Raw genomic sequence first — 53885 nt, 5'->3', positions numbered from 1 at the left:
GCAGTAGCCGCAGCGGGCGTCGAAGAACTCCACGATGGTGACGGCGCCCTGCGGATTGCCCTTCACCGGGTCCTCGGCGCCGCGGAACAGCGCCTCGGATTGCGCGACGATGGCGCTGCGCTGGGCCTTCGCGCGGTCCTCGGTCTCCGCCTGCTGCAGCGCCGTCAGCGCCTCGCGCAGGATGGAGGGGTCCTGCCGCAGCGCCTCGCGCAGGATCTCCACCACCTCGCGCCGCTGCTCCGGCGAGAAGGCGGATGCGGTCCCAGATGCGGTCCCCTGGGCCAGGGCGGGCGGGGCGAGGGCGAGGCCGGCGGCCAGGGCCAGCAGGGAAAGGCGGGTCATGGCGAGCGTCTCCTCCGCGCGGCGTCGTCCTGCTCGCGCTGCTCCTTGGTCAGGTTGTCCCGCTTCGCCGCCTCGCGCAAATCCTGCGCGCGCAGCTTCAGCGGCCCGGGCGGCAGCGCCTCCTCCGCCCGCCGGGCCAGCATCCGGGCATTGGGATAGTCGCCCTCCAGCACTGCCTCCTCGGCCAGGGCCAGGTCGGCCTGCGGCATCCGCCCGAGCCGTCCCTCGACGGTGCCGAGCTGCCGCCAGGTGAAGGCATTGTCGCGCTCGAGCCGGAGGCTCGCCTCGAACTCCGCCGCCGCGGCGCGCAGCGAGGCCGGGTCGCCCGCCTCCATCAGCGCCCGGCCGAGCGCGGTGCGGATCAGCGACTCGGCCGGCGCCAGCCGCGCCGCCTCCCGCAGCGGCGCCACCGCCTCGCGCGGCCGCCCGGCCTCGAAGAGGATCTGTCCCTGCAGCTCCCGCAACCAGGGATTGCCCGGCTGGTCGCGCAGCAGGGGGGCGAGGATGCCGAGCGCGGTCTCCGCCCGGCCGGAGCGGTACTGCGCGATCGCCCGGGCGTAGCGGGCCGGCGCGCCCGCATCGCTCTCCGGGTAGCGCTTCCAGGTGGCGAGCGGCGGGTCGATGAAGGCGTCGAGCTTGGCGCGTACCATCCGGAAGCCGGTATCGAGCGCCGCCGGGAAGGGCGCGTCGCTCGCCGGGCTGCGCGCCACGTGCTCGGTCACGAATTCCAGCCGGTCGGTCGAGAGCGGATGGGTGCGGAAATAGGGGTCCTGCCGGCCGACGGCCAGCAACTCCTGCTCCTGCAGCCGCCCCAGCAGCCGCGCCAGCCCGCGCGAGGACCAGCCGAGGCGGTCGAGATAGGCGACGCCCGCCTGGTCCGCCGCCTGCTCCTGGCTGCGGGTGAAGGCGTAGAGCTCCCCCATCGCCATGGTCTGGCTGCCGAGCATGATGGCGCCCGCCGCATTGCCGCCGACGTTGCGGCCGCCGCCGAGCGCCGCGGCGCCGCCGAGCAGCATCCCGGCGATGGAGCGCAGGAAGGCGTTGCGCATCTCCTCCGGCAGCCGGGCGACATGGCCGCCGGCGATGTGCCCCGTCTCATGCGCCAGCACCCCCGCCAGCTCCGCCACGCCCTCCGCCTGCTGGATCAGACCGGTGTTGACGAACATGCGGTTGCCGGTGGTGACGAAGGCGTTTATGGGCCGCGCCTCGACCAGCGTGATCCGCACCAGGGCGGGATCCACACCGGCGGCGCGGAACAGGGGATGCGCGATGCCGCGGAGCAGGGCCTCCGTCTCGGCATCGCGGATGGTGATCACCGGACTCGCGCCGCCTTGGGCCCGCGCCGCGACCGGCGCGAGACAGGGGACCAAGGACGCCAGCATGACCACCAGCGCCGAGAACAGGGCCCAGGCCTTCCGCATGCCGCGCGTCTTAGCCCGCGGGCCCGGGCGGCGCCCAGGGGAGGTGCGCCGGGAGCTGCGCCGGGAGCTGTACCGGGGCCTGCGCGCCGGCCTCCTCGCGCTCGGCGCCCTCGCGCTCACGGGTTGCCAGACGCTCTCCGGCCTCAACCCTTTTGGCTCCTCCGGCCCGCCCGCCGGCCAGCCCGGTTTCGTCCGCGGCTTCCTCGGCGGCATCGCCACCGAGGACCCGGCGGCGGCGCTGATCGGCCGGCAGGTCCTCTCGGCCGGCGGCACCGCGGTGGATGCCGCCGTCGCCGCCGGCTTCGCCATGTCGGTCACCCTGCCGTCCCGCGTCGGGATCGGCGGCGGCGGCGCCTGCCTGGTCTTCGACCCCGCCAAGGCGGCGACCGAGGCGGTGCTCTTCCTCCCCGGCGCGCGCGAGCGGACGCCCGCCGGCGCCGACCGCCCGGCGGCGGTGCCGCTGCTCGCCCGCGGCCTCTTCGCGCTGCACACCCGTAAGCCTGGCCGGCCCTTCGAGGAGCTGATGGCCCCGGCCGAGCAGCTCGCCCGCTTCGGCACCGAGGTCAGCCGCGGCCTGGCCGCCGACCTCGCCGCCGTGGCCGGACCGCTGCTGGCCGATCCCGGCGCGCAGGCGGTCTTCGGCCGGCCGGGCGGCGGCGCGAAGCAGGCGGGCGAGCAGCTCCTCCAGCCCGAGCTCGCCGGCACCCTCGGCCAGCTCCGCCTCGCCGGCGTCGGCGACCTGCACCAGGGCACGCTGGCGCGGCGGCTGGAGGAGGTGTCGCGCAGCGCCGGCGGCAGCCTGACGCTGGAGGAGCTGCGGGCGGCGCTGCCGACCCTCGGCCGGCCGCTCGACCTGGCGGTCCGGGGCGGCGACCGCATCGCCTTCCTGCCGCCGCCGGCCGATGGCGGCCTCGCCGCCGCCGCCGCCTTCGAGGCGCTGCGCAACGGCGCCGACATCCCGACCGGAAGCGCGCGGGGGCTGGCCGCCGTCGCCGCCTGGCGTGCCCGCGGCGGCGATCCCGCCGGCTATGTCACCGCCGCCAACCTGCCGCCGGCCGGCCCCGGCGCGCTGCCGGCCTCGGCCGGGCTGATCACCTTCGACCGGGAGGGCGTCGCCGTCTCCTGCGCCTTCACGCTGAACAACCTCTTCGGCACGGGCCGGATCGCCCCCGGCCTCGGCTTCCTGCTGGCGGCGGCGCCGGGGATCGGCGCGGTGCAGCCGGCGCTGCTCTCGGCCGCCATCGCCTACAACCCGAATATCCGCGGCTTCCGGCTGGCCGCCGCGGCCTCCGGCCAGCAGGCGGCGCCGATCGGCGTGGCCGGGCCGGCGGCGCTGCAGCTCCTGCGCGCGCTGCCGCCGGAGACGGCGCTGGAGGGCGGGGCGCCCGGCCCGGCGCGCACCCAGCTTGCCGCCTGCCTCAACTACCTGCCGGGACGGGCCGACCGCTGCATCGCCGTCAGCGACCCGCGCGGCGCGGGCGTGGCGCTGGGCGCCGTGGACCAGTAGGCTCCGGGGCATGGCGCTGAAGATCGGCCGCGGGGCGGAGGCGCCGCCCTTCCTGGTCATGGACGTGATCACCGCGGCCAATGCCAAGGCCGCGGCGCTGCCGCCGGGCGCGCCCGGCGTGATCCGCATGGAGGTCGGCCAGCCCGGCACCGGCGCGCCGCGCGGCGCGGCCGAGGCGGCGATCCGCGCCCTCCAGGCCGGCACGCCCATGGGCTATACCGAGGCCTTCGGGCTGCGGTCGCTGCGGGAGCGCATCGCCCGGCACTATGCCGAGCGCTACGGCGCGGCGGTCGCGGCCGAGCGGGTGGCGGTGACGGTCGGCGCCTCGGGCGCCTTCCCGCTCGCCTTCCTTGCGGCTTTCGATCCCGGCGATTCGGTCGCCATGGCGGCGCCCTTCTACCCGCCCTATGCGAATATCCTGACCGCGCTCGGCATGCGGCCGGTGCTCCTCCCCTGCGGGCCGGAGACGCGCTGGCAGCCTACGGTCGCCATGCTGGAGGCGCTGGACCCCGTCCCGGCCGGGCTGATCCTGGCGAGCCCCTGCAACCCCGCCGGCACCATGCTGCCGCCGGCGGAGTTCGCCGCCATCGCCGAGTGGTGCGGCCGGGCCGGCGTGCGGCTGGTCTCCGACGAGATCTACCATGGCCTGACCTATGGCGAGGTGCCGGAGACGACCGCCGCCACCATCCCCGGCGCTGTGGTGGTCAACAGCTTCTCCAAGTACTTCTCCATGACGGGGTGGCGGATCGGCTGGCTGGTGCTGCCGGAGGACCTGGTCCGCCCGGTGGAGTGCCTGGCGCAGAACCTCTTCATCTCGGCGCCGCATGTCGCGCAGGTGGCCGCCGAGGCCGCCTTCGACTGCCGCGACGAGTTGGAAGCGAACATCGCCGGCTATCGCCGGTCCCGCGCGGCGCTGCTGGCGGCGCTGCCGGGGGCGGGGTTCGACCGGCTCTCGCCCGCCGACGGCGCCTTCTATCTCTGGGCCGATGTCGGGCACCTCACCAACGACTCGGTCGCCTTCTGCCAGCGGATGCTGGCCGAGGCGGGGATCGCGGCGACGCCGGGCGTCGATTTCGACCGCGAGCGCGGCCGGCGCTTCCTGCGCTTCAGCTATTGCGGGCCGGAGGCGGACATGGCCGCGGCGCCCGCGCGCCTCGCGGCCTGGCTTGGGCGGTAGCGCGGGGCCTTCGGTCCGCGCCGCGCGATGCCTTCGGCGACCGGCCCGGACCTTCCGAGCGCCCGGCGTCGCGGCGCTGGGGCGGTAGCGCCGCGCCTTCGGTCCGCACCGCGCATGCCTTCCGAGCGTCCGGCTTCGCGGCCCGCGCCGGCAGGGCGGGGGCGTGCGGGTCCCGGACCCCTAGCCGGGTGGCGGCCCCCGTCCGCGCCTGCCCCCGTCACTCGGCTATCGGCGGTGCGGCGGCGAGCCGCTCCGGCGCCGCGGCCAGGGCGGGCAGGGGCGGCAATTCCTCCCGCCTGATCGCCGCGCGGGCGCGGGTCCGGCGTGGCGGCTCGGCCTCGACTGCCTGGCGGGCGAGGCGCGGCGGCAGCGGCAGGGGCTCGGTCCGCGCCGCGACGGCGGCGAGATCCTGCGCCAAGGCCTCCGCCTCGGCCGGGCCCATGTCGCGGCGGAGGAGCCGCATGGCCCGGTCCGCCTGCCCGGCCGTCACCAGGGCCAGGGCCAGGTTGTGCCGGGCGCGCCGCGGCGCCTCCGGCGCGTATTCCGCCTCCGCGAGGCTATCCACCGCCTCCGCCGCGCGGCCGGAGAGCAGCAGCGACAGGCCGAGATTGGCGCGCACCCCCCAGTCCCGCGGCGCGAGCCGCAGCGCCGCGCGATAGGCCTCCTGCGCCGCCGGCTGGTCGCCCGAGAGGTCGCGCGCGAGCCCGAGGCCGGCGAGGGCGGCGGCATCGGTCGGCGCCAGCGCATTCGCCCGGGAGAAGGCCTCCGCCGCCGCTTCGGTATTGCCCGCGCGAAGCTCGAGCCGGCCGAGCGCCACCAGCCGGGCCGGCGTCGCCCCCTGCAGGGCGATGGCATCCCGCATGGCCTGCGCCGCCTCGCCCTCCTGCCCCGCGCGCTCGGCCGCGAGCGCGAGGCGTTCGCGCAGCGCGCCGTCCTCCGGTCGCTCGCGTGCGGCCTCCCGCAGCAGGGCGAGCGAGGCGCCGGGTTCCAGCGTCCCGGCGAGGCGGAGCCGGCTGTCGAGCGAGAGGGCCTGCGGCCGCGGCACCGACTGGCAGGCCGCGAGCAGCGGCAGCAGCAGCAGGGCGGCCAGCACCGGGCGCGGCGCGCGGGGGCTTCGGGCAGGCAAGGGCACCATCCTGGCACTCGTCGTGGTTTCAGGCTGGCATAGCGCCGCAGGTCTTGCCGTCGCGTGAAGACGGAGGCCTCAGCGCAGCAGGCGGAGATTGGCGAGCTGCGAGCCGATCTGGCGGAAGGCGTTGCGCAGGTCGGCCTGGGTCGGGCTGTTGAAGTAGTAGTCCGCCTGGCTGGCGCAGCCGCGGAACAGCGCCTGGGTCGCGCTGTCCGTCAGGTTGAAGGTGATGGTGTAGATGGTGATGCCCTGCCGCTTCATGGCGGTGCAGAGATTGGTCATGCGATTGTTGAGCTCGGTGGTCATGCGTGCCGGCGTCAGCGCGCCGGCGAGGCCGAGCCGGTTCTCGAGCCGCCTGCCATAGCCAGAATAGTCCGAGTTCATGTTGCCCGAGGCATCGCGGATCGGCGGCGCGCCGGCGGCGGTGACGACGTTGGCGGGGTAGTTGGCCGTGCTGGGGCAGCCGAGCGGCCGCAGCGGCGGCGCGCCTGCCGGCGTCGCGGCATTGCTGGTGCTGGTATCGGTGCAGTCGCCCGGCGCGCCGCCGTTCCAGTCGTTCCAGTTCGCCACGCCGTCGGTCATCAGGACGACGACCTTCTGCATGTACTGCGTGCGGTAGTTCAGCGGCAGGGTGGCCGGGCTGCTGTCGGCGCCGGCATCGGCGGCGGTGGTGGTCCAGAGGCCGCGCCAGGCCGGGCTGAGGGTGAACCAGCCGGCCTGCAGCCCGGCATTGTGCATGGTGCCGCCCTTGAAGGTGGAGCGCAGCGCCATGATGCGGTTGGTCACCGCGGTCTTCGAGGCGGTGAGCGGCAGGATCGGCGCCTGCGGGCAGCCGGAATTGGGGCCGGCATTGTTGTTCTCCCGCACGTCCTGGTACATCTCGCTGATCCCGTTCGCGCCGGTCAGCGTTGCCGCCCAGTCGTTGTCCCCGACCACCGCCGCGCCGCCGTTGCGCAACGTGTACTTGCCGAGGGTGGAGGCCCAGAAATAGGGCCTGAAGGGCTCGGTCCCCGGCGTCGCGTCGGTCTGGTCGTTGCCGGTCGCGGCGCGGGCCTCCACGCAGCCCATCCAGCTCCGCGGCGCGTAGCGCGTCAGGTCGCGGCTGCCGGGATCGAGCCAGCCGGTGCGCTGCGGCGCGATGTTCACCGTGGTGGTATAGGGCACCACGGAGACCCAGAGATTCGGCACCGTCTCCCGGCTGCCGTAGAGGATGTTCACCAGGTCCGAGGCGGCGAGGCGCAGCGCGTCGATGTTCGTCCCGTTGGTCGTGGTGCTGCCGACCGGGCTCGGCGTGCGGTTCGAGCCCATGGAGCCCGTCACGTCCAGCACCAGCGCCAGCTCCATGCCGAGATCGGCCCGCCGCGCCTCCGCCGCCGCGGCGACGGTGAGGGTCTGGACGCCGAGCACGCGCGCGAAGGTGGTGTCCAGCACCGCATGGGCGGTGACGCGCATGGTGCTGCTGTCGACCGCCTGCGGCGGGTCGAGCGTGGTCGCCGCGTCGAGATAGCCGCGCCAGGCCCGCCCCGTGGCCTGCGCCGCGTTGAAGCCGGTTTGCCGCACGCCGATATTGGTCCAGAACATCGCGGCGACCTCGGCATCGCGCTGCGCGGCGGCGATGCCGATGTTGCGCGCCCCGGCGAGTGCCGCGGCATCGAGGGCGGTATGCAGCCGGGAGCGCAGCAGCCAGGCGCGGGCGCCGTCGGTGGCGATGCCGACCAGGCCGACCAACGGCACCGCCAGCAATGCCGTCAGCAGCGCGATGGTGCCGCGTCGGTCGCGCCGGATCATGGGCAGGCCCCCGAGAGCGTGGTGAGGGACGCCGTGCGCGGCCGCAGGATGGCATAGCTGCGCAGCGGCCAGGGCCCGATCGTGCCGAAGAACCAGGGTCCCGATTGCGCCATGATGTGCCAGGGCGTCACGGCATTGATCACCTCGACCACCAGCACGCTCTGGCCCGAGGGCACGATGAAGCCGTTCGGCAGGGCGGCGAGGCCGGCGACCTGCGCGGTCAGCCCGGAATCGCCGCGCGCGCAGGTCCAGCTCACGCGGTTGCCGTTGCCGGTATTGGCGACGACGCTGATGACCGTGCGGGCGCTGCCCGGGGCGGTGCCATTGGACCAGGCGAGCACCGGCGCCGCGATCGCCTTGGCCGCGTCGAACAGGCCGGCGACATCGGCGGTCGCGACCGACTCGAGTTGGCTGCCGACATTGGCCACCTCGGCCGCCGTGCGCTCCAGCCGGAAGGCGGCGCGGGCATAGATCACCAGCTCCGCCGTGGCGACGAAGAAGAGGATCAGCAGGGGCACGAGAATGGCGAATTCCACCGCCGCCGTGCCGCGCCGCGGGTCAGCCGTTCGGATAAGGCTCATTCTTCGCCAGGATCACGAACCGGACCTGCAGGACGCCGAGCGGCAGCAGCGCCCGGCCGAAGGGCGTGAGGCCAGGGGAGCGGTAGACCACGGTGTACTGCACCACGTCGCCCGGCCCGCCGAGCCCGGGCTTCGCCGCGCCCGGCGTCGAGAGCGCGCCGAAGCCCGGGAAGCTCTGCGCCGTGACCGCCAGGGCCTCGGGCCGCAGCGGGAAGCCGGTGGATTTCAGGATGGTCTCGGTGACATAGCCCGCGGCGGTGAAGCCCGCCGGCGGCGCCTGCCCGGTCCCGGCCCAGCGCGCCGCCTCCCGGCCCCCGGCATCGAGGGCGGCGGCGGCGGCCACCTGCCAGCAGGCCTCCATCAGCAGCAGCAGCACGAGGAAGAAGGCGCCGCCCGTGACGGCGAACTCCACCGCCGTCACGCCGCGGCGGTCGCGGGCCAGCCGCCTCACCACAGCCGCGACGCCTGCAGCATGGCCGGCCCGGCGACCACCAGGAACAGGGTCGGCAGGATGCAGAGGATCATTGGCACGGTCAGCAGCACCGGCAGCTTCGCCGCCCGCGCCTCGAAGCGCACGAGCTGCTCCTGCCGCATCTCGGCCGAGAGGGTGCGCAGCGCCTGGGTCAGCGGCGTGCCGTATTGCAGCGTCTGCGCCAGCGTCATGCCGAGGCGCCGCAGCAGGCCGAGCCCCGTGCGCTCCGCCATGTTCAGCAGCGCGGCGCGCCGATCGGCGAGGATCCGCAGCTCCGACCCGCAGAGGGCGAACTCGGTCGCGACGGCCCGGTTGGCCGGGCGGATCTCGGCCGCCACCCGCTCGATCGCGCCCTCGAGCGCGAGGCCCGCCTCCGAGCAGATGACCATGAGGTCGAGCGCATCCGGCAGGCCCCGCTCGAGCTCCTTCAGGTAGCGCTTCCGCAGCCGCTTCGCGACCAGGTCCGGCAGCAGCAGGCCGCCGACCGCGGCGGCGATCAGCCCGACCATCCAGCCGGTCTGCCCCGCCCCCGCCAGCCGCAGGCCGATCGCCGCGGCAAGCGGCAGGCCGAGGAAGAGCAGCACCTTGCCGCCGACGAAGATCGCCAGCGCCCGGTCGCCGCGGAAGCCGGCAGCCATCAGGGTCTGCTCGAGCTCCGCCACCGTCCGGCCGGAGAGGATGCCGCCGCCGGTCAGCACCCGGCCGATGGCGGCGAGGCCGCGCAGCAGCAGCCGCTGCGGCGACCAGGGCAGCGCCACCTGGTCGATGCCGGCGGCGCGCTGCACCTCCAGCATCCGCTCCCCGATCCGCTGGTCGCGCGCGATCGCCCGCCACATCCAGGCGAGGACCAGGCCGAAGCCGAGCAGCGCCGCCGCGCCGGCGAGGAGCAACGCCGGCACGCCGGCGCCGAGCATCGCCGGCGTCATGACAGCGCCTGCCGGATCATCTGGCGCATGATCAGGATGCCGAGCAGCAGCAGCCCGACCGCCGCCGCCAGCACCTGCTGCCCGCCGGGGTCGTCGAAGAGCATGGCGACATAGCCGGGGCTCAGGGCCGCCAGCACGCCGCCGGTGAAGAAGGGCAGGATGGCGAGGATGCCGGCCGAGGTCCGCGCCTCGGCGGCCAGGGCATGGCCGCGCTCCTTCAGCGCGACGCGCTTGCGGATCACCTCGGCGAGGTTCTCCAGCGTCTCCGACAGCCCGCCGCCGGTCTGGCTCTGCAGCGCGAGCGCGGTGGCGAAGAAGCGGTATTCCGGCACGCCGTTGCGATGCGCCGTCTCGGCCAGCGCCTGCTCGAGCGGCAGGCCGATCTGCAGGCGGTCGGAGATGCGGCGGAACTCGCCCGCGGTCTCCTTCGGTGCCTCCCGCGCGACGTTGCGGATCGCCTCGCTCACCGGGATGCCGACGCGGACCGCGCGCGTGACCATGCCGAGCGCATCCGGGAATTGCCGGAACAGGATCTCCCGCCGGCGCGCATCCATCCAGCCATAGGTCCAGCGGCAGAGCAGGAACCAGAGCAGCGGCGCGGCCAGCAGCGCCAGGTCGCCGGCCAGCAGGGCGATCAGCCCGGCCGCGGCGCGGGCCAGCGGCAGCGCGGCCAGCGGCGGGATCCACCACGCCAGCGGGTATTCCGCCGCGCGGTCGAGGCGCAGGCCGAACAGCGCGGCCAGGCGCGGCAGCCAGGGCGAGGCCGCCATGGCCCGCAGCAGGCCCGCGCCCGCCGGCGCCGCGGTCTCCGCCGGGCGATGCGGCGCGACCACGGCGCCGAGCCGCCCGCGCAGCGCGTCCTGCCGCCTCAGCGCGCCGAGGCCGAGCAGGACGGCCAGCGCCAGGCCGAGCAGCCCGCCCCCCGCCATGAGCAGCCCCATGGGCAACCCGGCCGGCGCGCCGCTCACCGCTCCGCCTCCTCCAGCGCCTGGGCCCAGGCGCGCTCCATGCCGAAATAGGCGAGCCGCGGCAGGAAGGAGGGCCGGGCGCGGCTGGCCTTCCAGCGCACGCGGAGCCGCCCCTCCGCATCCTCGCCCTCGTGCTCGAGGGAGAAGATGTCGTTGAGGGTGAAGACGTCGCCCTCCAGCCCCACGAGTTCGGTCACCTGCACCACGCGGCGGGCGCCGTCCCGCTGCCGCTCCACCTGGATGATCAGGTCGACGGCGCTGGCGATCTGGGTGCGGATGGCGCGCACCGGCAGGCCGAAATTGCCCATGGTCACCATGTTCTCGATGCGGACCAGCGCATCGCGGGAGGTATTCGCATGGATCGTGCTCATGCTGCCGTCATGGCCGGTGTTCATGGCCTGCAGCATGTCGAAGGCCTCGGCGCCGCGGCACTCGCCGAGGATGATGCGGTCGGGCCGCATGCGGAGCGCGTTGCGCACCAGGTCGCGCTGGGTGATCTCGCCGCGGCCCTCGAGGCTCGGCGGCCGCGTCTCCAGCCGCACCACATGCGGCTGCTGCAGCTGCAGCTCGGCCGCGTCCTCCACCGTCACGATGCGCTCGCCATGGTCGATCATGCGGCTGAGCGCGTTCAGCATGGTCGTCTTGCCCGAGCCGGTGCCGCCCGAGATGACGACGTTCAGCCGGCAGCGCGCGGCGATCTGCAGCAGCCGCGCCATGGACCGGCTGAGCGCGCCGAAATCGACCAGCTTGTCGAAATCGATCACCCGCTTGGCGAACTTCCGGATCGACATCGCCGGTCCGTCGAGGGCGAGCGGCGGGAAGACGATGTTGACGCGGCTGCCGTCGGCGAGGCGCGCATCCACCATCGGGCTGCTCTCGTCGATCCGGCGGCCGACCGCGGCGGCGATGCGCTGGCAGATATTGGCCAGGTGCTGGTTGTCGCGGAAGCGGATGCCCGACAGCGCCACCTTGCCGCGCTGCTCGATGAAGACCTTGTCATGGCCGTTGACCATGATGTCGGTGATCGTCTCGTCCTCCAGCAGCGGCTCGAGCGGGCCGAGGCCGAGCATGTCGTCGACGAGGTCGAGCGCGAGCTGCCGCTGCTCTCGCGCATTGAGCTGGAGGCGCTGCTCCGTCGCCACCTCGGCCAGCAGGCGCTCGACCTCGGCGGCCAGGCGCTCGGGCGACATGCTGGCGACGGTCGCCGGGTCGATGCGAGCGAGGCAGAGCGCGCGCAGCTCGGCGAGCGGCGCGCCCGGGGCGGCCGGGCGCGCGGCGGGCGCGACGGTGGCGCCGGGCGCGGCTTCCGGTGCCTGGCGGACCAAGGGGCCGGCCAGGCTCGGCGCCGGGTCCGGGCGGCGGCGGCCGAAGGCGGGGACGAGGGCGTTGCTCACCGGCGGAACCGCCCGAGGAGGCCGCGGCGCGGCGCCGCCTCCGCGCCGACGCCGCCGGCGGCGCGGGCGAGGCGGGCGATGGCGTCGCGGAAGGGACCGCCCGCCGCCGCGGCGGGCTGGCCGAGCGTCGCCGCCTCCTCCAGCCGCTTCGGCAGGTCGGGCAGGATGATGTCGGGCTCCTGCTTCAGCGCCTCCGCCACCCGCGTCGCGGACAGCCCGCCCTTGCGGCCGGCGCGGTTCAGCACCAGCAGCGGCCGGTGCGCCTGGCCCGCCCCGGGCTCGAGCTGCAGCAGCCGCAGCGCGTCGCGCAGGCAGGCCAGCGTCGGCTCCAGCACCAGGATGCGGTGCTGCGCGAGGTCGAGCAGGTCGCGGCCGAAGCCCGCGGCCTCATACGGCGTGTCGGCGACGATGAAGTTGCAGCGCCGCCGCAGCATGGCCACCAGCCGCTCCGCCGCGCCGGGGGCATAGGCGAGCGGCGCGGCCAGCGCCTCCTCGGCGGCCAGCAGGTGCAGCCGCTCGCCGGCCGTGACCGTGGCGCGCTCGACGAAGAGCTCGTCCACCCGGTCGGGATGCTCGACGGCATGGCGCAGCCCGGGGCCGGCCTGGGCGCCGAGCAGCAGCGCCTGGACGCCGCGGTGCAGGTCGGCGTCCAGCACGGCGGTGTGGCGCTGCGCGACGGCGGCGAGGTACCAGCCGAGATTGGCCGCGATGGTCGAGGCGCCGACGCCGCCGCGCACGCCCGTCACCGTCAGCAGCCGCCCGCCGCGGGCCGGCGGCGCGACGAAGCGCCGGCGCGCGACCACCGGGCCGAAATGCTCGGCCACCATCGCCGGGGTCAGCGGCTTGTAGAGGTAGTCGGCGGCGCCGAGGCCGCGGGTGATCTGGCGGTAGAAGCCGACATCCTCGCGGTCGCCCACCACCAGCACGCGGACATCGGGCTCGACGACCTGGGACAGGTCCTCGAGCACGGCGAGCGGCTGCGGATGGCCGGCGACGTCCACCACCAGCGTCCAGGGCGTCGGCATCTCCCGCAGCGCGGCGATGGCCTTGTGGATGTCGGCGCGGCGGAACTCGGCCTCCTGCCGCGCGGCCTCGGCGAGGCCGGTGCGCAGCGCCTCCTCGGTCGCCGCGTCGGCGGCGAAGCAGACCAGCGCCCGGCGCTCCGGCCGGTGCTGGGCGTCCTCCAGGCTGTCGGGGAAGGGATGGTCGGGCATCAGTTGCCGCTCCCCGAATTGCCGCTGGGGACGGTGATGATGCGGGCGAGGCCGGTATCGGGCAGCGGCTTCACCCGGTCGGCCCGCAGCCGCTCGATCGCGCCCGTGGCGACGAAGCCTGCCGTGCCCGGCGCCCCGGTGCCGCGCCGCAGCTCGGCCGGATTGGCGACCATGACGGCCAGGTTGGCCTCGTTCACCTGGGCCGGTCGCCAGTTGCCCTCCCGCTTGTAGGGATCGAGCGCGTCGCAGGCGGCCGTCGCCAGCAGCGGCAGCAGCAGCGGGATGTAGCGGCGGAATCGCATGCCAGCCTCACCGGGTGGAGAAGCCAACCTCGCCGGGGAAGCGCGGCGGCAGGCTGCGCACCCTGGAGAGCTGGCGGAAGAACAGGAGCCGCTCGAGATCGTCGGGCGGCACGTAGCGGTCGATCGGCGGGCGCAGCGCCACGGGATCGCTGGCCGGATTGACGACATAGGGCGTGATGATGATCACCAGCTCGGTCTCGTTCCGCTGGAAGCGGTCGGAGCGGAAGAGCGCGCCGAGCACCGGCACCTCCCCGATGCCGGGCAGGGCGCGGCCGAGGCTGCGGGCATTGTCCTGCAGCAGGCCGGCGATGGCGAAGCTCTGGCCGCTGCCGAGCTCGACCACCGTCTCGGCGCGGCGGACGGTCAGCGCCGGGATCTGGATGGAGGCATTGCCGGAGGCGAGCCGCACCGCGCCCTGGTCGGTCAGCTCGCTCACCTCCGGCCGGACCTTCAGGCTGATGCGGCCCTGCGACTGCACGGTCGGGACGAAGGCGAGGCTGACGCCGTATTGCTTGAACTGGACGGTGACGACGTTGTCGCGCAGCGCGATGGGGATGGGGAATTCGCCGCCGACCAGGAAGCTCGCGGTCTCGCCGCTCAGCGCCGTCAGGTTCGGCTCGGCGAGCACGGTGATCAGCCGGTCCTGCGCCAGCGCATCGATGATGGCGTTGACGTCGGCGCGGCCGTCGTTCCAGTTCAGCACGGTGGTGCTGGAGGGGTTGACCGCGTCGAACAGCGCGTTGCGGGTCAGCAGGCCGATGGCGAAATTGCCGCTGCGGCCCACCGCCTGCCAGTCCACGCCGAGCTGGCGCGTGACCTCGCGCGAGACCTCGGCGATGCGGACGCGGAGATTGACCTGGCCGGCCGCGAGCACGCTGAGGCGGTTGTCGATCTGCTGGCCCTCGGCGAGGTAGCCGCGGGCGATGGCGGCGGCCTGCTCGGCCTCGGCGGCCGTCGCCACCTCCCCCAGCAGCGCCAGGCCATTGCCGCGCGCCTCGGCCCGCACCTGCCGGCCCGGCATCAGGCGCGCGATCGCCGCCTGCGCCTCCCCCGCGCCGTAGCCGGAGGGGCGGACCGTGACCTCGTATTGCGCGACCGGGGCGCCCTGGCCGTCGAGCGCGGCGATGGTCGTGCGGCCCGGCGCCACGCCGAAGAGGAAGAGGCTGGTCGGGCTCGCCGGCCGCACCTCGACGACCCGCGGGTCGGCGGCGAAGACCGAGCCGGCGGCGCGGTTCATCTGCAGGATGCGGCCCGCGCCGGCCTCGATGGTCAGGGGCAGGCCGGCGCGCAGCGCCACGCTGTTCTCCTGCGTCACCTGCCGCATGGGCAGCGCCGTCGGGCGGGCAGGCGGGGCCTCCTGCGCCGCGGCGAGCGCGGGCAGCAGCAGCAGCACGGCGGTGATGCGCATCAGAAGCGGAACTCCTCGCGTTTTGCGGCACCCTGGAAGATCTGCAGGGTCTGCGGCGCCGCCTCGGCGGTGCCGCGGCCGGCGCGCAGCGCCGGGGAGACGTCGCCGCCCCAGGTGATGGCCGGCGCGGGCTCGGCCTGCGGCTCGGTGCCGGTGGCGGAGCGGACCACCAGCGAGAGGCGGCCGAGCCGGGTGGCGACCGCGACGCGCTCGGCCTGCTTCTGCGTCACTTCGAGCGTCACGGTGCGGACCTGGCGATTGCCCTCCGGCCCGTCGCCCATGGCGCCCTGGACCAGCGCCTGGTCGATGGCGATGACGCGCACATCGGGCAGCACGGTCTCCCCGGCCACGCGGCGATAGGCGGGCAGGTTGTCGTCCGAGAGCTGCTGGGTGAGCACCACGTCGACGCGGTCGCCCGGCCAGATCAGCCCGGCGGTGCCGGAGACGGCATCGACCCCGACCGAGACCGCGCGCATGTCCGGCCCCAGCACGGCGGCGAGGAAGCCGCGGTCGCCGGGGCGCAGCACGTCCTCGGCCAGCATGGGGTCGCCCTGCGGCAGGCTGCGGCGCACCATGGCGCCGAAGAGCTCCGCCCGCGTCTCCCGTGCATCGCGGCGGGTGCCGGCGGGGGCGGCGGCGACCTCCATCTCCTGCGTCGTGAGGTCTTCCGGCTTGATTAGCGCGCCGGCGCGCAGCGGCCGGGCGGCGACCAGGAACACCGCCTTTTCCGGCGGCGGCGGGGCGTCCGCCACCGGCGCCTCGGCCGGGCGGAGGCTGTACCAGGCGACGCCGCCGAAGCCGAGGAGGCCGAGGAGGAGCAGGCCGAGGAGGAGGGTGCGCAGCAGCATGGGCCGGACTCTCAGACAAGCAGCGTGAAGAAAGTCCCAAGGGCGATGGCGACCGCGTAGGGCAGGGGCCCGCCGCGGCGGATGCGCCAGGCCTCGGCGCGCAGGGCGCGGCCGGGCAGGCCGCCGGGACGCGCCGCGGCGGGCGCCGGCAGCAGCGGCCGCAGCGCGAGATAGGCCAGGCCGAGCAGCCCGCCGGCGATGGCGGTGGCGAGGACGAGGCTTGGCACGGCGGCGGGCGGCACCAGCAGGGCGCAGGCCGCGAGCAGCTTCACGTCGCCCCCGCCCATGACGCGGCAGCGCCAGGCGAGCCAGGCGAGGAGGAAGACGGCCAGCGCGGCGGCGAGCCCGGGCAGCGCCTCCTCCGCCAAGGCGCGGGCGGCGAGGCCGGCGAGCGCGATGGCAAGGCTGGCGGCATTCGGGATGGTGCGCGCGGCGATGTCGTGCAGCGCCGCGGCCAGCAGCAGGGCGAGGGCCGGGGCCAGCGCGAGGAGCGCCATGGCGACGTCCGCGGGCCGGCGGGGCACAAGGCCCCGCCGGCCCTCGGGCTCACTTGCCGGCGATCTTGTCGGCGATGTTCTGGAACATCGTGGAGGCATTGGTGCCCAGCGCGGACACGGCGCCGATGATGACGGTGGCGATCAGCGCGGCGATGAGGCCGTACTCCAGCGCGGTGACGCCCTTGCGGTCGGTGACGAGGGCACGGGCGGAGAGGTAGAGGGACATCAGGTTCATGGGACCTCCTGCATGCCGGCGGGCGGCGAGGGTGGCGGCCCGGTGGCTCCGGGTCGTCCGATGCTGGTCTGTCTCAACCAACAGTCGGTGCATCTCTCCTACTTTTTTCGACGAACCGCATGCAATTGAGACCGTGATTCACGAAATTCAGCAGTGCGGGAAAATCCTGAACAAAGATGATCCACCGGGTTGAGGATCATCCACCGCGGGGCGTCACCACCCGCGGCAGGCCGGGCAGGAGAGGCGCCGTCCGGGCCGGCGCGGGGCCGGCCGTGCCCGGCGCCGCCAGGGGCAGCGGCACGATGACCCGGACATGCCAGGCCGCGGGCGCGAGCAGCGGCGCGACCGGGTCCGCCCGCGGCGCCGGGGGTGCGGGGAGCGACGGCAGGACGCCGCTGCCGCCGGCAAGCGCGGCCATCACCCGCAGCCGATAGGCCTCGCCGCGCTCCGGCGTCGCGGAGTGGTACCAGGCGACGGCCTGTTCCCAGGCGCCGCCCGCCCGGGCCTGCAGCTCCCGCAGGAAGCGGGCGGCATAGCGGGCATTGGCGAGCGGCTCGAAGGCTTCCTCCAGGCTGGCGAAGGCCGCGGGGTGGTGCAGCAGGTTCACCTGCAGGCAGCCGACATCGATGCTGCGCAGGCCGCGCGCCTGCAGCGCGGCGACGGTGGCGATGGCCTCCTCCCGCGTCGCGGCCAGCAGCCCGAGGCCTCCGGCATTCAGCGCCCAGGGCCAGGGCTCGATCCGCCCGGTCGCCGGGTCCCGCCGGCCGCTCTCGGTCCGCGCGATGGCCTGCAGCAGGCCGGGCGGCAGCGCGGCCTCCCGTTCCGCCACCTCGACCGCCGCGCGGCAGGCCGACCAGTCCCCGGCGGCAGCGCCAACCGGTGTGATCGCTGAAAGAACAATTAACGGCCAGCTTCGCATTCGCCTCATGGTTTCAGGTCTATAGGGCAAGGCGCTGACCGAACCGCCAACGCGAGGTGCGCCCGCCGATGCCCCGTTTCCTGCGCTACGAGGATGCCCTGGCCTGGGCGCGCGGCCGGGCCCGGCTATCGGCGGAGGACCTGGTCCGGGGCCTGGATGCCACCCCGGCGGCGGCGCAGTCCTTCCTGCGGCGGATGGAGGCGGAGGGGGTGATCGGCCCGGCCGGGCCGGACGGCGTGCACCTGGCGATAGGCGAGCGGCGGCGGCGCTGGTCGGCCGAGCCCCACCCCGTGGCCGACCGCCCTCTGGCCGACCGCCCTCTGGCCGACCCTTGGGCGGAGGTCGCGCGCCTGCGGGCCGAGGCGGAGGCGGCAGCCCGGCGGGCGGCGGCGGCCGAGGCGCAATTGGCCGGCGAAGGCCCGACGCGCGCGCGGATCGCCACGCTGCGGCGGATGCTGGCGCGGGAACTGCACCCCGACACGGCGGCGCCGGCCGCCGACCCCGCGCTGCAGGCCGCCTATGCCGAGGTCTTCAAGCGCGTCTGGCCGCGGATCGAGCGCGTGCTGGACGGCGAGCCGGAGGAGTAGCGCCGGGCCTTCCGGGGGCCATGCTCGCGCCGGTCCCGGTGTCGGGGGCCGGCGGCGGATCGTGCCGTCGCCGCGCGGCCCGCCTCGTATGTTGGGCGAGCCGATTCAGGCCTCCGGGCCATCCGGCCCTTCGGTCACCGGCCCGCCGCACCGCCTTCACCCGGATGGGACTGCCGGCGGCTCCGCCCCGCGGCGATCCGCCCTAGAGGGCCGGCGCCGCCTGCCGCGCCTCCAGCGGCAGCGCCGCGATCACCGCCGCCAGGTCGCTGCCCGTCAGCGGCTTGCGCAGCACGACGAACTCGCGGCCGCCCTGTGCCTCCACCTCGCCGGCGAAGCCCGTCAGCAGCAGGGCCGGCAGGTCGGGATGTGCCTGGCGGGCCGCGCGGATCAGCGCCACCCCGTTCATGCCCGGCATGGCAAGGTCGGTGACGAGCACGTCGATGCGGGCCTCGTCGCGCAGCAGGGGCAGCGCCGCCTCGCCGCTCTCGGCCGTCAGCACGCGGCAGCCGAAGTCGCGCAGCGCCGAGGCCACCGCCTCGCGCACCGGCCGCTCGTCGTCCACCAGCAGCAAAGTGAGGCCGCGCAGCGCGGTGGGCGGCGCGGGCGGCGGCGGCGACGCGCTGGCGGCGGCCTGCGGCAGCCAGAGCGTCACGCAGGTGCCCTCGCCCGCCTCGCTCTCGACCAGCAGCGTCCCGCCGGACTGCTCGGCGAAGCCGCGCGCCATGGCGAGGCCGAGGCCGGTGCCCCGGCCGATGCCCTTGGTGGTGAAGAAGGGCTCGGCGATGCGCGCCAGCACCTCGGGCGTCATGCCGCTGCCGCTGTCCTGCACCTGCAGCCGCAGATAGGCTCCTGGGGCAAGGCCTGCCGGATGACCGGGCGATGCCCGCTCCGCCGCGGCGGTGAAGGTGAGCGTCCCGCCCTCCGGCATCGCGTCCCGCGCATTGGTGGCGAGGTTGACCAGCACCGTCTCGAGCTGCGCCTTGTCGGCCAGCAGCGGCGGCAGGCCGGGCGGCGCCTCCACCCGGATGGACAGGGAGCGGCCGAGGGTATGCGCCAGGATGTCGCGCAGTCCCTCGAGCAGCGCGGGGACGTCGACCGGCGCCGCCCGCAGCGCGCCGCGGCGGGCGAAGGACAGCAGCCGCTGCGTCACCGCCGCGCCGCGCGCCGTCGCCTCCGCCGCCAGGCGGGCGAGGCGGCGGACCATGGCGGGATCCTCCGCCCGCCGCTCGATCAGCCCGGACGAGGCGGCGACCGCCTGCAGCACGTTGTTGAAGTCGTGCGCGATGCCGCCCGCGAGCTGGCCGAGGGCCTGCAGCCGCTCGGCATGCGCCGCGCGCATCTGCGCCGCCTCCCGCGCCGCGACCTCGGCCTCCACGCGCGCCTGCAGCTCGTGGTTCAGCGCCTGCAGCCGGGCTTCGCTGGCGGCGAGGCGGCCGCGCGCATTCTCGCCGGCGGCGAGCGCGGTGCGCAGCTCCTCCAGCCGCCGGGCGAGCTCCGTCGCCATCCGCCGCTGCGACTCCGCGAGCGCGGCGTTGCGCGACCGCTCCGCCCGCACCCGGGCAAGGGAGCCGGTCATGACCCGGATGACGATGCAGTCCACCAGCAGCACGGCGGCGAAGAAGGCGAGGGCGATGATGTCGGCCGAGCCCTTCACCGCGAAGCTGTAGGCCGGCGGGATGAAGAAATAGAGCGCGGCGAGGATGCTGAGCGCCGAGACCAGCAGGCCGGCGGCCAGGCCGCCGAACAGGGCGGTGAGGATGACGGCGGGAAAGAAGGTCAGGAAGGGGAAGCCCGTCGGCGGCAGGACACCGGCCAGGGCGAAGCGCGCCCCGAGCGCCAGGCCGAAGGCGAGCAGCCCGAAGCCGAGGCCGCGCCACCAGCCCGCGCGCGGCTGGCCGGGCGTGCCGGCCTCGTTCGGGGCTGAAAAGGGTTGCATCGGCCTTCCGCAGGAATTCGAAGCAGAAGAAGCCGCGATGCCGCTGCCGGGTTCCCGGTCCCGGTCCCGTCGGCATGGTTGGCGCGGAGCGGGGCCGTGCCAATATGCCCGGCATGGCATTGCTCTCGATCCTCGACCTCGCGCCCGTGCCGGAGGGCTCCGATGCGGGCCAGGCGCTGCGCAACTCCGCCGACCTCGCCCGCCACGCCGAAGGGTTGGGCTACAACCGCTTCTGGATGGCCGAGCACCATAACATGCCCGGCATCGCCAGCGCCGCGACCGCCGTCGCGCTCGCGCATGTCGGCGCGGCGACGAAGCGTATCCGCATCGGCGCCGGCGGCGTCATGCTGCCGAACCATGCGCCGCTGATCATCGCCGAGCAGTTCGGCACCCTCGCCGCGCTGCATCCCGGCCGCGTCGATCTCGGCCTCGGCCGCGCGCCGGGGACGGACCAGGTGGCGGCGCATGCGATGCGGCGGAACCTCGCGGGCGACGTGGACGACTTCCCGCGCGACGTCATCGAGCTGATGCGCTACTTCGAGCCGGCGCAGCCCGGCCAGCGGCTGCAGGCGGTGCCCGGGGCGGGGCTCGACATCCCCGTCTGGATCCTCGGCTCCTCCACCTATGGCGCGCAGCTCGCGGCCATGCTCGGGCTGCCCTATGCCTTCGCCTCGCATTTCGCGCCGGCCATGATGATGGAGGCGATCGCGGCCTATCGCGCGGAATTCCGCCCCTCCGCACGGCTGGAGAAACCCTATGTCATGCTCGGCCTGCCGGTCTTCGCCGCCGAGAGCGAGGAGCGGGCGCGCTTCCTCTTCTCCTCCCAGCAGCAGGCCTTCCTCAATCTCCGCCGCGGCATGCCGGGCAAGCTGCCGGCGCCGGTCGAGGGCTTCGATGCGCAGATCGACCCGCGCGGGCGGATGATCCTTGAGCAGGCGCTGGGCTGCGCCGTGGTGGGCGGGCCGGAGGCGGTGCGGCGCGGCGTGCAGGACTTCGTCGCGCGCACCGGCGCGGACGAGCTGATGGTCGCGGCCGCGATCCACGACCACGCCGCGCGCAAGCGGTCCTACGAGATCCTGGCCGAGGCCTGGGGCGGGATGGCGCAGGCGGCGTAGCGCCGTCCCCTCGCGCCGCGGGGCTCAGGCCGCCAGCAGCCGCCCGAGCTTGCGCACCGCGCTGTCGGGCGTGGTGAGGACCGGCCGGCCCGTCGCCTCCGCCACCGCCGGCGCGGCGCGGGCCAGGCTGAACTGCGCCAGCGCGATCACGTCGCAGTCCGCGATCCGCCGCGCCGCCTCGGCCGCCAGCCGGTCATGCGCCGCGCCGTCGCCGGCATCGAGCGCGGCGAGCGAACCCTCGGCCAGGCAGGGCACGACCTCCACATCGCCGGGAAACTCGGGCGGCATGCTGTCGAGGGTCGGGGCGAAGCTCGCGAGCAGGCCGATGCGGGGCCGCCGGCCGCCCGCGGCCGCGCGCGCCGCGGCCACCGCCTCCTCGATCATTGCCTCGTTCGGCTTGAGGACCGGCATCGGCGCCCGCTCGGCGGCCACCGCCTCGATGCAGGGGCCGAAGGCGCTGCAGGTGAAGAGGATGCCCGCTGCCCCGGTGCCCGCGGCATAGCGGGAGAGCGTCAGGAACCGCTCCGTCATCGCCGGCGTCAGCGCGCCCTCCCGCGCCAGGTCGGCCGAGAGGCTGTCGTCGAGCAGGTTCATCAGCACTGCCTCCGGCCAGAGCCGCGCGAAGGCGGCCTCGATCGGCGGCGGGGAGTGGCGGAGCGCGTGGATGAGCGCGATGCGCATCAGCGGCTGCCCGCGGTGCAGCGCTTCAGCGTCGAGGGGAATTCGTCGCAGCCGGGGAAGGCGATCTCGTCCGGCCCCTTGCGCTCGACCCGCAGGATGTTCGGGTTGCCGCCGCAGCCGAAGCCGATATCCGGCGGCGTGCGATTGCCGAGCGGCCCGACCATCGGCGCGATGGGCGTGAAGCGGAATTCCAGCCCGTTCGGCTGCAGCGCCACCGTCTCGATCGTCCGCTGGCGATAGGCGGTGTCGAGCACCGAGACGCGCATGACGATGTCGCGGGTGAAGATCACCGTCGGCAGCCCGGCGCAGGAGGGGCTCTCGCTGTCCACCGCGGGGTAGAGGCCGCCGGTCCACATGCCGAAGGTCCATTCGTGCGGCGGGCCCTGGCGCTGCTGCGCCCCGGCATCCATGGCGCCCGCCAGGGGCAATCCCAGCGCCAGCAGCAGGGCCCAACGCCGCATCCGTCGTCCTCCGGTCCAGGTCAGGGCATGGTTCTAGAGCAGATCGCCGCAGAGTGGAAACGCTCGGAGGCGTGAATCTGCTCTACAAATCAAAAGCATAGCGCATTCTCACGCTGCACGGTCAGCGTGAGAATGCGCTGGCCCCGAACGCGTTCCGGCCCAACCCGGCCTCAGGCCGTGGCGGGCAGGGCCCGGGGCGGCCCGTCCTTCACCGGCATGTGCACCAGGGCGGCGAAGGCGGCGGCGAGGATGCTGATGGTCCACATCAGGTCGTAGCTGCCGGTCCGGTCGAAGACCAGGCCGCCCAGCCAGGCGCCGGTGAAGCCGCCGACCTGATGCGCCAGGAAGACCAGGCCGAAGATCGTCGCCAGCCAGCGCATGCCGAAATTCCGGGCGCAGAGCGCGACCGTCGGCGGCACGGTGGAGAGCCAGAGGATGCCCATGACCGCCGAGAAAATGAGGACCGAGGCGGTGGTCTTCTCGGCGAAGAGGAAGATCGCCATCACCACCCCGCGCGCGGCGTAGATGCCGACCAGCAGCTCCCGCCGCTTCCAGCGCGTGGACAGCTCCCCCGCGATCAGCGACCCCGCGACGTTGAACAGGCCGATCAGGCTGATGGCGCCCGCGCCCACCGCCACCGGCAGGTGGCAGGAGGCGACGAAGCCCGGCAGGTGGATCGCCAGGAAGCTCACATGCAGGCCGCAGACGAAGAAGCCGCAGCAGAGGAACCAGAAGGTCGGCGTCCGCAGGGCCAGCCGCAGCGCCTCCCCGGCCGTCTGCTCCGCCGCCGCGCCGGCGGCGGGCCGCGCCTGGGTGTCGTTCAGCGGCAGGGCGAGCGGGATCATGAGGAGGGAGGCCAGCGCCACCGCGACCAGCGCCGCCTGCCAGCCGAGGCCGGAGATGCCGAGCTGCACCAGCGGCACCACCAGGAACTGCCCGAAGGAGGAGCCGGCGGTGCCGAGGCCGGTGGCGCGGCCGCGCTGCGCCTCCGGCAGCAGGCGGGTCAGGCTCGCCATGATCACCGGCATGCCGGCGGCCGAGACGGCGAAGCCCATGACCAGCCCGGCGAAGAAGGTGAAGAGCGGCAATCCGTCCGACAGCGCCATGCCGAGCACGCCGATGAGCTGCAGCAGCGCGCCGAGCATGATGACCTTGCGCCCGCCGATCCGGTCCGCGACCTGGCCCCAGATCGGCTGGCTGATGCCGTTGACCAGCACCTGCAGCGCGATGGCGAAGGCGAAGCCGGAGGCCGACCAGGCATGCGCCGCCGTCATCGGCGCGAGGAAGAGGCCGAAGCTCTGCCGGAGGCCCATGGCCAGGGCGGCGCAGACCACCCCGCAGCCGATCAGCACCCCGACCGCAACAGCGGGACCCCGCGCAGCAGTGACCGACATCCCGCCCTCCGGAAATTGCGAAGCGCCATGATCCCATCGCGGACCGGCGGGTCACAACCCGTTACGGACGCATGGCGCGCCCCGGCCGGCATGACCGCAGCGCAGGTCCGTCGCCTGTGTGTTGCGCCGCCCGCCTGCCCGTGCAAAGCCGCGAGGGACCATCCGGGACCCTCCGATGCTGCGTGCCCTCTATGACCGCGTGCTGGCGCTCTCCGCCCATCGCCGCGCCCCGGCCTGGCTGGCCGGGGTGAGCTTCGCCGAGAGCAGCGTCTTCCCCATCCCGCCGGATGCGATGCTGATCCCGATGTGCATCGCGCGGCCGGACCGGGCCTATCGCTATGCCCTGATCTGCACCCTGGCCTCGGTGATCGGCGGCATCGCGGGCTATGCGATCGGCTATTTCCTCTTCGATGCGCTGGCCGAGCCGGTGCTGCGCGCCTATGGCCATGCCGACGCGCTGGCGCGGTTCGAGGGCTGGTACGAGCGCTGGGGCGCGCTGGTCATCCTGATCAAGGGCCTGACGCCGATTCCCTACAAGATCGTGACGATCGCCTCGGGCGCGGCGAAGTTCAGCTTCCCGGTCTTCCTGGCGGCGAGCGTGGCGACGCGCGGCGCCCGCTTCTTCCTGCTGGCCTTCCTGCTGCGCCGCTACGGCCCGCCGATCCGCGACTTCATCGAGCGGCGGCTGACCCTGGTCACGACCGGCGCGGCGGCCGGGATCGTGGTGGGCTTCATGGCGCTGCGTTACCTGTAAGCAAATAGTGCCCGGGCGGACCCGCCCGGGCTGCCGCGGCGCCCGGTCGAAGGCCGGCCCGGTTCCTCAGCCGCCCTCCCCGAGGAGCGCCGCCAGCGTCCGCCGCAGCAGCGCCAGGTCCTGCGGCCGCGACAGCCGGTGGTCACCGTCCTTGATCAGCGTCACCTGCACGTCCTCTCCCGTGACCGCGGCGGCGATGCGCAGCGAGAGGTCCCAGGGCACGTCCGGGTCCTGCTGTCCGTGCAGCAGCCGTACCGGCGCCACGAGGGGCAGGGGCCGGTGCAGCAGCAGGTGGTTGCGTCCCTCCTCGATCAGCGCGCGGGCGATGGGGTAGGGCTCGCCATAGGCGCTCGGCCGGTGCCAGACGCCGTCCCGTTCCAGCGCCGCGCGCGCCTCGGGCGTCAGCCCCTCCTCCATGCGCGCGGTGAAGTCGGGCGCGGCGGCGATGCCGATGAGCCCCGCCAGGCGCTCCGGCCGGCGCAGCGCCAGCAACAGGGCGATCCAGCCGCCCATGGAGGAGCCGACCAGCACCTGCGGCCCCGCCGCCAGCGCATCCAGCACCGCCTCCGCATCCGCCGCCCAGCGGCCGATGGTGCCCTCGACGAAGCGCCCGCCGCTCGCGCCATGGCCGCTGTAGTCGAAGCGCAGGAAGGCCTGGCCGCGCGCGGCGCAGAAGGCCGAGAGATCCTCCGCCTTGCTGCCGGTCATGTCGCTGTTGAAGCCGCCGAGGAAGACCACGCCCGGCCCCCGCCCGGCGCGCCGGCGCCAGGCAAGTTCCACCCCGTCGCCGCGGTCGAGGCGGCCCGACTCCTCGCCCGCCGGCCGGCCCGCGCCGCCGCCGGCCGCACTCACCGCCGCGGTAGCCCGCGCTGCGCCAGGTTGGCGAAGAGCGCCCCGGCGCCGAAGCCCCAGGGCGGGCAGGCATCGGTCCGCGCCACCTCGTTCACCAGGGCGCCGAGGCGCGGCGTGGCGATGCGCACCACGTCGCCCGGCTTGTGGGTGAAGCCCATCCCCGGCGCGCCGCGGTCCTTGCTTGGCGAGAAGGGCGTGCCGAGGAACAGTGCCGCGCCGTCCGGGTACTGGTGGTGCGGCCCGATCAACTGGCCGACGATGTCCTTCATCTCGCGGCTGAGCAGGCCGATCGCGCCCGCCTCCTCCAGCCGGAAGCCGTCCGTGCCCTCGATCGAGAGGGTGATCTCGGCGCCGCGCACGTCCTCGAGCGTGAAGCCGGCATCGAAGAGCCGCAGCACCGGGCCGAGGGCGCAGGAGGCGTTGTTGTCCTTCGCCCGGCCGAGCAGCAGGGCCGAGCGCCCCTCGACATCGCGCAGGTTGACGTCGTTGCCCAGCATGGCGCCGAGGATGGCGCCGCGCGCGCTGACCGCCAGCACCGCCTCCGGCTCCGGGTTGCTCCACTGGCTGATCGGATGCACGCCGATCCGCGCCCCCGGCCCGACCGAGGCCATGGGCTGGCACTTGGTGAAGATCTCGGCATCCGGGCCGATGCCCACTTCCAGGTACTGGCTCCACCAGCCCTTCTGCACCAGCGCCGCCTTCAGCCGCATCGCCTCCGGGCTGCCCGGCTTCACCGCGGACAGGTCGTCGCCGATGATGGACCGCACCTCGGCGCGGACGGCCTCGGCCTGGCTGGCATCGCCGCGGCAGCGCTCCTCGATCACCCGCTCCAGCATGCTCCGCACATAGGTCACGCCGCAGGCCTTCACCGCCTGCAGGTCGACCGGCGCCAGCAGCCAGGGCTTGTCGGGGTTGCGACGGTCATGTGCGCTGTTCGCCAGCGCCGCCGGCAGGTCGAGCGGCATCGGCACGCCGCGCGTGCGGATGGCGGCGACCGGGTCCGGCTCGTTCAGCCAGGCGCTGACCGTGCCGAAGGCCGGCGTCATGTCGAAGGCCGCGCCGCGCAGCACCGCGACGGCCGAGGGGCCTTCCGGGGTCATCACCCGCGCGGCGAAGCATCCGTCCCGCCAGTCCTCCGGCAGGGCCATCCCATCCAGGCGCGGCATGCGTCCCATCCTCCCCAGTCCTTGGGCCGTGAACCTAGCGAAGCCTGGGCCAAGGTGAACCCCCCGGGCGATCACGGAACGGGCCCGGTCCCGAACCCGCCCACTCCCGCGCCGTTGCCGCGGCAGGCAGCGGGGCGGGCGCGATGGCGGATAGGGCACGGCGGGCCTGGGCGGCGGGGCTGCTCGGCTTCGCGCTCGGCGGCTTCCTCGACGGCATCCTGCTGCACCAGGTGCTGCAATGGCACCACCTGCTGAGCGGCTGGATCCCCGGCGGCACGCTGGATCTCGAGCGGCTGCAGGTCTGGTGGGACGGGCTGTTCCACGCCGCCCACTACCTGGTCCTGGCGCTCGGCCTCGCCCTGCTTTGGGGCGGCGGCGGCGCCATCCCGGCGGGCTGGTTCGCCATCGGCTTCGGCGCCTGGCACGTGCTGGACGCGGTGGTGAACCACTGGGCGCTCGGCCTGCACCGCATCCGGCAGGACAGCCCGCAGCCGCTGCTCTGGGACCTCGTCTTCTTCGCCCTCGGCCTCGCCGCCATCGGGCTCGGCACGGCCTGGCGGCGACGCCCGGCCGGGCTTGCGCGCGGTCCCGCCGCGCTGGTGCTGCTGCTGGCGGCCGGCGGCGCCGCGCTGCCGGCGCGCGGGCCGGCCTTCCTCGCCTATGCCATGCCTGCGGAGCAGGCGGTGCTGCTCGCGGCGATGGCGGATGCGCGCCTCGCCGGCCTCGGCGACGGCCTCGCGGTGCTCGCCACCGCGGATGCGCCGCGCCTGCGCCGCGCCGCGCTCGCCCTCGGCGCGCGGCCGGCGCCGGTGCCCCTGCTGCCGGGCCAGTGCCTCACCGGCGGTTGACGAAATGCCGGAGCGGGCCGAGTTAGGCCGCCGGGCGCGCCCCGCCCCCGATCCCCTCTCGATCCACCAGGGGCGGATGCCCGCAGAGCGGCGCTCCGCCCGACCGCGTCCCGGAGAAGGTCCCGTGAGCACCACCCAAGCCGCGCCCCCACGCTGGGACGCCGCCGCCCTCCGCGCCTTCGCGGCCACCCTCTTCGAGCAGGGCGGCATGGAGGAGGAGAAGGCCGCGGCGGTGGCCGAGATCCTGGTCGAGGGCGACCTGATGGGCCACGACACCCATGGCCTCGCCCTGCTCGGCCCCTATCTCGACGGCCTCGCCGGCGGCGACATGCAGGGGAGGGGCCGGCCGACGGTGCTGTCCGCCACGCCGGTCGCCGAGACCTGGGAGGGGGCGAAGCTCCCCGGCCCCTGGCTGGTGCGCCGCGCCGCCGACCTCGCCTCGGAGCGCGCGGTGACCTTCGGCCTCGCCGCGGTCTCGATCCGACGCGCGCATCACATCGGCTGCCTCGCCGCCTACCTGCCGCGCATCGTCGAGCGCGGGCAGGTGCTGCTGATCTTCTCCTCCGATCCCGGCACCGCCTCGGTGGCGCCCTGGGGCGGCACGCGGCGGATCATCACGCCGAATCCGGTGGCCGCCGGCTGGCCCGGCCCCTCCGGCCCGGTGATGATCGACGTCTCCATGTCCATCACCACCAACGGCATGACCGGCCGCCGCCGCGCCGAGGGCACGCGCTTCCCCTACGACGCCCTGCTCGATGCCGAGGGCAACCCGACCGACGACCCTGAGGCCTTCTTCACCGAGCCCGCCGGGACCCTGCTGCCGCTCGGCGGCATGGCGGCGGGGCACAAGGGATTCGGATTGGGGCTGATGGTGGAGGCGCTCACCTCGGCGCTCGGCGGCTATGGCCGCGCCGACCCGCCGGCCGGCTGGGGCGCCTCGGTCCTCGTGCTCGTCATCGACCCCGCCCGCTTCGGCGGCACGGAGGCCTTCCTGCGCGAGGCCGGCTGGATGGAGCAGGCGGTGCGCGGCAACCCGCCGGCCCGGGGCGGCCCGCCGCCGCGCCTGCCGGGCGAGCGCGCCTGGCAGCGCCGGGCTGCGGCGCTCGCCGAGGGCGTGGCGCTGCATCCCTCCATCCCGCCGGTCCTGGCGGCCCGCGCCGCCGCGGCGGGCCTCGCCGTCCCGCTGCCGCTGGCGTGACGACCTCGGGCCCTGGCCCTGGCCCTGGCCCGACCGGCGCCGCCGTCCTGCGGCCGCGGCCCGGCCTGCCCCCGCGCATGACCGCCGCGCCGCGGCGGTGGGGATGACGGGCCCGGCCGCTGCCGCTACCAGACCCGCATGCCCGTCCCGCTGCCGCTGACCGTGCTGCAGGTCCTGCCCGCCCTCGTCTCCGGCGGGGTGGAGCGCGGCACGCTGGAGATCGCCGAGGCCATCCTCCGCGCCGGCGGCCACGCCCTGGTCGCCTCCGCCGGCGGCCCGCTGGTGGAGCGGCTGGAGGCGCTCGGCGCCCGCCACGTCACCCTGCCGCTGCGCACCAAGAACCCGCTCCATATCCTGCGCAATGCAGGCGCGCTCGCGGAACTGGTGCGGGCGGAGGGCGTGCGCATCCTGCATGCCCGCTCCCGCGCCCCGGCCTGGTCGGCGCTGCTGGCGGCGCGGTGCACGGGCGTGCATTTCGTCACCACCTATCACGGCACCTACAACGAGGGCTTCCCGGGCAAGCGGCTCTACAACTCGGTCATGGCGCGGGGCGAGCGGGTGATCGCCATCAGCGATTTCATCGCCGGCCACCTGCGGGCGCGGCATGGGACCGACCCGGCGCGCATCCGGATCATCCCGCGCGGCGTCGATCCGGCGCTCTTCGATCCGGCCGCGGTCGCGCCCGTCCGCCTCGCCGCGCTGCGCGCCGCCTGGCACCTGCCGCCGGACCGGCCGGTGGTCATGCTGCCGGGACGGCTGACCCGCTGGAAGGGCCAGGCCGTGCTGGTGGAGGCCATGGCGCGGGTGCCGGAGGCGGTCGCGGTGCTGGTCGGCGGCGGCAACCCCGCCTACCGTGACGAGCTCGCCCGGCGGATCGCGGCGCTCGGCCTCGCCGACCGGGTGCGCTTCGCCGGCCATGCCGAGGACGTGCCGGCGGCGCTGCTGCTGGCCGACGTGGTGGTGCATGCCTCGACCGATCCGGAAGCCTTCGGCCGCACCGTCATCGAGGCCCAGGCCATGGCCCGCCCCGTCATCGCCGCCGATCTCGGCGCGCCGCGGGAGACGGTGAAGCAGGGCGTCACCGGCTGGCGCGTGACGCCGGGCGATCCACGCGCGCTGGCGGACCTGCTGAACGCGGTGCTCGCCATGCCGGCCGGGGCGCGGGCGGCGATCGGCGCGCGGGCGCGGGCGCATGTGCTGGCGCACTACACGACGCGCGCCATGCAGGACGCGACCCTCGACCTGTACCGGGAACTGGCATGAGCGGGCGGATCCTGGTCATCAAGCTCGCCGCCCTCGGCGATTTCGTGCAGGCCTTCGGGCCCTTCGCCGCCATCCGGGCGCATCACCCGGCGGCGCGCATCACCCTGCTGACCACGCCGCCCTATGCCGAACTCGCGCGGCGCAGCCCCTGGTTCGACGAGGTCTGGACCGAGGGCCGCCCGGCCTGGGGCGACCTGCCGGCGCTCTGGCGTCTGGCGCGGCGGCTGCGCGGCGCGGGCTTCGACCGGGTCTACGACCTGCAGACCTCGGCGCGCTCTTCCCGCTACCGCTGGCTGGTCGGGCCGGGCGCCGAGTGGTCCGGCATCGCCCGCGGCGCCAGCCACCCGCATGCCAACCCGCGGCGCGACCTGATGCACACGCTCGAGCGGCAGCGCGAGCAGCTCGAGATGGCCGGCATCGCCGAGTTCCCGCCGCCCGACCTCGCCTGGCTGGATGCCGATGTCTCGGCCTTCGGCCTGCCGGAGCGCTTCGCCCTGCTGGTCCCCGGCGCCTCGCCCGGGCGGCCGGGCAAGCGCTGGCCGGTGGCGCGCTTCGCCGAGCTCGCCGCGGGGCTGGATCGGCCGGCGGTGGTGGTGGGCGGCCCGGCGGAGCGGCCGCTGGCGGCCGAGATCCTGGCGGCCGCGCCGGGCGCCATCGACCTCACCGGCCGCACCTCCTATGCCGCGCTCGGCGCGGTGGCGCGGCGCGCGGGCCTCGCGGTCGGCAACGACACCGGCCCGACCCATCTGATCGCCGCGACCGGCTGCCCGACCCTCGCCCTCTTCGGGCCGGAGAGCGACCCGGCGCTCTGCGCCCCGCGCGGCCGGGCCGTCGCGGTGCTGCGGCGGGAGAGCCTGGCGGCGCTGACGGTCGCCGAGGCGCGGGCGGCGCTGGCGGGCCTGGTGACGGCCTGAGCCTGACGCGGCCCATCCGCCAGGCAAACCGGGCTCAGCGCGCCCGTATGGTGCCGATCGGCAGCATGGCCTCCACCACCAGCCCCTCCGGCCGCCAGTCCCGCCGGACCGTGCCGCCGAGCTGCCGCTCGAGCGTCGCCTCGATCACCCGCGTGCCGAAGCCGCTGGCCGGCGGCGGGCCGGCGAGCGGCGGGCCGCCCCGCTCCTCCCAGCGCAGCCGCAGCGCCTCCCCCGTCACCTCCCACCCCAGCGCGACATGGCCGCCCGCGGTCGAGAGCGCGCCGTACTTCATGGCATTGGTCGCCAGCTCGTGCAGCGCCATGCCGAGCGCCTGCGTCGACTGCGGCGCGACCGTCAGCGCCGGGCCCTCGAGCAGGATGCGCGTGGCCTCCGGCGCCTCGGGCGCGGCGGTCAGGAAGGGCTGCAGCTCGGCCCGCAGCAGGGCGGCGAGGTCGGCGCCGGTCCAGCGGTTCTCCGCCAGCAGGGTATGCGCCCGGGCCAGCGCCGAGACGCGCCCCTCGACCATGGCGGCATAGCTGTCGGCATCGTGCCGCGGCGTCAGCCGCAGCGCCGCCTGGACCACCGCCAGGATGTTCTTCGCGCGGTGGTCCATCTCCCGCATGAAGAGGAGCTGCCGCTCCTCGGCCTGCCGGTGCTCGGTCACGTCGGCGACGACGCCCGCCATCCGCCGGTGGCCGGGGTGCTGGTCCGGCAGCAGGCGGCCCCAGCACCGCACCCAGCGATGCTCGCCATCCGGGCGGAGGATGCGGAACTCCGCGGCGAAGTCGCCGCCCGTCGCCATCGCCTGCCGGAAGGCCTCCTGCACCGCCGGGAGGTCGGCCGGCTCGAGGCACCGGCTCAGGACCTCGTTCGCCACCTCCGCATCCACCCGCTCCCGCCCCAGGATGGCCGCGAGCCTGGCATCCCAGCGCGTCCGCCGCCGCGAGAAGTCGAGCTCCCAGGCGCCGAGGCCGCCGGCCTCCAGCGCCACCCGCAGCCGCTCCTCGCTGCGCCGCAGCTCGACCTCGGCCGCCTTGCGGGCGGTGATGTCGATATGCGCGCCATAGGTCACCCGGCCATTGCCGAGGTCGAGGCCCTCGACCCGCACCAGCACGTCGCGCAGCGCGCCGTCGCGGGTGCGGTGCACGGCCTCGAATTCCTGCGTCCGCTCGCCGGTCTTGTGGGCGCGGCCGCGCGCGCGGATCGCCGCCTCGTCGCCGAGCACGTCGATGTCGGTGATCAGCAGGCTGAGGAATTCCTCGCGGCTGTAGCCGTAGTCGCGGCAGGCCCGGGTGTTCACGTCGAGGATGCGGAAGGTCGCCTGGTCGATGACGATGACGGCGAAGGGCGAGGCATCGAAGAGCACGCGGTAGCGCGTCTCCGCCTCCCGCCGCTGTGTGATGTCGAAGGTGACGCCGGCGGCGCGCAGCGCCCGTCCGGTCAGCGGGTCGCGGTCGGTGATCCGGCCCTGGGAGCGGAGCCAGCGGATCGAGCCGTCGGGATGCAGGACGCGGAACTCGACCGCATCGAACTCCTCCTCGCCCGGCATCCGCTCCATGGCGCGGCGGATGGTGGCGGCGCAGCGCTCGCGGTCCTCCGGATGCACCGCCGCCAGGACCTCCGGCGCGGACCGCATGCTCCCCGGCGGGCGGCCATAGAGCGCCTCCCGCCCCTCGGACCCCGTGACGACGTCGGCGATCGGGTCCCATTCCCAGTTCGCCATGCGGGCGGCGCCGAGGGCGAGGCGCAGCCGGGCCTCGCTCGCGGCCAGCGCCGCGCGGCTGGCCCGCAACTCGGCATTGGCGCGCCGCAGGGCCTCGTTCGCCGCCTCCGCCGCCTGCAGGTCGGCGGTGCGCTCGGCCAGCATCTGCCTGGCCTCCGATCCGAGGTCCCGGTCCGCCGTCATGCCGGGGCGGTCCCGGCGGGAGTGGGGCGGTCAGGCCGGCCGGCGCGCGAGGCTCCGTCAGGCAGGCACATGGGCGAGGATCCTTCTCCGGGCGCCGGGCAGGGAGGCCGTCGCCGGGCTGCCGCCGGCGAACCATGCCGGCATTGCTGCAGCCGCGACAGATGACCCGCGGCGGTCACGACGGGGCATCACAAAAACGCGATTACTCCTGGGCAGGCGGCCCGGTCACGCCGGTCGGTGCCTCGGCCTCCGCCGGGCGCGGGCTGCCGAGGCCGATCCAGTCCCGCAGCGCGGCCAGCGTCGCCGGCGGCAGCCGGGTCCCGGCCGCCGCGGCCTGGCGGGTGATCTCGGCGAAGAGGGCACGGCCGAGCCGCGCCGGCGTCTCGGCCTCCGGCGCCGCCCGCCAGTCCACCCGGGCCCGGTGCAGCCAGGCGACCAGCGCATCCAGGGCCCGGGCTGGCAGGTCGAAGCCGGCGGCGCTCGCCTCGGCGGCGAGGGCCGCGCGCTGCTCCGCCGCGGGCGGGCCGGGCAGGGGCAGCATGCCGGCGAGGCGGCGGAGCGCGAAGTCCAGTTCCTCCGGCCCGAGCCGCGGCACCTCGAGCCCCGGGCCGAGGGCGCCGCGCAGCTCCGCCATCAGCCGTCCCAGCGGGTCCTCCGGCAGGCCGGGCTGCTGCAGCGAGGGCCGGTCGTGCCGCGCCGGATCGTAGAGCCAGCCGCCGCCGGGGCCGGCCTCCAGCGCCAGGCCCTCGGCGCCCTCGATCAGCCTGGCCAGCGTCCCGGCGCCGCCGAAGCGCGAGCGCCGGACCCAGGCGCCGCCCTGCTCGTGGATCCGCTTGCCGAGGCCGGGCAGGTGCAGCGGCGCCTCCGCCTCCGCCACCAGGCGGCGCAGCAGGGCGAGGATGGCGGCGCGCTGCGCCATGGGCTCGCCGGGATCGGGCGTCGCATCCGCGCCGGCAGGTGCTGCCGGCGCCGCCGGGCGCGGCGGCGTGTCCGGGGCGGCGTCCTCGACCAGCGCGGCCTCGGCGAAATCCTCGAAGCCGAGCACCGCATCGGCGGCGGCGCGGAAGGCCTGGGCCGAGAGCGGGTGGGTGACGACGAGGCTCCGCCGGTCATGCGCGCGCAGCCGGTGCAGGAGCGGGGTGAAGTCGCTGTCGCCGGAGAGGATGAGGAATTCGTCGAAGCGGGTCGGATGGGCGAGGGCGTCGAGGATGTCGAGCGCCATCACCATGTCGGCGCCGTTCTTGAGCCGGGCGAGGCGCGGGCAGTCCACCACCTGGATGCCGGCGCGGACGAAGTCGGCGCGGAAGCGGCTGTAGTAGATCCGCGGCTGCTGCAGCCAGCCGGCGAGGCTGCCGCCCGGCTCCGGCTCGTGCCAGCCGGCCGGGTTCAGGTAGCAGCGCCGGACCAGCAGGCGGCGCGCGCCGGCCCCGGCGCCCGCCTCCAGCCAGGCCAGCCAGCGGGCCGGGGCGGTGGCGAAGCTCCAGGCGGCCCATTCGTCGATGGCGGCGAGGCTGGAGAAGACATTGTCGAAATCGACGTAGAGCGCGGCGCGCAGCGGCGCCGGGGCCGCCTGGATCGGCATGCGGTGTCCTCGTGGCGAAGGCACTCTCTATTCCGGCCGCGTCGCTTGTCCAGCGATGCTTCCCGTGCCGTCGTGCTTGACGCGGGCAGGGCCGCCCGCCCATGGTCCGCGCCCCTTGAACTTCGGATGGAAAAGGCCGCCCCATGCCTGCGATCACACTGCCCGACGGATCCGTGCGCCGGTTCGATGCGCCGGTGACGGGCACCGAGATCGCGGCGGCGATCGGCCCAGGCCTCGCCAAGGCGGCGCTCGCCATGCAGGTGGACGGCGTGACGAAGGACCTCGCGGCGCCGATCGCCGGCGACGCGGCCGTGCGCTTCATCACGCGCAAGGATCCCGAGGCGCTGGAGATGATCCGGCACGACGCCGCGCATGTGCTGGCGGAAGCGGTGCAGGACCTCTATCCCGGCACGCAGGTGACGATCGGCCCGGCGATCGAGAACGGCTTCTACTACGACTTCGCCCGCAACGACCCCTTCACGCCCGAGGATTTCTCGAAGATCGAGGCGAAGATGCGGGAGATCGTGGCGCGCAACGCGCCCTTCGTCCGCAGCGTCATGCCGCGCGGCGAGGCCATCGATTTCTTCGAGCGCAGGGGCGAGACCTACAAGGCGCAGCTCATCCGCGACCTGCCGGAGACGGAGGAGATCAGCCTCTACAGTCAGGGCGACTGGATCGACCTCTGCCGCGGGCCGCATATGCGCGGCACGGGCGATGTCGGCACCGCCTTCAAGCTGATGAAGGTGGCCGGCGCCTATTGGCGCGGCGACCACCGCAACGCCATGCTGAGCCGCATCTACGGCACGGCCTGGCGCGACCAGAAGGAGCTCGACGCCTACCTCACGCAGCTCGAGGAGGCGGAGAAGCGCGACCATCGCAAGATCGGCAAGGAGATGGACCTCTTCCATCTGCAGGAGGAGGCGGCGGGCAGCGTCTTCTGGCACCCCAAGGGCTGGAAGCTCTACCGCGTGCTGGAGGACTACCTGCGCCGGCGGCTGGACGCGAACGACTACCGCGAGGTGAAGACGCCGCAGCTCCTCGACCGGAAATTCTGGGAGGCCTCCGGCCACTGGGAGAAGTTCCGGCATGCGATGTTCATCGCCCGCGTCGAGGACGAGGCGGAGAAGGACCGCGTCCTGGCGCTGAAGCCGATGAACTGCCCCTGCCACGTGCAGATCTTCAACCAGGGCCTCCGCTCCTACCGGGAGCTGCCGCTGCGCATGGCCGAGTTCGGCTCCTGCCACCGCTTCGAGCCGAGCGGGGCGCTGCACGGCATCATGCGGGTGCGGCAGTTCACCCAGGACGACGCGCATATCTTCTGCACGGAGGAGCAGATCGCCGCCGAGACGGTGGCCTTCGTCGACCTGCTCTCCTCGGTCTACCGCGACCTCGGCTTCCCCGAGTTCCGGGTGAAGTTCAGCGACCGGCCGCCGACGCGGGCCGGCAGCGACGTGGTCTGGGACCAGGCGGAGGGCGCGCTCAAGGAGGCCTGCCGCATCGCCGGCATCGAGTACACGCTGAACCCGGGGGAGGGCGCCTTCTACGGCCCGAAGCTGGAATTCGTGCTGCGCGACGCCATCGGCCGGGACTGGCAATGCGGCACGCTGCAGGTGGACTTCGTGCTGCCGGAGCGGCTGGGCGCCGAATACGTGGCCGAGGACGGCAGCCGCCGCCGCCCCGTCATGCTGCACCGCGCGATCTTCGGCAGCTTCGAGCGCTTCCTCGGCATCCTGATCGAGCAGTATGCCGGCCGCTTCCCGCTCTGGCTCGCGCCCGTGCAGGTGGTGGTGGCGACCATCGTGGACGAGGCCGCGCCCTTCGCGCGGGAGGCCGCGGCGGCGCTGCAGAAGGCGGGGCTCCGCGTGGAACTCGATCTGCGGAACGAGAAGATCAACCGCAAGGTGGTGGATCATATCGACCAGCGCGTGCCGGTGCTGGCGGTGGTCGGCCGGCGGGAGGCGGAGGAGGGCGCGCTGGTGCTGCGCCGCCTGCCGGGGCGGGAGCAGGCGACGCTGCCGCTGGCCGAGGCGGTGGCGGCGCTCGCCGCCGAGGCCACGCCGCCGGACCGCCTTGCGGACCGAGCGGTTGCAGCGGCGTGAGTCAAGCCCCATAACAGTCGGCCTAGCCGTTTCCACAGCGACAGGAGAGGACCATAGCAAGAGGACCCATTTCCAATCAGCCGCCGACGCGCGACGGCCCGCGGGTGAACGAGGAGATCCGCGTTCCGCAGGTGCGGCTGATCGACCAGGACGGCGAGATGATCGGGGTGATGACCGCCCGCGACGCGCTGCTGCGTGCCTACGAGGTCGGCCTGGACCTGCTCGAGATCAGCCCGAACGCCGTGCCGCCGGTGTGCAAGATCACCGACTACGGCAAGTTCAAGTACGAGCAGCAGAAGAAGGCCAACGAGGCCCGGAAGAAGCAGAAGGTCGTCGAGATCAAGGAAGTCAAGGTTCGTCCGAACATCGACGACCATGACTACGACGTCAAGATGCGCCAGATGAAGTCCTTCATCGGCGAGGGCGACAAGGTCAAGGTGACCCTGCGGTTCCGCGGCCGCGAGATGGCGCACCAGGATCTCGGCATCAAGGTGCTGGAGCGGATCCGGGTGGACCTCGGCGAGACCATCAAGGTCGAGCAGATGCCCCGGCTCGAGAACCGGCAGATGATCATGGTGCTGGCGCCGAAGTAGCGTCGGCGGCCGGGCTTCGGGCCCGGCCTCGCGCCCCCGGTTTCGCTTGACGCCGGGCCTGCCCGGGCGTAGCACCCCCACCCTCCGGGATTTTCCCGACCGAGGTCCCCTGCCGGGCAGGGGGCTCCGCCGCTCCGCGAAGGCTCGCGCAGCGGCGCGTTCCCTTTTGGGGCATCGCCAGCCCCGCCGAGACGAGGAGCAGAGGCAGGCCGCATGTTCGAGGCCCTGTCCAGCAAGCTGAACGGCGTCTTCGACCGCCTGCGCCGCCGCGGCGCGCTGTCGGAAGCCGATGTGCAGGAGGCGCTGCGCGAGGTCCGCGTCGCGCTGCTGGAAGCCGACGTCGCCCTGCCCGTCGTCAAGGACCTCACGACGAAGGTCCGCGAGCGCGCGGTGGGCGCCGAGGTGCTGAAGAGCGTCTCCCCCGCGCAGCAGGTCATCAAGATCGTCCACGACGCGCTCGTCGAAGCGCTCGGCGGCGGCGAGGCCGATACTGGCGCCCGCGGCCTCGACCTGAATGCCCCCGCGCCGGTGCCGGTGCTGATGGTCGGCCTGCAGGGCTCGGGCAAGACCACCACCTCCGGCAAGATCGCGCTCCGGCTGAAGGGGCGCGACAAGAAGAAGGTGCTGCTCGCCTCGCTCGACGTGCACCGCCCCGCGGCGCAGCTCCAGCTCGAGACGCTGGCGAAGCAGGTGGGCGTGACCAGCCTGCCGATCGTCGCCGGCCAGACCCCGCTGCAGATCGCCGAGCGCGCCATGGATCTGGCGCGGCGCGAGCTTTTCGATGTTGTCGTGCTCGACACGGCCGGCCGGCTTGCCATCGATGACGTCCTGATGGCCGAGGTCGCGGAGGTGAAGGCCTTCGCGAAGCCGCACGAGACGCTGCTGGTCGTCGACGCCATGACCGGCCAGGACGCGGTGAACACCGCCCGCGCCTTCCAGGACAAGGTCGGCGTGACGGGCATCGTCATGACCCGCATCGACGGCGATGCCCGCGGCGGCGCGGCGCTGTCCATGCGCGCCGTCACCGGCGCCCCGATCAAGCTGCTCGGCGCCGGCGAGAAGCTCGACGCGCTCGAGGATTTCCACCCCGACCGCATCGCCGGCCGCATCCTCGGCATGGGCGACATCGTCTCGCTGGTCGAGCGCGCGGCCGAGACCATCGACCGCGACGAGGCCGAGAAGCTCGCGGCCCGGATGCAGAAGGGCCAGTTCAGCCTGGAGGACTATGCGAGCCAGTTGAAGCAGATCGGCAAGATGGGCTCGCTCTCGGGCATCCTCGGCATGCTGCCCGGCATCGGCAAGATGAAGCAGCAGATCGAGGACGCGAACCTCGACAACTCCATGCTCAAGCGCCAGGCGGCGATCATCTCCTCGATGACGCCGAAGGAGCGCCGCGCCCCCGACATCATCAAGGCGAGCCGCAAGAAGCGCATCGCCGCGGGCAGCGGCACCTCCGTGCAGGAGGTGAACAGGCTGCTCAAGAATTTCGACGACATGTCCGCGATGATGAAGCGGATGAACAAGCTCGGCCAGAAAGGGCTCATGCGCGGCGGTCTCGGCGCGCTGCTGCCCAAGGGCATGCAGATGCCCGGTGGCCGGAAGCCTTTCTGATACCTCGTACCGACGGAGTTGATCGACTTATGGGCCTGAAGATCCGCCTCGCGCGCGCCGGCGCCAAGAAGCGCCCCTACTACCACATCGTGGTGGCCGACAGCCGCAGCCCGCGCGATGGCCGCTTCATCGAGAAGATCGGCCACTACAACCCGATGCTGCCCTCCGACCATGCCGAGCGCCTGCGGCTCGAGGACGAGCGCGTGAGCCACTGGCTCGGCCAGGGCGCCGTCGCCACCGACCGCGTGGCGAAGTTCCTCGGCAAGGCCGGCCTCGCGCCGATGCCGGAGTTCCGCGAGCAGCCGAAGAAGTCCGCGCCGAAGAAGAAGGCGCAGGAGCGCGCCGCGGCCGCCGCGGCGGGCTGAGGCACCACCTCCACCACGGGCCATAGGTCATGGCGGGCAAGCGCATCCTGGTCGGTGAGATCGGCAGGCCGCACGGTGTGCGCGGCCTGGTGAAGCTGCGCAGCTTCACCGCCGATCCTGCCGCCATCGCCTCCTATGGCCCGCTGACCGACGAGTCCGGCACCCGCCGCGTCGCGCTGACGCTGCTGGCGGACGGCCTGGCCCGGGTCGAGGGCGTCGCCGACCGCGACGCCGCCCAGCGCCTGACGGGCACGAAGCTCTACGTGGAGCGCGACCGCCTGCCGCCGCCCGAGGAGGAGGAATACTACCTCGCCGACCTGATCGGCCTCCGCGCCGAGACGGAGGCGGGGCAGGGCCTCGGCCTGGTGCGGGACGTGGAGGAGCACGGCGCCGGCGCCTTCCTGGTGCTGGAGGGGCCGCCCGAGCGGCTGCTGCCCTTCACCCGGGCCGTGGTGCCGGTGGTCGACATCGCCGGCGGGCGCCTCGTCGTCTCCCTGCCGGAGGAGGTCACCGTCCCGCCCCAGCCCGGGGAGGAGGACGCGGCATGACCTGGCAGGCCTCCGTCGTCACCCTCTTCCCCGAGATGTTCCCGGGCCCCCTTGGCCAGTCCCTGGCCGGGAAGGGCCTGCGCAAGGGGCGCTGGGCGATCGACGCCTTCGACATCCGCGGCTTCGCCACCGACCGGCACCGCACCGTGGACGACACACCCTTCGGCGGCGGCGCGGGGATGGTGATGCGGCCGGACGTGGTGGATGCGGCGCTCGCCGCCGCCATCGCGGCCGGGCCGGAGCGCCCGGCCTTGTACCTGACCCCGCGCGGGCGGGTGCTGGACCAGGCCATGGTGCGCGATTTCGTCGCCGGCCCGGGGCTGATCCTGCTCTGCGGTCGCTACGAGGGCGTGGACCAGCGCGTCGTCGAGGCGCGCGGCCTGCTCGAGGTGTCGATCGGCGACTACGTCCTCTCGGGCGGGGAGCCGGCGGCGCTGGTCCTGCTCGATGCCTGTGTCCGGCTGCTGCCGGGCGTCATGGGCGCGGCCGAGAGCGGCGTCGAGGAAAGCCACGCCGACGGGCTGCTGGAATACCCGCATTACACGCGCCCGGCCGACTGGCAGGGCCGCGCGGTGCCGCCGGTGCTGCTCTCCGGCCACCATGCCGAGGTGGCGAAGTGGCGCCGGGCCGAGGCGGAGCGGATCACGCGCGAGCGGCGCCCCGACCTCTGGGCGCGGCATGCGGGCCGCGACCGGGCGCCTTCGGCGCCCTGCGTCACGGAAAATCAATGCGCCGGCCGGGACCGGGCGCCTTCGGCGCCCTGCGTCACGGCGAACCCACAGGATGCCGCGGCGGCGCCGGCCATGGACGGCCGCCCGGCCGCCGCCTAGAAATCAAGGAAAGGACCAGACCATGAACCTGCTGCAGCAGTTCGAGGCGGAGCAGAAGTCCCGCCTCCTCGCCGCCCGCGCCGTGCCGGAATTCGGCCCCGGCGACACCGTCCGCGTGATGGTGAAGGTGGTCGAGGGCGAGCGCACCCGCACCCAGGCCTATGAGGGCGTGGTGATCGCGCGCTCCAACCGCGGGCTGAACAGCAACTTCACCGTCCGCAAGCTCTCCTATGGCGAGGGCGTGGAGCGCGTCTTCCCGCTCTACTCCCCCTCCATCGCCGAGATCGCGGTGGTCCGCCGCGGCAAGGTCCGCCGCGCGAAGCTCTATTACCTCCGCGGCCGCACCGGCAAGTCCGCCCGCATCCAGGAGCGGACGGTGAACCGCGAGGCGCCCGAGGCCGCCAAGCCGGCCGCCGAGCAGCCGCAGGCGTAACGCGTCATCGCCCCGCGCAATACGGCGCGGGGCGCACGAACCAAGGTGGGATATCGCATGTCAGGGCAGAAGCCGCGCACGCTTTTCGACAAGATCTGGGACGCCCATGTGGTGGAGACCCTCCCGGACGGCACGGCGCTTCTCTACATCGACCTCCACCTTACGCATGAGGTCACGACGCCGCAGGCCTTCGACGGGCTGCGGCAGGCCGGCCGCAAGCTCCGCCGTCCCGACCTGACCCTCGGCGTCATCGACCACAACATCGCAACCGATGCCAGCCGCTACACCGGGATCGTCGATCCCGAGAGCCGCCTGCAGGTCGAGACGCTGGAGCGGAACGCCGCCGAGTTCGGCATGCCGCTGATCCCGCTGCTCGACAACCGGCAGGGCATCGTGCACGTCATCGGGCCGGAGCTCGGGCGCAGCCTGCCCGGCATGACGATTGTCTGCGGCGACAGCCATACCAGCACGCATGGCGCCATGGGCGCGCTCGCCTTCGGCATCGGCACCTCGGAGGTCGAGCATGTGCTCGCCACCCAGACGCTGCTGCAGAAGCCGGCGAAGAACATGCAGGTCCTGGTCGAGGGCACGCTGCCCGTCGGCTGCACCGCCAAGGACATCACGCTGGCGATCATCGGGAAGATCGGCACCGCCGGTGGCACCGGCCATGTCATCGAATATGCCGGCGACACCATCCGCGCCCTCGACATGGCCGGGCGCATGACGCTCTGCAACATGTCGATCGAGGGCGGCGCCCGCGCCGGCATGGTGGCGCCGGACGAGACCACCTTCGCCTATGTGCGGGGCCGCCCCTTCGCGCCGAAGGGCGAGGCGCTGGAGCGCGCCATCGAATACTGGCGGACGCTGCCGACCGACCCCGGCGCGCATTTCGACACCGTGGTGAGGCTGGCGGCGCAGGACATCGCGCCGCAGGTCACCTGGGGCACCAGCCCGGAGGACGTGCTGCCCATCACCGGCATCGTCCCGGACCCCGAGGCGGCGACGGACGAGGCGCGGCGCGAGCAGATGCGCCGGAAGCTCCAGTACATGGGCGTCGAGGCCGGGCAGCGCCTGCAGGACCTTCGGATCGACGTCGCCTTCATCGGCTCCTGCACCAATAGCCGGATCGAGGATATCCGCGCCGCCGCCGCCATCGCGCGCGGCCGCCGCGTGGCGGATGGCGTGCGCGCCATGGTCGTCCCCGGCTCGGGCCTCGTGAAGGCGCAGGCCGAGGAGGAGGGGCTGGACCGCATCCTGACCGAGGCCGGCTTCGAGTGGCGCGAGGCGGGCTGCTCCATGTGCCTCGGCATGAATCCGGACAAGCTGACGCCCGGCCAGCGCTGCGCCAGCACCAGCAACCGCAACTTCGAGGGCCGCCAGGGCCCCGGCGGCCGCACCCATCTGCTCTCGCCCGCCATGGCCGCGGCGGCCGCCATCGCCGGTCATCTGGCCGATGTCCGTGACTTCCAGCCGAAGGGGAACGTCTAATGCAGGCCTTCACCAAGCTGACCGGCATCGCCGCGCCGATGCCGAAGGCCAACGTGGACACCGACCAGATCATCCCGGCGCGGTTCCTCAAATCCATCAGCCGCACCGGCTTCGGCAAGAACCTCTTCGCCAACTTCCGCTACCGGGAGGACGGGTCGGAGAATCCCGACTTCGTCCTGAACCAGGAGCCCTATCGGAAGGCCGAGATCCTCATTGCTTTCGAGAATTTCGGCTGTGGTTCGAGTCGTGAGCACGCGCCCTGGGCGCTGCTCGACTTCGGGATCCGCTGCGTCATCGCCCCCGACTTCGCCGACATCTTCCACAACAACAGCTTCAAGAACGGCGTCCTGCCGGTGCGGCTGCCGCGGGAGGTCTGCGAGCAACTGATCGAGGATGCGCGGATGGGCGGCAATGCCCGCATCACCGTCGATCTCGAGCGCGATGTGGTGGTGCGGCCGAACGGGGAGGAGATCCCGTTCAGGATCGACCCGCTGCGCCGCCACCTGCTGCTGAACGGCCTCGACGATATTGGCCAGACCTTGCAGCACGCGCCGGCGATCGACGGCTACGAGGCGAAGCAGAAGGCATCGCAGCCCTGGCTCGGCGCCGCCGCCTGATCTGACCAAGCCCGCCCGGCGCCGGGCGGCGAGAGGATACGTCATGCCTGCCAACAAGAAGCTCCTCGTCCTGCCCGGTGACGGCATCGGGCCGGAGGTGATGGGCGAGGTCCGCCGCGTCATCGACTGGATGGCGCATCGCCGCAGCCTCTCCTTCGAGATCGACGAAGGCCTGGTTGGCGGCGCCGCCATCGATGCCCTCGGCTCGCCCTGCCCGGACGAGACGGTGGCGAAGGCGAAGTCGGCGGATGCCGTGCTCTTCGGCAGCGTCGGCGGCCCGAAATGGGACAGCCTGCCCTTCGAGCAGCGGCCGGAACTCGGCATCCTCCGGCTGCGCAAGGATCTCGGCCTCTTCGCCAATCTCCGTCCCGCCGTCGTGCTGGACCCGCTGGTCGAGGCCTCCTCCCTCAAGGCCGATGTCGTCCGCGGCGTCGACATCATGGTGGTGCGGGAGACGGTGGGCGGCGTCTATTTCGGCGAGCCGCGCGGCGTGGAGAAGCTGCCGGACGGCCGCCGCCGCGGCTTCGACACCCAGGTCTATGTCGAGGACGAGATCGCCCGCGTCGCCCGCGTCGCCTTCGACCTCGCGCGCAAGCGCCGCAACAAGGTGACGAGCGTCGAGAAGGCGAACGTCATGCAGTCCGGCCGTCTCTGGCGCGCCGTGGTCGGCGAGGTGCAGAAGGCCGAATACCCGGACGTGCAGCTCGAGAACATGTATGCCGACAACTGCGCCATGCAGCTCTGCTCGCGGCCAAAGCAGTTCGACGTCATCCTCGGCGACAACCTCTTCGGCGACGTGCTCTCGGACCTCGCGGCGGCGCTGACGGGCTCGCTCGGCATGCTGCCCTCGGCGACGCTCGGCGCGGTGGACCCCACCACCGGCAAGCGGCACGCGCTCTACGAGCCGATCCACGGCTCGGCCCCCGACATCGCCGGCAAGGGCGTCGCCAATCCCTGCGCCCAGATGCTCTCCTTCGCCATGCTGCTGCGCTGGAGCTTCGGGCTCGAGGAGGATGCGCGGCTGCTCGAGACGGCGATCGAGAAGGTGCTGGCCGGCGGCCTGCGCACGGCCGACATCATGCAGGCCGGCATGGCCCGCGTCGGCACCTCCGTCATGGGCGAGGCCGTGGTGCGGGAGCTCGACAAGCTCGCGGCCTGAGCCGCGTCGCCGGCGCGCCGCAACGCGCCGGGCCATCGGGGCGAGGGAAGGGGGTTGCGCCGCCGGGCCGCCTCCGCTATCTCGCCCCACCTCGCCGCAAGGCGGAATGCGCGCCCGTAGCTCAGCTGGATAGAGCACCAGACTACGAATCTGGGGGTCAGGAGTTCGAATCTCTTCGGGCGCGCCATTTCGCTTCTTGTTCGGTCCTGGTCCAGGCGCCCGTAGCTCAGCTGGATAGAGCACCAGACTACGAATCTGGGGGTCAGGAGTTCGAATCTCTTCGGGCGCGCCAGCCGGACCGGTTTCCTTCCCCCGCCCTTCGGCCTAGCCTCCCGGCGCGGCGCCCGTAGCTCAACCGGATAGAGCACCAGACTTCGGATCTGGGGGTTAGGGGTTCAAATCCTCTCGGGCGCGCCAGCCTCGCCCCCGTCGTCCGCGGAGGCCGCGGACGGACAGGCCCGGCGGCCTGGCGCTGCCCTGAGACTCATTGCCCTCGAGCCTCCTCACGCGGCACGGTCGGCCTCGGGATATCCGGGGCCCCGTGGGCCGCGCCATGCCCCGCAGGCTTGGCGTCGCCGCATGCCGCGACCCGGCCTCGGCCCGCCCGGATCGCCCGCGGGCGCGACCGTCCGGAGGCGGGCCTCCGTTCCCGAAAGCAGGGCACTGCGGCCATGCCGCCGGCGGTTCGCGCAGGCGCCGCCCCCCGCGCCGGCGGAGGGCTGGCCACCGCCGTGCCGCCCCACAACCCTGGATGGCGAAATTCAACCACGGCCATCTGCACATACCCTCTTGCTGATAATGCGAATCAATTGCAATTGGTTCGTATCGGGTCCGGATGGCGGCCCGGTCACGATGGGGCAAGGCGGGGCAGGGTCGATGCGGCGTTTCCGGGACATCCATCATGCGCGGTGGTCGCCGCTGCTGCTCGCGGCGCTCGCCGCGGCGCCGGGCTGGGGCGCCGGCACGGCCCTGGCGCAGGCCTCGCCGGAGGTGCCGCCCGGCCAGGGCGCCGGGACCATCCGGCTGCCGGAACTCAGCGTCGAGGGCCGCGGCGAGACCGCCTTCGGTCCCGTGAGCGGCTATGTCGCCGAACGCAGCGCCAGCGGCACCAAGACCGATACGCCGCTGATCCTGACGCCGCAGAACGTCACCGTCGTCACGCGGGACCAGATGGAGGCGCAGAACGCCCGCAACCTCGGCGATGCGCTGCGCTACACCGCCGGCGGCCAGGGCATCCTCTCCGACTTCCGCGGCGAATACGGCACGGTCCGCGGCTTCACCCCGGACATCTACCTGGACGGGCTGCGGGTGCCGGTGCCGGTCACCGCCCACAGCTTCCGTATCGAGCCCTGGGGCATGGAGCGCGTGGAGCTGCTGCGCGGGGCCAATTCAGGCCTCTACGGCCAGGGCAATCTCGGCGGCATCATCAACGCCATCAGCAAGGCGCCCTATCCCGGCCAGGTCAACGAGGTGGCGATCCAGGGCGGCAGCTTCGGCCGCATCCAGGGCATGTTCGATGTCGGCGGCGCGCTCGGCACGGACCAGTCCCTGCTCTGGCGCTTCAACGGCCTGGTCCGCGATTCGGACGCCTATGTGGATGGCGGCCGCGACAACCGCATCTACCTCGCGCCCTCGCTGACCTGGCGGCCGACCGGCGATACCAGCATCACCCTGCTGGCCAGCTACATGCGCGACGACGACGGCATCACCGGCCAATGGCTGCCCGCGGCCGGCACCGTGCTGCCCAACCGCAACGGCACCATCCCGCGCAGCCGCGCGACCGGCGAGCCGGGCTGGGACCGCTACCATCGCAGCCAGTACGCCATCGGCGCCCGCATCGAGCACCGGCTGACGGAGGATTGGACGCTGCGCTCCAACTTCCGCGCCACCTATCACGAAATGGACTATGCCTCCATCTACGCGAACGGCTTCAGCCCCGCGAGCCAGCAGCGCATCCTGGGCCGCGTCGCATCCTACCAGAACCCGACCTATCGCGGCTTCGCCATCGACAACCAGGCGGAAGGCCACGTCACCACCGGCCCGTTGGAGCACAGGTTGCTGGGCGGGCTGGATTACCGGGTGCTGGGCCTGAATGCGCGGACCCATGCGGCGGCGGCCGGATCGCTGGACGTCTTCGCCCCAGCCTACGGCTATACCCCGGGCACCCTGCCGCTCACCGCCTCCACCGACCAGACGCAGCAACAGGTCGGGCTGTACCTGCAGGACCAGATCCGCTGGGACCGCTGGTACCTGACCCTGACCGGGCGGCAGGATTTCGCCGACACCGCGACCCGCAACAACCGCACCGCCGCCAATACCAGCCAGCGGGACACCCACTTCACCGGCCGCGCGGCGCTGCTCTACGCCTTCGATGCCGGCATCTCGCCCTATGTCTCCTACGCCACCTCCTTCCTGCCGAATCTCGGCACCATGAACCCGGCGCGCGGCGGCGGCACCTACGTCCCCACCACCGGCGAGCAGTACGAGGCCGGCATCAAGTACCAGCCGCCGGGCCAGTCCAGCCTCTACTCCGCCACCCTCTTCCAGCTCACCCAGCAGAACGTGCTGACGCCGGACCCGACCAACACCACCTACAGCATCCAGACCGGCGAGGTGCGGGTGCGGGGGCTGGAGCTGGAGGCGCGCCTCGCCCTCACCGCGCGGCTCAACCTCCTCGCGGCCTGGACGGCGCAGGACCCGGAGGTGACGAAGACCACCATCGCCAGCACTCTCGGCATGCGTCCGGCCGCCATCCCCTCCCAGACCGGCGCGCTCTGGGCGGATTACACCATCCCGGTGACCGAGGACCTGCGCATCACCCTCGGCGGCGGCCTGCGCTACTACGGCAATACCACCGGCAATGGCAGCCCGGGGCCGACCTCTCCGCAGTTCAACGTGCCGAGCGTGACGCTGGTGGACGCGCTGGCGCGGGCGGATTGGCGGCAGTGGCGGCTGGCGGTGAACCTCAGCAATCTCGGCGACGAGAAATACGTCTCCGCCTGCTACACCCTCGCTTCCTGCAGCTACGGCGTCGGCCGTGCCGCCTATGCGACGCTGAGCTACCGGTGGTGAGCGCGATGCGCCGGGGCTGGCAGCGGCTATGCGGGTGGCGTTGGCCGGGCCTCGTCTCCCGCCTGGTCGCCGCCGTGCTGGGCGGCTACGCGATGGGCGCGCTGGTCTCCCTCGCCGCCGCCCTGCTGCTGCCGCTCGTCCGGTCCGAGGCGGTGGTGACCGGCATGATGCTGAGCATCCTCGCCTATGCCGGCGTCGTCCTCTGGGTCTTCGCCGCGCGCAGCGCCTGGCGCGCCTGGGCCGGCCTGCTGCTGCCCGGCCTGCTGCTGGCGGCGGCCTGCTGGCTGGGGAGGGGCGCATGAGGCAGGGCTTCCGCCAGTGCATGGCCTGGCTGCACACCTGGGCCGGGCTGATCCCGGGCTGGATCCTCTTCGCCGTCTTCCTGACCGGCACCGCGGCCTATTACCGCGGCGAGATCTCCACCTGGATGCGCCCCGAGCTGCGCCTGACGGAGAACGGGCCGGACACCGCCGCCATGGCGATCCGGGAGCTGCAGCGGATAGCGCCCGGCGCCACCGGCTGGTTCATCGGCCTGCCGACCGAGAGCGACCCGCTGCTCCGCCTCTACTGGCGGCCGGCCGGCGAGCGGCGTTTCCGCGACGGCATCCTGGACCCGGCGACCGGCCGGGTGGCGCAAGCCGGCCGCAGCATGGGCGGCGAGTTCTTCTACCGCTTCCATTTCGAGTTGCACATGCCGCCGATCTGGGGGCGCTGGATCGTCTGCCTCTGCGCCATGGCGATGCTGGTGGCGATCCTCAGCGGCGTCATCACCCACCGGCGCATCTTCGCGGACTTCTTCACCTTCCGCCCCGGCAAGGCCGGGCACCGCTCCTGGCTCGACGCGCACAATGCGCTCGCGGTGCTGGCGCTGCCCTATCACCTGATGATCACCTATACCGGGCTGCTGACGCTGGTGGCCATGTTCATGCCCTGGGGCATGCAGGCGGCCTACAAGGGCGACCAGCAGGCCTTCTTCGCGGAGGCGCTCTCGATCGCCCCTACGCCCCGCCCCGCGGGCCAGGCGGCGCCGCTGACCGACATCGCGCCCCTGGTGGCGGAGGCGATGCGGCGCTGGCCGGAGGCGGGGGTGCGGCGCATCGGCATCGCCTTCCCGGGCGATGCCAATGCCACCGTCGTGCTCGGCCGCGGCGACCGGCATGAGCTGGCCATCCGGCGGCAGGAACTCGTCTTCTCCGGCACCGCGGGCGAGCTGCGCGGCGCGACGGGCATCACCCTGCCGGCGGCGCGGACCGTGGCCGTCGCCTTCGGCCTGCACTTCGCCCGGTTCGAGCTGCCCTTCCTGCATCTCCTCTTCTTCCTCTCGGGCCTCGCCGGCACGGCCATGGTCGGCACCGGGCTGGTGATGTGGGTGGCGAAGCGGGCGCCGAAGCGCGGGGAGGGGCGCCATGCCGGCCTGCGCCTGGCGGAGGCCCTGAACATGGGCACCGTCTTCGGCCTGCCGGTCGCGATGCTCGGCTTCTTCTGGGCCAACCGGCTGCTGCCGGCCATGCTGGACCAGCGGCCGGAATGGGAGATCCGGATCTTCTTCGCCCTTTGGCTCGCTGCCTACCTGCATGCGGCGCTGCGCCCGGGGCGGCGCGGCTGGGCGGAGCAGGCGGCGGCGGCGGCGCTGCTCGGCCTGCTGCTGCCGGTGCTGAACGGGCTGACCACGCGGCACCATCTGGGCGCCAGCCTGCCGGCCGGGGATTGGCTGATGGCCGGGATGGATCTCGGTTTCCTCGGCTTCGGCCTCGGCTTCGCGCTGGCCGCGCGCAGGCTGTGGCGGGCGCCGCGGCCGGCCGCGGCGGAGGCGCCGCCGGGCCGGTTGCGGGCGGAGGGCGCGTGATGATGGCCGCGCTCGCCTTCGGCCTGGCCTATCCCGGCTTCCTGCTGCTGTCGCTGGCCATGGACCGGCACCACCGGGATCTGCTGGGCGAGGCGCCGCCCTGGCCGCGCCGCCTCGCCTGCCGCCTGGGCGGGGCGGGGCTGCTCGGCCTCTCCGGCCTGCCCTGCCTTGCCGTCTGGGGCTGGTCGATCGGGCCGGTCGCCTGGTGCGGCGTGCTGACCCTCGCCGCCTCCGGGCTGGTGGCGCTGCTGGCCTTCGCGCCGCGCGCCGCGCTGATCCTCGCCATGCTGCTGCCGGCCGTCGGGGGCATCGCCTGGCTCGGCCTGCCGTGAGCCGGCCCACCCAAGCTGCACGGCGCGCCGATGACCGGAGGGCCGCATGGCCCGCAGGTCCGGATCGGCTCGCTCAAGCTGCAAGGCATGCCGATGACCGGAGGGCCGCATGGCCCGCAGATCCGGATCGGCCCACCCAACCCGCAAGGAACACTGCCGCCATGCTTCGATGGATGCCTTTCGCCGCGCTGCTCCTGGCCGCCGCCGCCCCTGCTGCCGCGCACCAACTCTGGCTGGAGCGGGAGGGCAGGACCGCCCGCGCCTATTTCGGCGAGCCGGTGGAGAACCTGCGGGAGACGACGGGCGGGCTGCTGGACCGGATCCCGGGCCCGCGGGCCTTCGCGGCCGATCCCGCCACGCCCCTGCCGCTGACCCGCGCGGCCGACCATTTCAGCATCGCGCTGCCCGCCGGCGCCGGCGATGTCCGGCTGGTGGAGGATGCCATCCCGCCGTTCGGCCGCGCCGGCGCCGAGGACCGGCTGAAGACAATCATGCTGGCCCGCGAGGGGAGGAGCGAGACGCAGCATCGCCTCGACCTCGAACTCGTGCCCGTCGCTGCCGGCAGCGACACCTTCACCCTGCTGCTGCGCGGCCGGCCGCTGCCGCGGGCGGAGGTCACCCTGGTCGCGCCGCCGCGCTGGGAGCGGAGGCTGCGCACCGATGCCGAGGGCCGGGTCCGCTTCGAGACACCCTGGGCCGGCCGCTACCTGGCCGAGGCGATCCACACCGAGAACACCCCGGGCGGTTCGGGCGATGGCGCCTATGCGCGCCTGCGCTTCGTCTCCACCCTGTCCTTCCTGGTCGAGCGGGGCATTCCCTGGACCGATCGCTGACGACGCCCGAGGCCGGCCCGCCGGCGGGCTGCGCAGGCCCGCCGTGCCGGTGGCCTCCAGGATGGGGCGTGGGCAGTGCCCGGGACGCCGGCCGGGCGCCCGGGCGCCGGCCGATCTGACAGGGTGCCGACGCCGGGGGGCCGGGAGGGGGTAGGGGCGCGACCGCCCGACGGCGGGTGGCCGCCCGGCCGGACCGCACGAGGCGGTCGGGGGCCTCAGCGTTGCCCGGGGGTGCCAGCGGCGTCCGGCCGCGACGCCGACAGCACATCCTCCAGCGCCACCGACCCGCCCTCCGCCAGCGGCACTGCCTGTGCGCCGCGCGCGAGCATGGCCGAGAGGGCGTCGCGCAGCGTGGCCTCGGGCGGCAGCGGCGTGCCCGTCGCCGCCGCCTCTTGCCGTGCCGCGCGCGCCGGGAGCAGCGCCAGGCGCTTCAGCGCCCGGTCGCTGCCGAGGAACTCCGCGACGAAGTCATCCGCCGGCCGCGCCAGCAAGGCCTCCGCCGGCCCGTGCTGCACGAGCCGCCCGTCGCGCAGCACGGCGACGGCATCGCCGAGGCGCACCGCCTCCTCCAGGTCGTGGGTGACGAGCAGCACCGTCTTGCGGAGCTGCTTCAGCAGCCGCAGCACCTCCTCCTGCAGCCGGGCGCGCACCACCGGGTCGACGGCGCCGAAGGGCTCGTCCATCAGCAGCACGGGCGGGTCGCCGGCCAGCGCCCGGGCCACGCCGACGCGCTGGCGCTCCCCGCCCGAGAGCTGGTGCGGCCGGCGGGCGGCGAAGCGGGCGGGATCGAGCCCGGTCAGCGCCAGCACTTCCTCGACCCGCGCCCGGATGCGCGCCTCCGGCCAGCCGAGCAGGCGGGGGACCGTCGCCACGTTCTCCGCGACGCTCCGGTGCGGGAAGAGCCCGACCTCCTGGATCACGTAGCCGATGCCGCGGCGGAGCGTGACCGGATCCCCGGCCAGCGCATCCTTCCCGGCGATGCGCAGCCGGCCGCCGCTCGGCTCGATCAGCCGGTTGACCATGCGGAGCGTCGTGCTCTTGCCCGAGCCGCTCGGCCCGATCAGGGCGCAGCTCGTCCCCTCCGGCACCGAGAGGCTGAGCCCCTCCACCGCCGCGCGGTCGGCGCCGGGCCAGCGCTTCGACAGCCCCTCCAGCTCGATCATGCGCCCCCCACCCGCGCCGCGAAGCGCCGTTCCAGCAGCCCGAAGGTTGCCTCCGTGGCCAGCGCCAGCAGGGCGATGGCCACGGCGCCGACCAGCATCCGCCCGGTATCCAGCAGCGCCAGCCCCTGCGTCACCAGGTCGCCGAGGCCGCCGCCGCCGATGAAGGTGGCGAGCGCCGCGGCCGAGACCACCTGCACCGCGGCGATCCGCAACCCGGCGAAGACCAGGGGTGCGGCCAGCGGCAACTCGACGCGCAGTGCCCGCTGCCAAGCCGTCATGCCGAGGCCGCGCGCCGCCTCGAGCGCCGCTGGGTCGGCGCCGCGCAGGCCCACCACCGTGTTCACCAGCACCGGCGGCAAGGCCAGCAGGACCAACGCCACGACAGAGGGCGTGAAGCCCACCCCCAGCAGCGGCAGCAGCGCCGCCAACACCGCGAGGCTCGGGATGGTGCGCAGCGCGCCGGCGCCGGCGATCGCCGCCTCCGCCAGCCGCGGCCGGTGCGCGACCAGGACGCCGAGCGGCAGGGCGATGGCGATGCCGATGGCGAGGCCGGTCAGCGAGAGCAGCAGGTGGTCCCCGACCGTCGCCAGGAAGGCCAGCGGGTTCGCCCCCAGCCAGCGCGCCGCGCCCGCGATCGCCTCCATCACGCGAGCTTCGGCAGGCGGCGCTGCACCGCGCCGAGCCCGGCATCGAGCAGCAGCGCCATGACGGCGACCAGCCCGGCCCCGACCAGGATTTTTTCGGTGTGCCCCTGGTCGAGCCCCGTCAGGATCAGCGTCCCGAGCCCGCCCGCGCTGATATAGGCGGCCACCGTCGCCGCCGAGACCAGCGTGACCGAGGCGACGCGCAAGCCCCCCAGCAGCGCCGGCAAGGCGAGCGGCAGCTCCACCCGCCAGAGCCGCTGCATCGGCGTCAGGCCCATGCCGTCCGCGGCCTCCCGCACCGAGGCCGGCACCGCGGCCAGCCCCGCCACCAGCGCCCGCAGCAGCACCGGCACGGCATAGGTGACGAGGGCCAGCAGCGCCGGCGCGAAGCCGAGGCCCAGCACCGGCACCAGCAGGGCGAACAGCGCCAGCGTCGGCAGGCTGTAGAGCACCGAGGCCGTCCCCAGCACCGCCGCCCGCAGCCCCGGCCGCCGCGCCACCACCAAGCCCAGTGGCACCGCCAGCAGCAGCGCGAGCGCGAGGGAGGCCAGCACGAGCTCCAGATGCACCACCACCGCCGCCGAGACCGTGTCGAGGTTCCGAAGCGTCCAGCGCATCAGCCGAGGCCGATCTCGCGCAGGAAGCGGGCGGCGACCTCGCGTGGCTCCTCCCCGTCCTGGTCCACTTGGCGGTTCAGCTCCTGCGCCGTCGCGTTGTCGAGCTTCGCGCCGATGCGCTCGATCGGCGCGCGCAGGCCCGGGAAGTCCCGCAGCGCCGCATCCCGCACCACGGCGGCGAGCTGGTAGGGCGGCCAGAGCCGCTTGTCGTCCCGCAGCACGACATAGCCGCCGACCGCGATCTGCCAGTCCGTGGCATAGGCGTTCACCACATCCGCCTGGCCGTGCTGGAGAGCGGCATAGCGCAGGCCGAGGGCGGCGAATTGCCGGAAGCGGCCGAATTGCATGCCATAGACGCGGCGGAGGCCGGGCAGGCCATCGGCGCGATCGGCGAACTCGTTGCCCGCGGCGAGGGTGAGCTGCGGCGCCGCGCGGGCGAGGTCCGAGAGCGTGGCGAGGCCGTGGCGCTGCGCCGTGCGCGGCAGGACCAGCATGGCATTGCCGTTGTCGATGCCGCTCGGGTCCAGCCAGGTGAGGCCGAGCGGCGCATAGCCGGCGCGCACCTTGGCCAGCACCTCCTCCGGCGTGCCCTCCGGCGGCTGCTTCAGCACCACGCCCAAACCTGTGCCCGTATATTCGGGATAGAGGTCGATATCGCCGCTGAGCAGCGCCTGCTGGGCGATGGCGGTGCCGCCGAGATTGACGCGCCGCTCCACCTGCGCCCCGGCGCGCTCCAGCCCCTGCGCGAAGAGCTCGGCGACCACGAGCTGTTCGGTGAAGTTCTTGGAGCCGACGCGCAGCCGCGGCGCCGCACGGGCGGGACGCGCGAGGAGGGCGGGCAGGGCGAGGAGGGCCCGGCGGGGGAGGGGGCTGCGCATCGGGCGAGCCTAGGACGGGTTCGGGCGGCGAGGGAACCGGGGCAGGCGCGATGGTGATGGAAGCCCGCGGCCGGGAAGCGGCCTAGGGTGCCGCGACGCCCGCGGGATCGAGCGCGAGGCCGAGCCGCGCGGCGGCCAGGGCCTGCCGCGCATCGAAGGTGAGCAGGGGCAGGCCGAGCCGCTGGCAGACGGCGAGATGCAGCGCATCCGGCGCGCGCAGGCCGAACTCGAAGCGCCGTACGAAGGCGGCGGCGACGCGGATATCGGCGGGATCGACGGCCAGCGGCGCGGCATTCGCGGCGACCCAGGCGTCGAACACGGCCAGCATCCGGCTGCCCTGATCGGGCGTCAGGTCGCGCATGCGGACGCGCCGGGCGGTGACGGCGGCGAACTCGGCTGCGGTGAAGTCGCCGATGCCGATGGCGGGGCACGCCCGGCGGAGATGGCTGCGGATCGCCGGGGTATGGGCATCGGGCATGAAGAGCGAGACGAGCGCGCTCGCGTCCAGGTAGGTCACGCCGCGCCGGGCGGTCCGCCACGGACGGCGTCCAGTTGCGCGACCGAGTCCTCCGCGGGCGGGGGCAGGTCGGCCAGTTGGCGTTCGAGCCAGTCGATCGACTCCGCGTTTACCCGCCGGTCGCCGGCGGTCGGGATCGGTCGGAGTTCCACCACCGGGCGGCCATGACGGGTGATGGTCACGGACTCGCCGCGCTCGGACGCGTCGAGCAGGGCCGGCAGGCGGTCCTGGGCGTCGGTGGCGGTGTAGGTGGGCATCGTGGCTCCTGTCGGGCCGGGAGCAGTAGTGTACCGCAATGCTCTGTTGTCGTCACCGATCTGGTGCGTGGGTGCCTGCGGGTGAACGAGTGGGAGCCGGACATGGTGGCGCGGGCGCAGGTGGGGCCGGGCGGGGCGGCGTGAGGCGGAAAGGTTGGCAATGTGCACTCGGTGGCGAGCGGTTGACCTTCGACCGTG

Annotated in this window: 53 protein-coding genes, 3 tRNA genes and 1 pseudogene (1 of these 57 running past the window's edge); 27 read left to right on the top strand and 30 right to left on the bottom strand. The window is 74.0% G+C overall.

Going from position 1 to position 53885, the window contains the following annotated elements; translation table 11 throughout:
• Positions 1–342 carry the 5' portion of a DsbA family protein gene (locus Q7A36_RS12410; RefSeq protein WP_305104011.1) on the bottom strand. 423 nt of this gene lie to the left of the window's left edge, so the window shows 342 of its 765 coding nt (coding positions 1–342); the start codon lies at positions 340–342; its stop codon lies beyond the left edge, outside the window.
• On the bottom strand, positions 339–1763 hold the full coding sequence (locus Q7A36_RS12405; protein ID WP_305104010.1) for a M48 family metalloprotease: 1425 nt from the start codon (positions 1761–1763) through the stop codon (positions 339–341). The genes Q7A36_RS12410 and Q7A36_RS12405 overlap by 4 nt, the downstream gene beginning before the upstream one ends.
• Here Q7A36_RS12405 and Q7A36_RS12400 point away from each other — a divergent pair.
• Both Q7A36_RS12400 and Q7A36_RS12395 read left to right on the top strand, forming a co-directional pair.
• Positions 1723–3270 (top strand): gamma-glutamyltransferase, encoded by a 1548-nt coding sequence (locus tag Q7A36_RS12400; RefSeq protein WP_305104009.1) that lies wholly within the window; start codon positions 1723–1725, stop codon positions 3268–3270. The two genes, Q7A36_RS12405 and Q7A36_RS12400, sit on opposite strands and share 41 nt — an antisense overlap.
• Before the next feature lie 10 nt (positions 3271–3280).
• Positions 3281–4447 carry a pyridoxal phosphate-dependent aminotransferase gene (locus Q7A36_RS12395; RefSeq protein ID WP_305104008.1) on the top strand — a complete coding sequence of 389 codons (1167 nt, stop codon included), beginning with the start codon at positions 3281–3283 and terminating at the stop codon, positions 4445–4447.
• 217 nt (positions 4448–4664) lie between these two features.
• Here the strand turns inward: Q7A36_RS12395 and Q7A36_RS12390 are convergent, their stop codons facing one another.
• The 14 genes from Q7A36_RS12390 to Q7A36_RS12325 all read right to left on the bottom strand — a co-directional run bounded on the left by Q7A36_RS12390 (position 4665) and on the right by Q7A36_RS12325 (position 17038).
• The gene (locus Q7A36_RS12390; RefSeq protein ID WP_305104007.1) at positions 4665–5573 is read right to left on the bottom strand and encodes a tetratricopeptide repeat protein; all 909 of its coding nucleotides are present in this window, start codon (positions 5571–5573) and stop codon (positions 4665–4667) included.
• Between the two features lie 78 nt (positions 5574–5651).
• Complete coding sequence (locus Q7A36_RS12385; protein WP_305104006.1) at positions 5652–7364, bottom strand: pilus assembly protein TadG-related protein; 1713 nt, start codon at positions 7362–7364, stop codon at positions 5652–5654.
• Positions 7361–7945 carry a TadE/TadG family type IV pilus assembly protein gene (locus tag Q7A36_RS12380; protein WP_305104005.1) on the bottom strand — a complete coding sequence of 195 codons (585 nt, stop codon included), beginning with the start codon at positions 7943–7945 and terminating at the stop codon, positions 7361–7363. The genes Q7A36_RS12385 and Q7A36_RS12380 overlap by 4 nt, the downstream gene beginning before the upstream one ends.
• Positions 7923–8396 carry a TadE/TadG family type IV pilus assembly protein gene (locus Q7A36_RS12375; RefSeq protein ID WP_305104004.1) on the bottom strand — a complete coding sequence of 158 codons (474 nt, stop codon included), beginning with the start codon at positions 8394–8396 and terminating at the stop codon, positions 7923–7925. The genes Q7A36_RS12380 and Q7A36_RS12375 overlap by 23 nt, the downstream gene beginning before the upstream one ends.
• Entirely contained in the window at positions 8393–9343 is a 951-nt protein-coding gene (locus Q7A36_RS12370; protein ID WP_305104003.1) for a type II secretion system F family protein, read from the bottom strand. Before Q7A36_RS12370 ends, Q7A36_RS12375 begins: the two co-directional genes overlap by 4 nt.
• The gene (locus tag Q7A36_RS12365) at positions 9340–10311 is read right to left on the bottom strand and encodes a type II secretion system F family protein (protein WP_305104002.1); all 972 of its coding nucleotides are present in this window, start codon (positions 10309–10311) and stop codon (positions 9340–9342) included. The genes Q7A36_RS12370 and Q7A36_RS12365 overlap by 4 nt, the downstream gene beginning before the upstream one ends.
• Positions 10308–11705 carry a CpaF family protein gene (locus tag Q7A36_RS12360; protein WP_305104001.1) on the bottom strand — a complete coding sequence of 466 codons (1398 nt, stop codon included), beginning with the start codon at positions 11703–11705 and terminating at the stop codon, positions 10308–10310. Before Q7A36_RS12360 ends, Q7A36_RS12365 begins: the two co-directional genes overlap by 4 nt.
• The gene (locus Q7A36_RS12355) at positions 11702–12919 is read right to left on the bottom strand and encodes an AAA family ATPase (protein WP_305104000.1); all 1218 of its coding nucleotides are present in this window, start codon (positions 12917–12919) and stop codon (positions 11702–11704) included. Before Q7A36_RS12355 ends, Q7A36_RS12360 begins: the two co-directional genes overlap by 4 nt.
• Positions 12919–13221, bottom strand: a complete 303-nt coding sequence (locus Q7A36_RS12350) for a hypothetical protein (protein WP_305103999.1) — start codon at positions 13219–13221, stop codon at positions 12919–12921. The genes Q7A36_RS12355 and Q7A36_RS12350 overlap by 1 nt, the downstream gene beginning before the upstream one ends.
• 7 nt (positions 13222–13228) lie before the next feature.
• The gene (locus Q7A36_RS12345; RefSeq protein ID WP_305103998.1) at positions 13229–14629 is read right to left on the bottom strand and encodes a type II and III secretion system protein family protein; all 1401 of its coding nucleotides are present in this window, start codon (positions 14627–14629) and stop codon (positions 13229–13231) included.
• Entirely contained in the window at positions 14629–15477 is an 849-nt protein-coding gene (gene cpaB / locus Q7A36_RS12340; RefSeq protein ID WP_305103997.1) for a Flp pilus assembly protein CpaB, read from the bottom strand. The genes Q7A36_RS12345 and cpaB overlap by 1 nt, the downstream gene beginning before the upstream one ends.
• Before the next feature lie 11 nt (positions 15478–15488).
• Positions 15489–15974, bottom strand: coding sequence for a prepilin peptidase (locus Q7A36_RS12335; protein WP_305103996.1), 486 nt, complete (start codon positions 15972–15974; stop codon positions 15489–15491).
• Between the two features lie 49 nt (positions 15975–16023).
• Positions 16024–16209, bottom strand: coding sequence for a Flp family type IVb pilin (locus Q7A36_RS12330; RefSeq protein WP_370655665.1), 186 nt, complete (start codon positions 16207–16209; stop codon positions 16024–16026).
• Between the two features lie 196 nt (positions 16210–16405).
• The gene (locus Q7A36_RS12325; RefSeq protein WP_305103995.1) at positions 16406–17038 is read right to left on the bottom strand and encodes a lytic transglycosylase domain-containing protein; all 633 of its coding nucleotides are present in this window, start codon (positions 17036–17038) and stop codon (positions 16406–16408) included.
• A 158-nt stretch (positions 17039–17196) separates the two neighbouring features.
• Between Q7A36_RS12325 and Q7A36_RS12320 the strand changes: the two genes are divergently transcribed.
• Positions 17197–17715: a hypothetical protein gene (locus Q7A36_RS12320; RefSeq protein ID WP_305103994.1), complete on the top strand. Its 519-nt coding sequence runs from the start codon at positions 17197–17199 to the stop codon at positions 17713–17715.
• Positions 17716–17917: 202 nt separating this feature from the next.
• Here the strand turns inward: Q7A36_RS12320 and Q7A36_RS12315 are convergent, their stop codons facing one another.
• Positions 17918–19651, bottom strand: coding sequence for an ATP-binding protein (locus tag Q7A36_RS12315; protein ID WP_305103993.1), 1734 nt, complete (start codon positions 19649–19651; stop codon positions 17918–17920).
• Between the two features lie 113 nt (positions 19652–19764).
• On the opposite strand from Q7A36_RS12315, the gene Q7A36_RS12310 reads away from it, so the two are divergent.
• Positions 19765–20766, top strand: coding sequence for an LLM class flavin-dependent oxidoreductase (locus Q7A36_RS12310; RefSeq protein ID WP_305103992.1), 1002 nt, complete (start codon positions 19765–19767; stop codon positions 20764–20766).
• 24 nt (positions 20767–20790) lie between these two features.
• Here the strand turns inward: Q7A36_RS12310 and Q7A36_RS12305 are convergent, their stop codons facing one another.
• The 3 genes from Q7A36_RS12305 to Q7A36_RS12295 form a co-directional block, all read right to left on the bottom strand.
• Positions 20791–21447: an arylsulfatase gene (locus tag Q7A36_RS12305; protein ID WP_305103991.1), complete on the bottom strand. Its 657-nt coding sequence runs from the start codon at positions 21445–21447 to the stop codon at positions 20791–20793.
• Entirely contained in the window at positions 21447–21908 is a 462-nt protein-coding gene (locus tag Q7A36_RS12300; RefSeq protein ID WP_305103990.1) for a hypothetical protein, read from the bottom strand. Before Q7A36_RS12300 ends, Q7A36_RS12305 begins: the two co-directional genes overlap by 1 nt.
• Positions 21909–22078: 170 nt before the next feature.
• Positions 22079–23302, bottom strand: a complete 1224-nt coding sequence (locus Q7A36_RS12295; RefSeq protein ID WP_305103989.1) for an MFS transporter — start codon at positions 23300–23302, stop codon at positions 22079–22081.
• A gap of 175 nt (positions 23303–23477) precedes the next feature.
• On the opposite strand from Q7A36_RS12295, the gene Q7A36_RS12290 reads away from it, so the two are divergent.
• Positions 23478–24056, top strand: coding sequence for a YqaA family protein (locus tag Q7A36_RS12290; RefSeq protein WP_305103988.1), 579 nt, complete (start codon positions 23478–23480; stop codon positions 24054–24056).
• A gap of 66 nt (positions 24057–24122) precedes the next feature.
• On the opposite strand, the gene Q7A36_RS12285 is transcribed toward Q7A36_RS12290, so the two are convergent.
• Positions 24123–24908, bottom strand: coding sequence for an alpha/beta hydrolase (locus Q7A36_RS12285; RefSeq protein ID WP_370655664.1), 786 nt, complete (start codon positions 24906–24908; stop codon positions 24123–24125).
• Positions 24905–26074 carry a fumarylacetoacetate hydrolase family protein gene (locus Q7A36_RS12280; RefSeq protein WP_305103987.1) on the bottom strand — a complete coding sequence of 390 codons (1170 nt, stop codon included), beginning with the start codon at positions 26072–26074 and terminating at the stop codon, positions 24905–24907. Before Q7A36_RS12280 ends, Q7A36_RS12285 begins: the two co-directional genes overlap by 4 nt.
• 143 nt (positions 26075–26217) lie before the next feature.
• Here Q7A36_RS12280 and Q7A36_RS12275 point away from each other — a divergent pair, with 143 nt between their 5' ends.
• The 4 genes from Q7A36_RS12275 to Q7A36_RS12260 all read left to right on the top strand — a co-directional run bounded on the left by Q7A36_RS12275 (position 26218) and on the right by Q7A36_RS12260 (position 30297).
• Positions 26218–26922, top strand: coding sequence for a DUF2243 domain-containing protein (locus Q7A36_RS12275; protein WP_305103986.1), 705 nt, complete (start codon positions 26218–26220; stop codon positions 26920–26922).
• Between the two features lie 124 nt (positions 26923–27046).
• Positions 27047–28120: an Ldh family oxidoreductase gene (locus Q7A36_RS12270; RefSeq protein WP_305103985.1), complete on the top strand. Its 1074-nt coding sequence runs from the start codon at positions 27047–27049 to the stop codon at positions 28118–28120.
• 138 nt (positions 28121–28258) lie between these two features.
• On the top strand, positions 28259–29383 hold the full coding sequence (locus Q7A36_RS12265) for a glycosyltransferase family 4 protein (RefSeq protein WP_305103984.1): 1125 nt from the start codon (positions 28259–28261) through the stop codon (positions 29381–29383).
• Positions 29380–30297: a glycosyltransferase family 9 protein gene (locus Q7A36_RS12260; RefSeq protein ID WP_305103983.1), complete on the top strand. Its 918-nt coding sequence runs from the start codon at positions 29380–29382 to the stop codon at positions 30295–30297. The genes Q7A36_RS12265 and Q7A36_RS12260 overlap by 4 nt, the downstream gene beginning before the upstream one ends.
• A 34-nt stretch (positions 30298–30331) precedes the next feature.
• Here Q7A36_RS12260 and Q7A36_RS12255 read toward each other — a convergent pair whose 3' ends face one another.
• Positions 30332–32203, bottom strand: coding sequence for a PAS domain S-box protein (locus Q7A36_RS12255; RefSeq protein ID WP_305103982.1), 1872 nt, complete (start codon positions 32201–32203; stop codon positions 30332–30334).
• Positions 32204–32405: 202 nt separating this feature from the next.
• Positions 32406–33785, bottom strand: coding sequence for an NYN domain-containing protein (locus tag Q7A36_RS12250; RefSeq protein ID WP_305103981.1), 1380 nt, complete (start codon positions 33783–33785; stop codon positions 32406–32408).
• Positions 33786–33928: 143 nt separating this feature from the next.
• Between Q7A36_RS12250 and thrS the strand changes: the two genes are divergently transcribed.
• The 18 genes and pseudogenes from thrS (at position 33929) to Q7A36_RS12160 (ending at position 49611) form a co-directional block, all read left to right on the top strand.
• Positions 33929–35884: a threonine--tRNA ligase gene (thrS, locus tag Q7A36_RS12245; RefSeq protein ID WP_305103980.1), complete on the top strand. Its 1956-nt coding sequence runs from the start codon at positions 33929–33931 to the stop codon at positions 35882–35884.
• A 68-nt stretch (positions 35885–35952) separates the two neighbouring features.
• Positions 35953–36477: a translation initiation factor IF-3 gene (infC, locus tag Q7A36_RS12240; protein WP_305104134.1), complete on the top strand. Its 525-nt coding sequence runs from the start codon at positions 35953–35955 to the stop codon at positions 36475–36477.
• A 213-nt stretch (positions 36478–36690) separates the two neighbouring features.
• Positions 36691–38088, top strand: coding sequence for a signal recognition particle protein (ffh, locus tag Q7A36_RS12235; protein WP_305103979.1), 1398 nt, complete (start codon positions 36691–36693; stop codon positions 38086–38088).
• 29 nt (positions 38089–38117) lie between these two features.
• On the top strand, positions 38118–38453 hold the full coding sequence (rpsP, locus tag Q7A36_RS12230) for a 30S ribosomal protein S16 (protein ID WP_305103978.1): 336 nt from the start codon (positions 38118–38120) through the stop codon (positions 38451–38453).
• A gap of 29 nt (positions 38454–38482) precedes the next feature.
• On the top strand, positions 38483–39001 hold the full coding sequence (rimM, locus tag Q7A36_RS12225; RefSeq protein WP_305103977.1) for a ribosome maturation factor RimM: 519 nt from the start codon (positions 38483–38485) through the stop codon (positions 38999–39001).
• Positions 38998–39690, top strand: a pseudogene (gene trmD / locus Q7A36_RS12220) (tRNA (guanosine(37)-N1)-methyltransferase TrmD); the annotation flags it as partial. The gene rimM and the pseudogene trmD, both read left to right, overlap by 4 nt.
• Before the next feature lie 163 nt (positions 39691–39853).
• Complete coding sequence (gene rplS / locus Q7A36_RS12215) at positions 39854–40264, top strand: 50S ribosomal protein L19 (protein WP_305103975.1); 411 nt, start codon at positions 39854–39856, stop codon at positions 40262–40264.
• A gap of 57 nt (positions 40265–40321) precedes the next feature.
• Complete coding sequence (gene leuC, locus Q7A36_RS12210; RefSeq protein WP_305103974.1) at positions 40322–41752, top strand: 3-isopropylmalate dehydratase large subunit; 1431 nt, start codon at positions 40322–40324, stop codon at positions 41750–41752.
• Positions 41752–42369: a 3-isopropylmalate dehydratase small subunit gene (gene leuD / locus Q7A36_RS12205; protein ID WP_305103973.1), complete on the top strand. Its 618-nt coding sequence runs from the start codon at positions 41752–41754 to the stop codon at positions 42367–42369. The genes leuC and leuD overlap by 1 nt, the downstream gene beginning before the upstream one ends.
• A 43-nt stretch (positions 42370–42412) precedes the next feature.
• The gene (leuB, locus tag Q7A36_RS12200; RefSeq protein WP_305103972.1) at positions 42413–43528 is read left to right on the top strand and encodes a 3-isopropylmalate dehydrogenase; all 1116 of its coding nucleotides are present in this window, start codon (positions 42413–42415) and stop codon (positions 43526–43528) included.
• Positions 43529–43638: 110 nt separating this feature from the next.
• Positions 43639–43715: transfer RNA gene (locus Q7A36_RS12195), tRNA-Arg, on the top strand.
• A 28-nt stretch (positions 43716–43743) separates the two neighbouring features.
• A tRNA-Arg gene (locus tag Q7A36_RS12190) sits at positions 43744–43820 on the top strand.
• Positions 43821–43868: 48 nt separating this feature from the next.
• A tRNA-Arg gene (locus Q7A36_RS12185) sits at positions 43869–43945 on the top strand.
• Between the two features lie 459 nt (positions 43946–44404).
• Positions 44405–46600 carry a TonB-dependent siderophore receptor gene (locus Q7A36_RS12180; protein ID WP_305103971.1) on the top strand — a complete coding sequence of 732 codons (2196 nt, stop codon included), beginning with the start codon at positions 44405–44407 and terminating at the stop codon, positions 46598–46600.
• 5 nt (positions 46601–46605) lie between these two features.
• Positions 46606–46902, top strand: a complete 297-nt coding sequence (locus Q7A36_RS12175; RefSeq protein ID WP_305104133.1) for a DUF3649 domain-containing protein — start codon at positions 46606–46608, stop codon at positions 46900–46902.
• Positions 46899–48446, top strand: coding sequence for a PepSY-associated TM helix domain-containing protein (locus Q7A36_RS12170; protein WP_305103970.1), 1548 nt, complete (start codon positions 46899–46901; stop codon positions 48444–48446). The genes Q7A36_RS12175 and Q7A36_RS12170 overlap by 4 nt, the downstream gene beginning before the upstream one ends.
• Complete coding sequence (locus tag Q7A36_RS12165) at positions 48446–48778, top strand: DUF3325 domain-containing protein (RefSeq protein ID WP_305103969.1); 333 nt, start codon at positions 48446–48448, stop codon at positions 48776–48778. The genes Q7A36_RS12170 and Q7A36_RS12165 overlap by 1 nt, the downstream gene beginning before the upstream one ends.
• Positions 48779–48939: 161 nt before the next feature.
• Complete coding sequence (locus Q7A36_RS12160; RefSeq protein WP_305103968.1) at positions 48940–49611, top strand: DUF4198 domain-containing protein; 672 nt, start codon at positions 48940–48942, stop codon at positions 49609–49611.
• A gap of 215 nt (positions 49612–49826) precedes the next feature.
• Here the strand turns inward: Q7A36_RS12160 and Q7A36_RS12155 are convergent, their stop codons facing one another.
• From Q7A36_RS12155 to Q7A36_RS12130, 6 genes are all read right to left on the bottom strand, one after another.
• Positions 49827–50774 (bottom strand): ABC transporter ATP-binding protein, encoded by a 948-nt coding sequence (locus Q7A36_RS12155; protein ID WP_305103967.1) that lies wholly within the window; start codon positions 50772–50774, stop codon positions 49827–49829.
• On the bottom strand, positions 50771–51418 hold the full coding sequence (locus tag Q7A36_RS12150; RefSeq protein ID WP_305103966.1) for an ABC transporter permease: 648 nt from the start codon (positions 51416–51418) through the stop codon (positions 50771–50773). The genes Q7A36_RS12155 and Q7A36_RS12150 overlap by 4 nt, the downstream gene beginning before the upstream one ends.
• Positions 51418–52035 (bottom strand): ABC transporter permease, encoded by a 618-nt coding sequence (locus Q7A36_RS12145; protein WP_305103965.1) that lies wholly within the window; start codon positions 52033–52035, stop codon positions 51418–51420. Before Q7A36_RS12145 ends, Q7A36_RS12150 begins: the two co-directional genes overlap by 1 nt.
• The gene (locus Q7A36_RS12140; RefSeq protein WP_305103964.1) at positions 52035–52913 is read right to left on the bottom strand and encodes a glycine betaine ABC transporter substrate-binding protein; all 879 of its coding nucleotides are present in this window, start codon (positions 52911–52913) and stop codon (positions 52035–52037) included. The genes Q7A36_RS12145 and Q7A36_RS12140 overlap by 1 nt, the downstream gene beginning before the upstream one ends.
• An 82-nt stretch (positions 52914–52995) precedes the next feature.
• A complete protein-coding gene (locus Q7A36_RS12135; RefSeq protein ID WP_305103963.1) occupies positions 52996–53430 on the bottom strand; it encodes a type II toxin-antitoxin system VapC family toxin in 435 nt (144 codons plus the stop codon).
• Positions 53427–53687 carry a type II toxin-antitoxin system Phd/YefM family antitoxin gene (locus Q7A36_RS12130; RefSeq protein ID WP_305103962.1) on the bottom strand — a complete coding sequence of 87 codons (261 nt, stop codon included), beginning with the start codon at positions 53685–53687 and terminating at the stop codon, positions 53427–53429. Before Q7A36_RS12130 ends, Q7A36_RS12135 begins: the two co-directional genes overlap by 4 nt.
• Between the last annotated feature and the right edge of the window lie 198 nt (positions 53688–53885).

Source organism: Paracraurococcus lichenis, assembly GCF_030657435.1.
GTDB lineage: Bacteria > Pseudomonadota > Alphaproteobacteria > Acetobacterales > Acetobacteraceae > Paracraurococcus > Paracraurococcus lichenis.
Note: the sequence above shows the minus strand (reverse complement) of the source record. Positions and strands in the feature narration are given on the sequence as shown.

What these genes read in the sequence shown, in the direction of transcription:
- Q7A36_RS12400 (WP_305104009.1), top strand. Translation starts at nt 1,723, where the DNA reads ATGACCACCAGCGCCGAGAACAGGGCCCAGGCCTTCCGCATGCCGCGC.
- Q7A36_RS12405 (WP_305104010.1), bottom strand. Translation starts at nt 1,763, where the DNA reads ATGCGGAAGGCCTGGGCCCTGTTCTCGGCGCTGGTGGTCATGCTGGCG.
- Q7A36_RS12395 (WP_305104008.1), top strand. Translation starts at nt 3,281, where the DNA reads ATGGCGCTGAAGATCGGCCGCGGGGCGGAGGCGCCGCCCTTCCTGGTC.
- Q7A36_RS12385 (WP_305104006.1), bottom strand. Translation starts at nt 7,364, where the DNA reads ATGATCCGGCGCGACCGACGCGGCACCATCGCGCTGCTGACGGCATTG.
- Q7A36_RS12380 (WP_305104005.1), bottom strand. Translation starts at nt 7,945, where the DNA reads ATGAGCCTTATCCGAACGGCTGACCCGCGGCGCGGCACGGCGGCGGTG.
- Q7A36_RS12370 (WP_305104003.1), bottom strand. Translation starts at nt 9,343, where the DNA reads ATGACGCCGGCGATGCTCGGCGCCGGCGTGCCGGCGTTGCTCCTCGCC.
- Q7A36_RS12355 (WP_305104000.1), bottom strand. Translation starts at nt 12,919, where the DNA reads ATGCCCGACCATCCCTTCCCCGACAGCCTGGAGGACGCCCAGCACCGG.
- Q7A36_RS12350 (WP_305103999.1), bottom strand. Translation starts at nt 13,221, where the DNA reads ATGCGATTCCGCCGCTACATCCCGCTGCTGCTGCCGCTGCTGGCGACG.
- Q7A36_RS12345 (WP_305103998.1), bottom strand. Translation starts at nt 14,629, where the DNA reads ATGCGCATCACCGCCGTGCTGCTGCTGCTGCCCGCGCTCGCCGCGGCG.
- cpaB (WP_305103997.1), bottom strand. Translation starts at nt 15,477, where the DNA reads ATGCTGCTGCGCACCCTCCTCCTCGGCCTGCTCCTCCTCGGCCTCCTC.
- Q7A36_RS12335 (WP_305103996.1), bottom strand. Translation starts at nt 15,974, where the DNA reads ATGGCGCTCCTCGCGCTGGCCCCGGCCCTCGCCCTGCTGCTGGCCGCG.
- Q7A36_RS12330 (WP_370655665.1), bottom strand. Translation starts at nt 16,209, where the DNA reads ATGAACCTGATGTCCCTCTACCTCTCCGCCCGTGCCCTCGTCACCGAC.
- Q7A36_RS12320 (WP_305103994.1), top strand. Translation starts at nt 17,197, where the DNA reads ATGCCCCGTTTCCTGCGCTACGAGGATGCCCTGGCCTGGGCGCGCGGC.
- Q7A36_RS12315 (WP_305103993.1), bottom strand. Translation starts at nt 19,651, where the DNA reads ATGCAACCCTTTTCAGCCCCGAACGAGGCCGGCACGCCCGGCCAGCCG.
- Q7A36_RS12310 (WP_305103992.1), top strand. Translation starts at nt 19,765, where the DNA reads ATGGCATTGCTCTCGATCCTCGACCTCGCGCCCGTGCCGGAGGGCTCC.
- Q7A36_RS12305 (WP_305103991.1), bottom strand. Translation starts at nt 21,447, where the DNA reads ATGCGCATCGCGCTCATCCACGCGCTCCGCCACTCCCCGCCGCCGATC.
- Q7A36_RS12300 (WP_305103990.1), bottom strand. Translation starts at nt 21,908, where the DNA reads ATGCGGCGTTGGGCCCTGCTGCTGGCGCTGGGATTGCCCCTGGCGGGC.
- Q7A36_RS12295 (WP_305103989.1), bottom strand. Translation starts at nt 23,302, where the DNA reads ATGTCGGTCACTGCTGCGCGGGGTCCCGCTGTTGCGGTCGGGGTGCTG.
- Q7A36_RS12290 (WP_305103988.1), top strand. Translation starts at nt 23,478, where the DNA reads ATGCTGCGTGCCCTCTATGACCGCGTGCTGGCGCTCTCCGCCCATCGC.
- Q7A36_RS12280 (WP_305103987.1), bottom strand. Translation starts at nt 26,074, where the DNA reads ATGCCGCGCCTGGATGGGATGGCCCTGCCGGAGGACTGGCGGGACGGA.
- Q7A36_RS12275 (WP_305103986.1), top strand. Translation starts at nt 26,218, where the DNA reads ATGGCGGATAGGGCACGGCGGGCCTGGGCGGCGGGGCTGCTCGGCTTC.
- Q7A36_RS12265 (WP_305103984.1), top strand. Translation starts at nt 28,259, where the DNA reads ATGCCCGTCCCGCTGCCGCTGACCGTGCTGCAGGTCCTGCCCGCCCTC.
- Q7A36_RS12260 (WP_305103983.1), top strand. Translation starts at nt 29,380, where the DNA reads ATGAGCGGGCGGATCCTGGTCATCAAGCTCGCCGCCCTCGGCGATTTC.
- Q7A36_RS12255 (WP_305103982.1), bottom strand. Translation starts at nt 32,203, where the DNA reads ATGACGGCGGACCGGGACCTCGGATCGGAGGCCAGGCAGATGCTGGCC.
- Q7A36_RS12250 (WP_305103981.1), bottom strand. Translation starts at nt 33,785, where the DNA reads ATGCCGATCCAGGCGGCCCCGGCGCCGCTGCGCGCCGCGCTCTACGTC.
- thrS (WP_305103980.1), top strand. Translation starts at nt 33,929, where the DNA reads ATGCCTGCGATCACACTGCCCGACGGATCCGTGCGCCGGTTCGATGCG.
- ffh (WP_305103979.1), top strand. Translation starts at nt 36,691, where the DNA reads ATGTTCGAGGCCCTGTCCAGCAAGCTGAACGGCGTCTTCGACCGCCTG.
- rpsP (WP_305103978.1), top strand. Translation starts at nt 38,118, where the DNA reads ATGGGCCTGAAGATCCGCCTCGCGCGCGCCGGCGCCAAGAAGCGCCCC.
- rimM (WP_305103977.1), top strand. Translation starts at nt 38,483, where the DNA reads ATGGCGGGCAAGCGCATCCTGGTCGGTGAGATCGGCAGGCCGCACGGT.
- rplS (WP_305103975.1), top strand. Translation starts at nt 39,854, where the DNA reads ATGAACCTGCTGCAGCAGTTCGAGGCGGAGCAGAAGTCCCGCCTCCTC.
- leuC (WP_305103974.1), top strand. Translation starts at nt 40,322, where the DNA reads ATGTCAGGGCAGAAGCCGCGCACGCTTTTCGACAAGATCTGGGACGCC.
- leuD (WP_305103973.1), top strand. Translation starts at nt 41,752, where the DNA reads ATGCAGGCCTTCACCAAGCTGACCGGCATCGCCGCGCCGATGCCGAAG.
- leuB (WP_305103972.1), top strand. Translation starts at nt 42,413, where the DNA reads ATGCCTGCCAACAAGAAGCTCCTCGTCCTGCCCGGTGACGGCATCGGG.
- Q7A36_RS12180 (WP_305103971.1), top strand. Translation starts at nt 44,405, where the DNA reads ATGCGGCGTTTCCGGGACATCCATCATGCGCGGTGGTCGCCGCTGCTG.
- Q7A36_RS12175 (WP_305104133.1), top strand. Translation starts at nt 46,606, where the DNA reads ATGCGCCGGGGCTGGCAGCGGCTATGCGGGTGGCGTTGGCCGGGCCTC.
- Q7A36_RS12170 (WP_305103970.1), top strand. Translation starts at nt 46,899, where the DNA reads ATGAGGCAGGGCTTCCGCCAGTGCATGGCCTGGCTGCACACCTGGGCC.
- Q7A36_RS12165 (WP_305103969.1), top strand. Translation starts at nt 48,446, where the DNA reads ATGATGGCCGCGCTCGCCTTCGGCCTGGCCTATCCCGGCTTCCTGCTG.
- Q7A36_RS12160 (WP_305103968.1), top strand. Translation starts at nt 48,940, where the DNA reads ATGCTTCGATGGATGCCTTTCGCCGCGCTGCTCCTGGCCGCCGCCGCC.
- Q7A36_RS12155 (WP_305103967.1), bottom strand. Translation starts at nt 50,774, where the DNA reads ATGATCGAGCTGGAGGGGCTGTCGAAGCGCTGGCCCGGCGCCGACCGC.
- Q7A36_RS12150 (WP_305103966.1), bottom strand. Translation starts at nt 51,418, where the DNA reads ATGGAGGCGATCGCGGGCGCGGCGCGCTGGCTGGGGGCGAACCCGCTG.
- Q7A36_RS12145 (WP_305103965.1), bottom strand. Translation starts at nt 52,035, where the DNA reads ATGCGCTGGACGCTTCGGAACCTCGACACGGTCTCGGCGGCGGTGGTG.
- Q7A36_RS12140 (WP_305103964.1), bottom strand. Translation starts at nt 52,913, where the DNA reads ATGCGCAGCCCCCTCCCCCGCCGGGCCCTCCTCGCCCTGCCCGCCCTC.
- Q7A36_RS12130 (WP_305103962.1), bottom strand. Translation starts at nt 53,687, where the DNA reads ATGCCCACCTACACCGCCACCGACGCCCAGGACCGCCTGCCGGCCCTG.